General features: G+C 38.3%; 54 protein-coding genes, 1 pseudogene and 1 other annotated feature. Of the genes and pseudogenes, 11 read left to right on the top strand and 44 right to left on the bottom strand.

What is annotated here, in order from left to right; genetic code table 11:
* The 8 genes from J5J05_RS06625 to J5J05_RS06590 form a co-directional block, all read right to left on the bottom strand.
* Positions 1 to 833, bottom strand: an 833-nt coding sequence (locus J5J05_RS06625) for an ISL3 family transposase (RefSeq protein WP_208559039.1), incomplete at its 3' end; no start/stop codon positions are given.
* A 154-nt stretch (positions 834 to 987) separates the two neighbouring features.
* Positions 988 to 1,896, bottom strand: a complete 909-nt coding sequence (gene rsmA, locus J5J05_RS06620; RefSeq protein WP_208559898.1) for a 16S rRNA (adenine(1518)-N(6)/adenine(1519)-N(6))-dimethyltransferase RsmA — start codon at positions 1,894 to 1,896, stop codon at positions 988 to 990.
* The gene (gene rnmV, locus J5J05_RS06615) at positions 1,883 to 2,434 is read right to left on the bottom strand and encodes a ribonuclease M5 (RefSeq protein WP_208559905.1); all 552 of its coding nucleotides are present in this window, start codon (positions 2,432 to 2,434) and stop codon (positions 1,883 to 1,885) included. Before rnmV ends, rsmA begins: the two co-directional genes overlap by 14 nt.
* A 33-nt stretch (positions 2,435 to 2,467) precedes the next feature.
* Positions 2,468 to 3,235, bottom strand: a complete 768-nt coding sequence (locus J5J05_RS06610) for a TatD family hydrolase (protein ID WP_208559897.1) — start codon at positions 3,233 to 3,235, stop codon at positions 2,468 to 2,470.
* Between the two features lie 107 nt (positions 3,236 to 3,342).
* A complete protein-coding gene (gene metG, locus J5J05_RS06605; protein ID WP_208559896.1) occupies positions 3,343 to 5,379 on the bottom strand; it encodes a methionine--tRNA ligase in 2,037 nt (678 codons plus the stop codon).
* Between the two features lie 217 nt (positions 5,380 to 5,596).
* Positions 5,597 to 5,959 carry a YbaN family protein gene (locus tag J5J05_RS06600; RefSeq protein ID WP_208559895.1) on the bottom strand — a complete coding sequence of 121 codons (363 nt, stop codon included), beginning with the start codon at positions 5,957 to 5,959 and terminating at the stop codon, positions 5,597 to 5,599.
* 149 nt (positions 5,960 to 6,108) lie between these two features.
* Entirely contained in the window at positions 6,109 to 6,936 is an 828-nt protein-coding gene (locus J5J05_RS06595) for a Cof-type HAD-IIB family hydrolase (protein WP_208559894.1), read from the bottom strand.
* A gap of 194 nt (positions 6,937 to 7,130) precedes the next feature.
* Positions 7,131 to 9,542 carry a glycoside hydrolase family 31 protein gene (locus J5J05_RS06590; RefSeq protein ID WP_208559893.1) on the bottom strand — a complete coding sequence of 804 codons (2,412 nt, stop codon included), beginning with the start codon at positions 9,540 to 9,542 and terminating at the stop codon, positions 7,131 to 7,133.
* A 187-nt stretch (positions 9,543 to 9,729) separates the two neighbouring features.
* Positions 9,730 to 9,931 (top strand) — a binding site (T-box leader).
* Between the two features lie 71 nt (positions 9,932 to 10,002).
* Between J5J05_RS06590 and J5J05_RS06585 the strand changes: the two genes are divergently transcribed.
* Both J5J05_RS06585 and tyrS read left to right on the top strand, forming a co-directional pair.
* On the top strand, positions 10,003 to 10,509 hold the full coding sequence (locus tag J5J05_RS06585) for an NUDIX hydrolase (RefSeq protein WP_244244649.1): 507 nt from the start codon (positions 10,003 to 10,005) through the stop codon (positions 10,507 to 10,509).
* A gap of 26 nt (positions 10,510 to 10,535) precedes the next feature.
* Positions 10,536 to 11,804: a tyrosine--tRNA ligase gene (tyrS, locus tag J5J05_RS06580; protein WP_208559891.1), complete on the top strand. Its 1,269-nt coding sequence runs from the start codon at positions 10,536 to 10,538 to the stop codon at positions 11,802 to 11,804.
* 44 nt (positions 11,805 to 11,848) lie between these two features.
* On the opposite strand, the gene J5J05_RS06575 is transcribed toward tyrS, so the two are convergent.
* The 7 genes from J5J05_RS06575 to J5J05_RS06545 all read right to left on the bottom strand — a co-directional run bounded on the left by J5J05_RS06575 (position 11,849) and on the right by J5J05_RS06545 (position 18,796).
* Positions 11,849 to 12,823, bottom strand: coding sequence for a DUF1002 domain-containing protein (locus J5J05_RS06575; protein ID WP_208559890.1), 975 nt, complete (start codon positions 12,821 to 12,823; stop codon positions 11,849 to 11,851).
* 215 nt (positions 12,824 to 13,038) lie between these two features.
* Positions 13,039 to 13,695 carry an SDR family oxidoreductase gene (locus J5J05_RS06570; protein ID WP_208559889.1) on the bottom strand — a complete coding sequence of 219 codons (657 nt, stop codon included), beginning with the start codon at positions 13,693 to 13,695 and terminating at the stop codon, positions 13,039 to 13,041.
* A 146-nt stretch (positions 13,696 to 13,841) separates the two neighbouring features.
* Positions 13,842 to 14,627 (bottom strand): ABC transporter ATP-binding protein, encoded by a 786-nt coding sequence (locus J5J05_RS06565; protein WP_208559888.1) that lies wholly within the window; start codon positions 14,625 to 14,627, stop codon positions 13,842 to 13,844.
* A gap of 37 nt (positions 14,628 to 14,664) precedes the next feature.
* On the bottom strand, positions 14,665 to 15,624 hold the full coding sequence (locus J5J05_RS06560; RefSeq protein ID WP_208559887.1) for an ABC transporter substrate-binding protein: 960 nt from the start codon (positions 15,622 to 15,624) through the stop codon (positions 14,665 to 14,667).
* A 16-nt stretch (positions 15,625 to 15,640) separates the two neighbouring features.
* The gene (locus tag J5J05_RS06555) at positions 15,641 to 16,663 is read right to left on the bottom strand and encodes a FecCD family ABC transporter permease (protein ID WP_208559886.1); all 1,023 of its coding nucleotides are present in this window, start codon (positions 16,661 to 16,663) and stop codon (positions 15,641 to 15,643) included.
* Complete coding sequence (locus tag J5J05_RS06550) at positions 16,660 to 17,721, bottom strand: FecCD family ABC transporter permease (RefSeq protein ID WP_208559885.1); 1,062 nt, start codon at positions 17,719 to 17,721, stop codon at positions 16,660 to 16,662. Before J5J05_RS06550 ends, J5J05_RS06555 begins: the two co-directional genes overlap by 4 nt.
* Before the next feature lie 34 nt (positions 17,722 to 17,755).
* Positions 17,756 to 18,796 carry an NAD(P)/FAD-dependent oxidoreductase gene (locus tag J5J05_RS06545; protein ID WP_208559884.1) on the bottom strand — a complete coding sequence of 347 codons (1,041 nt, stop codon included), beginning with the start codon at positions 18,794 to 18,796 and terminating at the stop codon, positions 17,756 to 17,758.
* A gap of 236 nt (positions 18,797 to 19,032) precedes the next feature.
* Here J5J05_RS06545 and J5J05_RS06540 point away from each other — a divergent pair, with 236 nt between their 5' ends.
* The gene (locus J5J05_RS06540; RefSeq protein WP_208559883.1) at positions 19,033 to 19,746 is read left to right on the top strand and encodes a GntR family transcriptional regulator; all 714 of its coding nucleotides are present in this window, start codon (positions 19,033 to 19,035) and stop codon (positions 19,744 to 19,746) included.
* Position 19,747: 1 nt separating this feature from the next.
* On the opposite strand, the gene J5J05_RS06535 is transcribed toward J5J05_RS06540, so the two are convergent.
* Entirely contained in the window at positions 19,748 to 20,947 is a 1,200-nt protein-coding gene (locus J5J05_RS06535; protein WP_208559882.1) for an enolase C-terminal domain-like protein, read from the bottom strand.
* A gap of 257 nt (positions 20,948 to 21,204) precedes the next feature.
* Between J5J05_RS06535 and J5J05_RS06530 the strand changes: the two are divergent.
* Positions 21,205 to 22,569, top strand: a pseudogene (locus J5J05_RS06530) (PTS transporter subunit EIIC); the annotation flags it as partial.
* Positions 22,570 to 22,703: 134 nt separating this feature from the next.
* On the top strand, positions 22,704 to 23,237 hold the full coding sequence (locus tag J5J05_RS06525) for a GNAT family N-acetyltransferase (protein WP_208559880.1): 534 nt from the start codon (positions 22,704 to 22,706) through the stop codon (positions 23,235 to 23,237).
* Positions 23,238 to 23,341: 104 nt separating this feature from the next.
* Here J5J05_RS06525 and J5J05_RS06520 read toward each other — a convergent pair whose 3' ends face one another.
* The 17 genes from J5J05_RS06520 to J5J05_RS06440 all read right to left on the bottom strand — a co-directional run bounded on the left by J5J05_RS06520 (position 23,342) and on the right by J5J05_RS06440 (position 42,363).
* Positions 23,342 to 24,289 carry a sugar kinase gene (locus tag J5J05_RS06520; protein WP_208559879.1) on the bottom strand — a complete coding sequence of 316 codons (948 nt, stop codon included), beginning with the start codon at positions 24,287 to 24,289 and terminating at the stop codon, positions 23,342 to 23,344.
* Between the two features lie 13 nt (positions 24,290 to 24,302).
* The gene (locus tag J5J05_RS06515; RefSeq protein ID WP_208559878.1) at positions 24,303 to 24,944 is read right to left on the bottom strand and encodes a bifunctional 2-keto-4-hydroxyglutarate aldolase/2-keto-3-deoxy-6-phosphogluconate aldolase; all 642 of its coding nucleotides are present in this window, start codon (positions 24,942 to 24,944) and stop codon (positions 24,303 to 24,305) included.
* A 116-nt stretch (positions 24,945 to 25,060) separates the two neighbouring features.
* Positions 25,061 to 26,992 carry a fructose-1,6-bisphosphatase gene (locus tag J5J05_RS06510; protein ID WP_208559877.1) on the bottom strand — a complete coding sequence of 644 codons (1,932 nt, stop codon included), beginning with the start codon at positions 26,990 to 26,992 and terminating at the stop codon, positions 25,061 to 25,063.
* Positions 26,993 to 27,160: 168 nt separating this feature from the next.
* Positions 27,161 to 28,003, bottom strand: coding sequence for an SDR family oxidoreductase (locus tag J5J05_RS06505; RefSeq protein WP_208559876.1), 843 nt, complete (start codon positions 28,001 to 28,003; stop codon positions 27,161 to 27,163).
* Positions 28,000 to 29,052, bottom strand: coding sequence for a mannonate dehydratase (gene uxuA, locus J5J05_RS06500; protein ID WP_208559875.1), 1,053 nt, complete (start codon positions 29,050 to 29,052; stop codon positions 28,000 to 28,002). Before uxuA ends, J5J05_RS06505 begins: the two co-directional genes overlap by 4 nt.
* On the bottom strand, positions 29,052 to 30,473 hold the full coding sequence (gene uxaC / locus J5J05_RS06495; protein ID WP_208559874.1) for a glucuronate isomerase: 1,422 nt from the start codon (positions 30,471 to 30,473) through the stop codon (positions 29,052 to 29,054). The genes uxuA and uxaC overlap by 1 nt, the downstream gene beginning before the upstream one ends.
* 18 nt (positions 30,474 to 30,491) lie before the next feature.
* Positions 30,492 to 31,976 (bottom strand): tagaturonate epimerase family protein, encoded by a 1,485-nt coding sequence (locus tag J5J05_RS06490; RefSeq protein WP_208559873.1) that lies wholly within the window; start codon positions 31,974 to 31,976, stop codon positions 30,492 to 30,494.
* Between the two features lie 42 nt (positions 31,977 to 32,018).
* The gene (locus J5J05_RS06485; RefSeq protein WP_208559872.1) at positions 32,019 to 32,798 is read right to left on the bottom strand and encodes an NAD-dependent epimerase/dehydratase family protein; all 780 of its coding nucleotides are present in this window, start codon (positions 32,796 to 32,798) and stop codon (positions 32,019 to 32,021) included.
* Positions 32,799 to 32,815: 17 nt separating this feature from the next.
* Positions 32,816 to 34,390 carry a glycoside hydrolase family 43 protein gene (locus tag J5J05_RS06480; RefSeq protein ID WP_208559871.1) on the bottom strand — a complete coding sequence of 525 codons (1,575 nt, stop codon included), beginning with the start codon at positions 34,388 to 34,390 and terminating at the stop codon, positions 32,816 to 32,818.
* An 11-nt stretch (positions 34,391 to 34,401) separates the two neighbouring features.
* The gene (locus J5J05_RS06475; protein ID WP_208559870.1) at positions 34,402 to 34,836 is read right to left on the bottom strand and encodes a DUF4064 domain-containing protein; all 435 of its coding nucleotides are present in this window, start codon (positions 34,834 to 34,836) and stop codon (positions 34,402 to 34,404) included.
* Positions 34,833 to 35,801 (bottom strand): pectinesterase family protein, encoded by a 969-nt coding sequence (locus J5J05_RS06470; protein ID WP_208559869.1) that lies wholly within the window; start codon positions 35,799 to 35,801, stop codon positions 34,833 to 34,835. Before J5J05_RS06470 ends, J5J05_RS06475 begins: the two co-directional genes overlap by 4 nt.
* A 12-nt stretch (positions 35,802 to 35,813) precedes the next feature.
* The gene (locus tag J5J05_RS06465) at positions 35,814 to 36,695 is read right to left on the bottom strand and encodes an alpha/beta hydrolase family protein (protein WP_425270349.1); all 882 of its coding nucleotides are present in this window, start codon (positions 36,693 to 36,695) and stop codon (positions 35,814 to 35,816) included.
* Entirely contained in the window at positions 36,682 to 38,028 is a 1,347-nt protein-coding gene (locus J5J05_RS06460; RefSeq protein WP_208559868.1) for a glycoside hydrolase family 28 protein, read from the bottom strand. Before J5J05_RS06460 ends, J5J05_RS06465 begins: the two co-directional genes overlap by 14 nt.
* Positions 38,028 to 39,164 carry a glycoside hydrolase family 88/105 protein gene (locus J5J05_RS06455; protein ID WP_208559867.1) on the bottom strand — a complete coding sequence of 379 codons (1,137 nt, stop codon included), beginning with the start codon at positions 39,162 to 39,164 and terminating at the stop codon, positions 38,028 to 38,030. The genes J5J05_RS06460 and J5J05_RS06455 overlap by 1 nt, the downstream gene beginning before the upstream one ends.
* A gap of 96 nt (positions 39,165 to 39,260) precedes the next feature.
* Positions 39,261 to 40,766, bottom strand: coding sequence for an extracellular solute-binding protein (locus tag J5J05_RS06450; RefSeq protein ID WP_244244647.1), 1,506 nt, complete (start codon positions 40,764 to 40,766; stop codon positions 39,261 to 39,263).
* 20 nt (positions 40,767 to 40,786) lie between these two features.
* Positions 40,787 to 41,407 (bottom strand): YesL family protein, encoded by a 621-nt coding sequence (locus tag J5J05_RS06445; protein WP_208559866.1) that lies wholly within the window; start codon positions 41,405 to 41,407, stop codon positions 40,787 to 40,789.
* A gap of 29 nt (positions 41,408 to 41,436) precedes the next feature.
* Positions 41,437 to 42,363, bottom strand: a complete 927-nt coding sequence (locus J5J05_RS06440; RefSeq protein ID WP_341868510.1) for an ABC transporter permease — start codon at positions 42,361 to 42,363, stop codon at positions 41,437 to 41,439.
* A 425-nt stretch (positions 42,364 to 42,788) separates the two neighbouring features.
* Here J5J05_RS06440 and J5J05_RS06435 point away from each other — a divergent pair, with 425 nt between their 5' ends.
* A complete protein-coding gene (locus J5J05_RS06435) occupies positions 42,789 to 45,029 on the top strand; it encodes a helix-turn-helix domain-containing protein (protein WP_208559865.1) in 2,241 nt (746 codons plus the stop codon).
* Between the two features lie 161 nt (positions 45,030 to 45,190).
* Here J5J05_RS06435 and J5J05_RS06430 read toward each other — a convergent pair whose 3' ends face one another.
* Entirely contained in the window at positions 45,191 to 46,033 is an 843-nt protein-coding gene (locus tag J5J05_RS06430; protein ID WP_244244646.1) for a sugar phosphate isomerase/epimerase family protein, read from the bottom strand.
* The gene (locus tag J5J05_RS06425) at positions 46,030 to 46,737 is read right to left on the bottom strand and encodes a rhamnogalacturonan acetylesterase (protein ID WP_208559864.1); all 708 of its coding nucleotides are present in this window, start codon (positions 46,735 to 46,737) and stop codon (positions 46,030 to 46,032) included. Before J5J05_RS06425 ends, J5J05_RS06430 begins: the two co-directional genes overlap by 4 nt.
* A gap of 398 nt (positions 46,738 to 47,135) precedes the next feature.
* On the opposite strand from J5J05_RS06425, the gene J5J05_RS06420 reads away from it, so the two are divergent.
* Together J5J05_RS06420 and J5J05_RS06415 are read left to right on the top strand one after the other, a co-directional pair.
* Positions 47,136 to 47,945 (top strand): carbohydrate ABC transporter permease, encoded by an 810-nt coding sequence (locus J5J05_RS06420; RefSeq protein ID WP_244244650.1) that lies wholly within the window; start codon positions 47,136 to 47,138, stop codon positions 47,943 to 47,945.
* A gap of 26 nt (positions 47,946 to 47,971) precedes the next feature.
* Positions 47,972 to 48,193 carry a hypothetical protein gene (locus J5J05_RS06415; protein ID WP_208559862.1) on the top strand — a complete coding sequence of 74 codons (222 nt, stop codon included), beginning with the start codon at positions 47,972 to 47,974 and terminating at the stop codon, positions 48,191 to 48,193.
* A 60-nt stretch (positions 48,194 to 48,253) separates the two neighbouring features.
* On the opposite strand, the gene J5J05_RS06410 is transcribed toward J5J05_RS06415, so the two are convergent.
* The 6 genes from J5J05_RS06410 to J5J05_RS06385 form a co-directional block, all read right to left on the bottom strand.
* Positions 48,254 to 48,748 (bottom strand): hypothetical protein, encoded by a 495-nt coding sequence (locus tag J5J05_RS06410; protein ID WP_208559861.1) that lies wholly within the window; start codon positions 48,746 to 48,748, stop codon positions 48,254 to 48,256.
* 25 nt (positions 48,749 to 48,773) lie between these two features.
* Complete coding sequence (locus J5J05_RS06405) at positions 48,774 to 49,163, bottom strand: hypothetical protein (protein ID WP_208559860.1); 390 nt, start codon at positions 49,161 to 49,163, stop codon at positions 48,774 to 48,776.
* Positions 49,156 to 49,458: a DUF2089 family protein gene (locus J5J05_RS06400; protein WP_208559859.1), complete on the bottom strand. Its 303-nt coding sequence runs from the start codon at positions 49,456 to 49,458 to the stop codon at positions 49,156 to 49,158. The genes J5J05_RS06405 and J5J05_RS06400 overlap by 8 nt, the downstream gene beginning before the upstream one ends.
* A 153-nt stretch (positions 49,459 to 49,611) precedes the next feature.
* Positions 49,612 to 51,375 (bottom strand): DUF2207 domain-containing protein, encoded by a 1,764-nt coding sequence (locus J5J05_RS06395; RefSeq protein WP_208559858.1) that lies wholly within the window; start codon positions 51,373 to 51,375, stop codon positions 49,612 to 49,614.
* 136 nt (positions 51,376 to 51,511) lie between these two features.
* Positions 51,512 to 51,694 (bottom strand): hypothetical protein, encoded by a 183-nt coding sequence (locus J5J05_RS06390; protein ID WP_208559857.1) that lies wholly within the window; start codon positions 51,692 to 51,694, stop codon positions 51,512 to 51,514.
* 23 nt (positions 51,695 to 51,717) lie between these two features.
* Complete coding sequence (locus J5J05_RS06385) at positions 51,718 to 52,416, bottom strand: NAD(P)H-dependent oxidoreductase (protein WP_208559856.1); 699 nt, start codon at positions 52,414 to 52,416, stop codon at positions 51,718 to 51,720.
* 153 nt (positions 52,417 to 52,569) lie between these two features.
* On the opposite strand from J5J05_RS06385, the gene dhaK reads away from it, so the two are divergent.
* The 3 genes from dhaK to dhaM are packed head-to-tail and all read left to right on the top strand — an operon-like array spanning position 52,570 to position 54,549.
* Complete coding sequence (gene dhaK / locus J5J05_RS06380) at positions 52,570 to 53,562, top strand: dihydroxyacetone kinase subunit DhaK (RefSeq protein ID WP_208559900.1); 993 nt, start codon at positions 52,570 to 52,572, stop codon at positions 53,560 to 53,562.
* Positions 53,563 to 53,591: 29 nt separating this feature from the next.
* Positions 53,592 to 54,179 (top strand): dihydroxyacetone kinase subunit DhaL, encoded by a 588-nt coding sequence (gene dhaL, locus J5J05_RS06375; protein ID WP_208559855.1) that lies wholly within the window; start codon positions 53,592 to 53,594, stop codon positions 54,177 to 54,179.
* Positions 54,172 to 54,549 (top strand): dihydroxyacetone kinase phosphoryl donor subunit DhaM, encoded by a 378-nt coding sequence (gene dhaM, locus J5J05_RS06370; RefSeq protein ID WP_208559854.1) that lies wholly within the window; start codon positions 54,172 to 54,174, stop codon positions 54,547 to 54,549. The genes dhaL and dhaM overlap by 8 nt, the downstream gene beginning before the upstream one ends.
* A gap of 19 nt (positions 54,550 to 54,568) precedes the next feature.
* Here dhaM and J5J05_RS06365 read toward each other — a convergent pair whose 3' ends face one another.
* The 3 genes from J5J05_RS06365 to J5J05_RS06355 all read right to left on the bottom strand — a co-directional run bounded on the left by J5J05_RS06365 (position 54,569) and on the right by J5J05_RS06355 (position 57,336).
* Entirely contained in the window at positions 54,569 to 55,180 is a 612-nt protein-coding gene (locus tag J5J05_RS06365) for a P-loop nucleotide/nucleoside kinase family protein (RefSeq protein WP_208559853.1), read from the bottom strand.
* Positions 55,181 to 55,196: 16 nt separating this feature from the next.
* On the bottom strand, positions 55,197 to 55,616 hold the full coding sequence (locus tag J5J05_RS06360) for an acyl-CoA thioesterase (protein ID WP_244244645.1): 420 nt from the start codon (positions 55,614 to 55,616) through the stop codon (positions 55,197 to 55,199).
* 181 nt (positions 55,617 to 55,797) lie between these two features.
* Complete coding sequence (locus J5J05_RS06355) at positions 55,798 to 57,336, bottom strand: IS1182 family transposase (RefSeq protein WP_208559852.1); 1,539 nt, start codon at positions 57,334 to 57,336, stop codon at positions 55,798 to 55,800.
* Between the last annotated feature and the right edge of the window lie 150 nt (positions 57,337 to 57,486).

Here is a 57,486-nt window from a genome sequence, read left to right as displayed (position 1 = left end):
ATTCCTTTAGACGGATAGCTAGAATGGTTGTATTGTTTCATGATTTTTACTCTGATTCTATTTAAAGATCGATTAATCAACTGGGTGATGTGAAAGCGATCAATAATGATTTTTGCATTTGGAAAAAGCTCTCTTATAAAGTACTCATAAGCTGCGTTCATATCAATCACGATGAGTTTTACCTGCTCTCTCACTTTTAGCGGATACTTTTGAAAGTGAAGTTTGAGATAAGCTTTTCTTCTATCAGGAAGGATATCGATCACCTCATGTGTATCGCCATCGGCGTAAATGAAGCTCATCGAACCTTTCACATTTTTGACTGATTTGAATTCATCGAAAAGCAAACAAGGCGGTAAAGATTGGAAGTCAGGGTAATAGACTTGGGCGAATGTGCTAATCACTCGCTTAACGGTGGAAGGTGATACCGTATGTTCTTCTGCTATATACTTCATAGAAAGATCTTCTCTTGATTGAAAGCCGATGTGTTGCTTTACTTTCTTAGAAATAAAACAATGTTCTTCGACTTCTGAGGAATGAGCAGAGAAGGTCTGTGTACAAGACTTACAATAGAAACGTTGTTTCTTTAGATAAAGGCGCGTTGGATACCCAGCCACCTTATTCCAGACCATTTTAGTTAGCTTGGTTCCGTACTTAATAATGTTATAATCGGCGTTTTTAACACCGCACTTAGGACAATAGCCTGGTGTATAAGTGATTGTCCCACTGACAATATTGGTTAAAGTTCCTTTTAGGGTTTGACGATCGATCTGAGTCAATGTGATCGATTCATCTTGGATATGAAGCAATTTTTTGATATCATTAGATTCAAGCAAGCGAGATTCCTCCTATAGATTTGGTGTGGTAACTATAGTCTATCAGAGAATCTCGCTTGTTTCATTTTACATAAAAATAGTGTTGGCGAATTCTCACCAACACCAAATATTATAGAACCACATTTTCTTGTCTCTAGTATTGTAATCGACTTTTTTAACGACTTTGTATATCTATCATTTGAAGCTCTTGTTCTACCAAGGCGTCTGACAGCTTCCCGAACTCTTTTAAAGATAATGTTTCGCCTCGTCTTTTAGGATCAATCTCTGACTGATCTAACGCTGCTTGTAGTTTTTCTCTTATTTCTGGCTCTTTTCCGTAAGCGACTTGCAGATTATTCCACAATGTTTTACGTCGTTGTACAAATGCAGAACGTGCTACTTTAAAGAATACGGCTTCGTCTTTTACGATCACTTCCGCTTCTTTTTTTCGTGTCAACTTAATGACGGCTGATTCTACATTCGGTTGTGGCGTAAAGACAGTTTTGGGAACAATAAAGGCTACTTCTGCATCCATATAATACTGAACAGCAATGGATAAAGAACCATAGGCTTTCGTTCCTGGAACTGCTGAAAGACGATTAGCTACTTCTTTTTGCATCATCAAAACTAAAGAATCAATTGGTAATGTTGATTCTAAAAAGTTTAAGATGATTGGTGTCGTTACGTAGTAAGGTAAGTTGGCAATCACAACGACTTTTTCTGCATCCATAAGATAAGTTTCTTCAAATGCTTTTAAATCTGCCTTTAAAATATCTTGATGAATAATTTTTATATTCTCGTAGGGAGACAATGTATCTTTCAGTACAGGTAATAAGCGATCATCGATTTCAAAAGCAATCACTTCTTTCGCCTTCTTAGCAATCTGCTCCGTTAGTGCACCAATTCCGGGACCAACCTCAATTACTGTCGTACGGTCGTCAATGTCTCCAGCATCTACTATTTTTTCAAGTATATTGGTATCCACGATAAAATTTTGTCCTAAGCTCTTTTTAGCAGCTAAACGGTATTTATCTAATATCGCTTTTGTTCTAGCCGGTGTAGCGATATCTTTATGTTCTTCCATTTGTCTCCTCCTCTCGTATTTCCTTTAATGCTTGTTCAACGCTCTCTTGCGAGACACCAAACATGTTCAATCTTTTTTCTAACTGTTTGCCATTAGTATACCCAATTCTTAAAGCATTTCCCAATTTAATTCTAAGGTCTTTAGCATTAGGGTGTCCGATTAACCCTTCTTTTAGCAGAAACGATCGGTCAACGGTAGGTGTAGCATCTATCTTTTCACTATAGAGGCCTTCAAGCGCTTTTCTGATGGTCTCTACAGAAGCGTGTTCAATCCCTAAACTACCTTTTTTTCCTGGTTGTGCTTCATCTCGATTTAAAAAGGCGTGTTTAACACCTGGGATTCTTCTCGAAATGATTTTCCTGATTTTTTCTCCTGGTACATCTGGATCAGTAAAAACGATCACCCCACGCTTTTGTTGGGCATGCTCGATTCGATCGAGCACTTCCTCGTTGATTGCTGATCCGTTTGTTTCGATAGTATCCGCATTAACAGCTAATTGGATTCTTTTTGTGTCGTCTCTTCCTTCGACTACAATCATTTCTTTTATTTTTTCCAATGATTGACTCCTGTCTTAAGTCAGTTTAAACAATTGATCTGCATTCAATGTCGTTTGTTTTGCGACTTCTTCAATCGAGCATTCACGCAGACGGGCAATCTCTTCAGCTACGAAACGAACATAACTTGGTTCATTTCTTTTACCTCTATATGGCATAGGCGACAGATAAGGTGCATCTGTTTCAATCAGCAATTTATCGAACGGGACTGCTTTTGCAACTTCTTTTACTTCAGGTGCATTTTTGAATGTTACTACACCACTTAGTGAAATATGCATACCAAGATCTAAGAATTTCTCCATCCAATACGTATCGACGTTAAAGCTATGCATGATCCCACCAATATCTTGAATGTTTGCTTCTTTAAGAATCTTGTACGTATCTTCTGTTGCCTCTCGATTATGAATACTAATCGGTAAATTCATTGATTTAGCCACACTGATTTGTCGTTTAAACGCTTCATGTTGTGCCTTCTTTGAAGCCGTATCCCAATAATAATCGAGCCCCATTTCACCCATCGCTACGACTTTCGGCAATTTTAATTGCTGAATCAACTTTTCTTCAACTTCATCTGAATATGTCTCTGAATCAGTAGGATGCCAACCAATGATTGCATAAACACCTTCATGATCGCGACTAAGTTGTAATGCCTTATCGATGGTCGGTGTATCAAATCCAACGATAGCCATTTTATTGACTTGTTGCTTTCTGGCTTCTTCTATCAACGCCGTTTCTTCACCTTTAAATTGATCAACATTTAAATGTGTGTGTGTATCAAAAAACATAAGCACCTTACTTCCTTTCCTATTTCTTCTTTATTGATTTAATCAAAGTGAAAGAGCCAGGGTTTAGCCCAGCTCTTTTCATTATGATTCGCTTATTTTGTATAGGTTTATGCAACGATTGATCCGTTTGGCATATGTGCCGGCGCTTCAACGATCGTTAAGTTACCCTCTGCATTTTCAGCCGATAAAATCATTCCTTGACTGATCTCCCCACGCATTTTACGCGGTTTGAGATTCGCAACAATGACTACTTTTTTGCCAATCAATTGTTCGAATTCTGGATAGTAAGCTGCAATGCCCGAAAGAATCTGACGATGTCCGCCTTCATCATTTGCATCTAAGCGGAATTTCAATAATTTATCAGCATTCTCTACACGTTCACAAGAAATAATTTCAGCGACTTTCAATTCTACTTTATCAAAGGTCTCATATTTGATTTCTTTGTCTTTAACGGAAGATAGAGTTGTTTCTTCAGGATCCCATTCAGCTTCAACGATTTCTTCAGCTGCTGGAGCTGTTGAGGCCATTGCCGCTTGTATCGCTGCCACTTCTTCCTCTTTATCTAGTCTTGGGAAAATCGGCTCGCCTTTTTTGACAACTGTTTTATTTTCTGGGAATTCTCCAAACGTGACCGTATCCCATGATGTGTCTTGGTCAGAAATACCTAATTGCTCAAAAATTCGTGCTGGCGTTTCAACTAGTACTGGTTGAAGTAAAATGCCTACAATTCGTAGACTTTCTGCCAGATGGGTCATCACGCTCGCTAATTGTTCTTTACTCATTTCATCTTTTGCTAATACCCATGGTTGTGTTTCATCAATGTATTTGTTTGTACGAGAAATCAATGTCCATACCGAAGACAATGCAGAACTGAACTGCATCGTATCCATGTGTTCATTGTAAGATTTGATAGCATCGGTTGCGGTCTCGCGTAAGGTAGCATCAAATGCGGTCACATCGCCTTTATAAGTAGGCACTTGTCCATCAAAGTATTTGTTGATCATCGCAACTGTACGATTTAATAAGTTTCCAAGATCATTCGCTAAATCAAAATTCATGCGGTTAACGAATTCTTCCGGTGTAAAAATACCATCACTACCGAATGTTACTTCACGCATCAAGTAATATCTTAAAGCATCTAAACCATAACGTTCAACTAAGAACTCAGGGTAAACAACATTCCCTTTTGATTTAGACATTTTTCCGTCTTTCATCAATAACCAGCCATGTCCAAATATTTGCTTCGGTAAAGGCAAGTCCAAAGCCATCAACATGATCGGCCAGTAGATTGTATGGAAGCGAACGATTTCTTTTCCTACCATGTGCACGTCTGCAGGCCAGTATTTTTTAAATTGTTCAGGCTGATTATCAAATCCACCCAGATCAGGATCATAACCAAGTGCAGTAATATAGTTAGATAAGGCATCGATCCATACATAAATAACGTGTTCCGGATTCGATTTGATTGGTACACCCCAGTCAAACGTCGTACGGGAAACCGCTAAATCTTCTAGTCCCGGTTTAATGAAGTTGTTGATCATTTCATTTTTTCTTGATTCCGGCAAAATAAAATCAGGATGCGCGTCGTAGTAGGCTAATAATCGGTCAGCGTATTTGCTCATTTTAAAGAAATAAGATTCTTCTTTAACCCACTCTACTTCGTGTCCACTTGGAGCGATACCGCCTGTAACATTGCCTTCTTCATCACGGTAAACTTCTTCTAACTGCGTTTCGGTAAAGAACTCTTCATCAGAAACAGAGTACCATCCAGCATAATCACCTAGATAGATGTCTCCTTGTTTCAATAATTTTTCAAAAATTTTCGCAACGACTTCTTTATGTTGTCCATCAGTAGTACGAATGAACTGATCGTTTGAAATCGCTAATGTTTTCCAAAGGTCTTGAATACCTTCTGCCATACCATCCACATATTCTTGTGGTGTTTGACCAAGCTCTTGCGCTTTTGTCTCGATTTTTTGTCCGTGTTCATCGGTTCCTGTTAAATAAAACGTGTCAAATCCTTGCAGTCTTTTGTAGCGGGCTACAACATCGCAAGCAATCGTTGTATACGCATTTCCGATGTGTAATTTTCCACTCGGATAATAAATTGGGGTAGTGATATAAAATGAATTTTCTCCAGACAAATTCGTGTCCTCCTAGATGTTTGATACTTGTTTATAAAGATGCGTGCATCTTATTCGATCGTCAGGCTCTTAAAACGGCTTCCCGTATATGACCCTCTCATTGAATACTTGAATAGTATAGCATACAACCACTATAGTTTGAAGGCGAGAACCGCACGCTAGACGAGTGCTATGTAGGAAATTTTTCGCTTTTTACAAAACTTATCTCATCAAGCCCTTACTTTCGGTCTGGTATGACAAATAAAATCATGATGGTCAGTAATAGGGTCAAACAAACTAATCCAACTTTGACCGGAAAGAGTGGCGCAAGTAAGATAGAAATCGTCATTAATACATAGACATTTAATAAAACTCTCCATTTTTTCTTTCTCGGAATCGTTCTTGTTTCAACATAGTCCGAGACAAACATCTGATAAACTTTTGTTTGTTTAAGCCAGTCATTAATGCTATCTGAACTACGTGAAAAACAATACCCTGCTAAGAGCAAAAAAGGAGTCGTCGGAAGCAAAGGGACAACGACACCGGCGGCTCCCAATAAGAAAGAGCCCATACCTATACTGATCAATAGATACTTTTTCATCTTACCCATCTCCTTTCTCGACTATATTGTATCAGAAAAAACGTACAAGAAAGCTTGATTGATGAAGCTTGACTTCAATTTTATCTTTTTAAAAACCCTTTCCTCTAAAAAAATAACTGCCTCAAAAAATCAAGGCAGTTACAGTGTGTTTAAGGAATCAAATTTAATTTTTTTAATGCTTTTTCAATACCATCATGAGCGACATTTTCCGTAACCATGTCTGCGACTTCTTTCAACTCTTTCCAGCCATTTCCCATCGAGACACCTGTTCCAACGTATTGAATCATTTCTAGATCATTCAAACTGTCTCCAAAGGCATAGGTATCTTTGACATCAACGTCTAGTTGCTGAATCATCTGCTCTATGCCCGTCGCTTTGGAAATGCCCGCACTGAGCACATCGACCGTATAGTCATTAGATCGAGCAAAATGAAGTTCTCCAAAACGCTCTCTGTAAGCCAGTTCTTCCGTTTCATCAACTTCAAGGATCACTTGACAAATATCTTTTCCTTCATAATCATCAGGCTTAGGTGGCTTTCGAATCAACCGACTGAATAGAGACATTTGTATCTTACTAGGGATTAGTTTCCCTACTTTCTTCAATATACTCAAGACTGAACTTCTTTTCACTAAAGAAATAAATGAATTACTGTAAATATCGTCCGTTCCACAAAGAACAATACCTTTTCGATCTTTAGCCGCTTGCTCCATCAATTGTTTTAAAAGCGCTTGTGGCAACGGGTTAACAAAGATTGTTTTACCTTCAAGTACAACAAGTTGACCATTCATCGCAATGTAACTATCGATCTCTAGTTCTTTTCTCACTTCTTCTAATAGCACTGTGGCACGTCCTGTTGCGATAACAGGCAATATACCTTGCTGTTTGAGCGCTTTGACTGCTCTTTTAGTTGATGGCGGGATGTGGTTCTGACTTGATACCAATGTACCGTCGATATCAAAAAACACAACTTTCTTCATAAATAAACTCACTTTCCTCAAAAGGATTTTGACGATCTTAAAAAATTGCAGTCACACTTATTTGACTTATTTTATATGTCTACACACTCAATAAGCGTATTGCTATTATACCATTCCTCAAAACTGAATCCTATTAAATGGAAAAGGAACTAGGATCGCTCCTAGTTCCTTTTTGTCTATTTTTTATTATTTTATTAATCAATGTCTCCAGGATTTGCCCAAATCAACTCACTGAGTGCTTCTAACAAATCTGGATCTATATCCAATGCAAGCAATCCACTAATGACTCTTGCACTATTTCGGTTCTTACGCACGGTTGTATAGATTTTTTCTTTTAAATTTGTTGATAGCTGTGCACGGTCCAAGAAGCTAAAAACCTCTCCAAACATATCATTTTTCTTAGCTGAAACACCTTTGAAACGAACATAATAAGAAGCTTCAATCGCTTGTTCAGGAATTTCAATCGTTGTAAAACGACCTTTTTTAGAAACTTTTGCATCGATTTTCTGATCTCTTACATAAACTTCCGGTTCGGTATCGTATGCAAAGCCAACGAACGTTAAGGTAAATTGACGTTTCTCTGGTAAGCAGTGCAAGTTTCCTTCTGGTTCATGTATCTGGAAAATCGACCAATCTGTATTTTCTTGATGCCATTTCAATGTCATTTTGGTTGTACTAGAGTCGGCATTTTTACCTAGACCATCATCTTCATAGATAGAAAAGCTTCCATCTGCTCCTGCAAAGACTCTAATATCCATCTTATCAGGATTATCTGTTGCATTTTCGATTGATTGATCCATCGGTACGATTCCACCAGCTTTTGCAAAAACAGGCATTGTGGTAACGGGTCTGTAAACGTCTAACACTCTTCCACCCTCGTAAACACGACCATTGAAAAAGTCGATCCACATTCCTTCAGGCAACCATGTTTTAACACGAGCTAGTCTTAAATCACCTTTTAATGGTGATGTAATCGGTGCTACAAGCAGTTGAGTTCCAAAGTAATACTGGTTTGGTACATCATATGCTTCATCTTCCCAAGGATGGTGATAGTACATTGGTCGAATCAACGGTAGGTTATCTTTATGCGTCAGTACATTCATTGTATACAGATAGGGAATCAGTTTATGTCTGAGCTGCATGAAGTCGGTAACGACGCGTTCAGCTTTGAGACCGTATCTCCAGGGTTCTTTCCCACTGAATTCACCATCTTGGCTGTGCAGACGGTTGATTGGTGAGAACACACCATACTGTACCCAGCGGATAAAGAGTTCACTATCTTTGACCCCACCTAAATGACCACCAATATCATGACTCCACCAATTGTATCCTACGTTCGCAGCCGTTGCCGTAAAGTAGGGCTGGAAGTTCAAAGCATCCCAAGTGGATGCGGTATCTCCGGAGAAACCGATTGGATAACGATGAGAGCCAAGTCCAGCATATCTTGAAAAGATCAACGGTCTTGTATCTCCACGCCCATGATCCATGAAGTGATAATGGTTCAACATCCATAGTGGATCTAATCCTTCTACTTTAGTCACACTGCCTTGTTGCCAGTCGATCCACCAGAAATCAACACCGATTTCTTCATGAGGATGATGCAAGTATTCAAAGTAAGCATTTAAAAATTCTGTATCCGCAATATCGAAACTGATTGGTTCATTACTTGAATAATCTACATTCAGTTCTTTTGCCATCGGTTCATACATTTCTTCAAAGGGCTGCACACCATTAGCTGGATGCAAGTTTAAAGTGGTTCTCATTCCTTGTTTGTGAAGCCAGTTTAAAAATTCTTCTGGTTCAGGGAATAGTTCTTTATTCCAAGTGTAACCAGTCCAGCCAGAACCATATTCTGGGGGAATATCCGTCATATGCCAATCCATATCCAAAACAGCTACAGAGAATGGAATCTGCTTTTCTCCGAATTCTCGAATCAATTTCTTATAACCCGATTGCGAATAAGCATAATAACGACTCCACCAGTTTCCAAGAGCGTATCTAGGGAGCATAGGTGTATGTCCGGTTAAGTGATGATAATCTCTTAATGTTCCAAGATAATCACGACCATATCCTAGAAAATAGATATCGACAATATCATTCGGTCTTTTTTCGACCCAGCCATCGTCTGTTATTCTCATAGAACGACTATCGTCAATAATAGAGTAGCCATTTTTACTCATCAAGCCTTCTTCTAATTCGATTGGACCATCTGAGAAATCTAATGTTCTAGCCGTTCCTTTTAATGTTTTTGGTTGATCGCCGAAGTACCAACTACTATGATACAAACTATAGTTTCCAAGCGCTTCTATATGAAGGTTGTTCTTCGTAAATCCCCCTTCTTCTTTATGGAAATGTAGATGTACATGTGTCGTGATGATTTCTATATATTCGTCTGTTTCTTTTAATTTAAACTCAGGTGTTGGAAAGTCCCGATTCAAAACTGTCTGTGTCGCAGAGTCTTCGAATGCGCCATTTGGATCGAATTCTACTCGAATCATTGCTGATGTCAGTACAGAGAATCGATAGTTTTCCCAAATTACTTGAGAGTCTTCCAAAACTTGTGGTTCTGATTTCATTTTAAACGTTTCTTTTCTCTTCGTTACCAATACTCGTCTTCCTCTCTGCTAAATACTATCGTAATTAATCTTATCATATCTAAAAGTCGGATTGAACTGCTTTGCCTTTTACCATTTTAGCTTACAACTCTTTTAGTCTCTGGAGCAACTTGTTCTATGCCAGATCTCTGTTGACTATTCGATTTGTATAAATTATACTGAAACTCATATAGAATGCAAATCAGCTATGAACAGGCGAAGTAGTTTGACTGTCACTGTCTCAGAAAGCGAATGGATGCTGAAAATTCGCACATACAGATCAAGTGAATTACACCTCGGAGCTAACCGATTTTGGCGCGGCCCAGCGTTATGGGTATGAGTGGAAGTGGATTAGGTTCTATTTCAATCAGGGTGGTACCACGGCTATGTTCGTCCCGGTAAAAAGTATATACTTTTTATGGGGTCTTTTTTGTGTTCAATGATTGATGATTTTTTGAAGGAGGTGGTTTTATTGGATGAATATGACTATCATAAACATTTTGGTGTCTACGGTGTCTGTATCAAGGATCAACGATTACTTTGTATCTTGAAGAATTCTGGCCCTTATCAAAATCGCTATGATCTACCCGGTGGGAGCCAAGAACAAGGTGAAGGATTGACAGAGACGCTTGTCAGAGAAGTATTAGAAGAAACAGGTCAAGCCGTATTATCGTACACACATCCTAGAACCTATGATGTATTCGTACGTCCAGACCACCTCAGTCCAAACACTCACCATGTCTTTGCGCTCTATACTGTTGAAGTTAGCGAAGAAAAAATGACACTACCAGAAATCGTGTCTGACGGTTTAAACGATTCAAACGGTACGAACTGGGTAAAATTAAGCAACTTAACAAAAGACAATGCTTCGCCATTGATCTTAAAAGTGTTGGATGAACAGAACCAGCTAGCAACTACGCTCGATAAAACAACTTATCCTAATTGGAAGGTTCGATCCGATTTTGAGATAAACAACTAATAATGCAAGACTATAGGAGATGACCAATGAATATATTAGATGAATTAGCATGGCGCGGTGCCATCAATCAGCAAACAGACGAAGAAGGATTGAAAGCATTAACGGATAAAGAAAGCATTGCTTTATACTGCGGAATCGACCCTTCTGGCGATAGTATGCACGTAGGACACTTGATTCCTTTCATGATCTTGAAACGATTCCAACTTGCCGGTCACAAACCCGTTATTCTTATCGGTGGTGGTACCGGCTCAATCGGTGATCCAAGTGGTCGTAATTCTGAACGTGTCTTACAAACAATGGATCAAATCGTTGCAAACGCAGAAAAACTTAGCGGACAAATGCGTCAACTGTTTGAAGCGGGTTCTGAACAATCAGGAATCAAATTAGTTAATAACTATGATTGGTTAAGTGGACTAAGCTTTTTAGATTTTCTAAGAGATTTCGGTAAAGAATTCAATATCAATACGATGCTTGCAAAAGATGTGGTTGCAAACCGTATGGATACGGGTATTTCCTTTACAGAATTCAGCTACCAGATCATCCAATCTGTGGATTTCTTGCATTTATTCCAAAACGAAGATGTACAACTTCAAATCGGTGGTTCAGATCAATGGGGTAATATTACTGCCGGATTAGATCTTATTCGTAAAAAAGAAGGCTCAGAAGCTAAGGCTTTTGGCTTAACGATTCCATTGCTACTAAAAGCGGACGGTACAAAATTTGGTAAATCAGCAGAAGGCGCTATCTGGCTTGACCCTGAAAAAACGACGCCTTATGAATTTTACCAGTTCTGGTTCAATCAAGATGACCGCGATATCGTGAAATACCTTAAATACTTTACGTTCTTATCCAAAGAAGAAATCGATGCCCTTGCTGAACAAGTTGAGTTAGCTCCTCATAAACGCGCTGCACAAAAAGCTCTCGCCGAAGAAATGACCGTATTTGTTCATGGGCAAAAAGCTTTAGACGAAGCACTTAAGATTTCAGCAGCACTATTCTCTGGTGATATCCAAGAATTAACTGCTGACCAAATCGCCACAACGTTCAAAGATGTTCCTTCTTCTCAAGCGAAAAAAGGATCCCACAATCTTGTCGAATTTTTAGTTGATATAACAGGTATTGAACCTTCTCGACGTCAAGCTCGCGAAGATATCAAAAACGGTGCAATCACAATCAAAGGTGAGAAAATCCAAGATGTAGATTACACACTTTCTGAAAAAGATAGCTTCGATAACCAATTCGTTATTGTTCGTCGCGGCAAGAAAAAATATTTCCTTGTTAATTTAGAAGATTAAAAAAACGCCTGACTCATTGAATCGATGAGTCAGGCGTTTTTAACTTAGTTAAAAAATCCAGTTATAGCATCCCAAATCGAGCGGAAAAAGTTGCCGATTTGATCAAAGACGCCACTATCTTCTGCTTGTTTGAAGGCATCACCAAAGCGGTCTTTAATATTACTAGATAACTGTTCAAGTTGCTCTCTTACTTGAGCAGAATCAATCGCACCTGTCTGCTGATATTTTTCAAAGAAAGCCAATAAGCGATCCATTTGTTCTTGAGAAATCACGTTTTGCAAGTTATTGTTTTCCAACGCATCATTAATGATTTGTTCAATATCTTCTCTCGTAGCCAGTTCCCCTTGGCTTTCTTTCAATTCAGCAAGTTGTTGTTTGATTTCCACGATTGCCTGATCGAATCGAGACGTATCAAAATCTGATTCTGTATTATTCTCTTGCGCAATCTGATTTGTCGTTTCCAACTCTTGTTGGGCAACTTCCATACGATCTTGATCTAGTTCTTCACCATTGACATCAAAGGCTTTGTAAATACCTGTCAAAGCACTTTCACCAGTTACCGGACGAATACTGGCCACCATGATCGTTACATCTTCTACACCGGCAGTAATAGCCGCATTTGCATATTGTTCTTGCGTGATCTGTGTGATATCATCGGGTGTTTCGATCAACACTTCGACGCCAGATCCTTCATTTTCTCTTTGGACAAGTACAGAAGAAATCATACTCGCCGTATTTCCTGAACCCGTTCCTAAATATTGCTGAAGGTCTTCACCTGTAACATCTACACTGGCAACGTTCTCCATATTATCAATCCCTAAGATATCTGCTGTATCCTGCACTTGCTGCTCGGTTAACCCACCACCATATACAAATGTCGGCAGTCCCCATGCTTCGTTCACTACACTAGTATCGATACCAGCCGCTTCGACTGGTTGAGTCGTACTAAAAGCCGCAATAGAAGTTACCATGGTGATCGCTGCAGTTGCCTGAATAAATTGCTTTTTCAATCGTTTCATTATTTTATGCTTCCCTTCATCTTTTACGTTTAACTTAAATAAATGCTCTCTAACTTACTTCATTATATCGACTCTCCTAAGAATTTGCACTTAATTACCAGAAACTACATAGTTTCTTAAACATTTTTTCTAACCTTTTTAAAAAACGCACATAAAAAAGAGCACCTCTTTGTAAAAGAAGTGCCCTTTTCTATCTTACTCGTATTTAACTATGCTTATAGTTGGTTTAATGCTTCTTCAATGCTTTGTTCACCGGTTGTTACATCAAATGACTGACGATAAGTCCGTTCATGATCAAGTGATTTAGCGATCAAGTCCGCAACATCTTTTCGTGGGATAGTCACTGGGTCAGTAAACTCATTCATCGCTCTGGTTAAAGCGACTTTACCAATTGCCGGTTCATTTTCTAGCATACCCGGACGAACGATGGTGTAGTCTAAGTCGCTGTTCAATAAAAATCTATCTGCATAGTGTTTAGCTGCATAATAAGGTTTCATATCTTCATTCCAGTTTTCTCTCACATCTGCTTGGAATGCACTGATCATAACGAAACGCTTGATATTCATATCTTCAGCTGCTTCCATTACTTTAACAGCGCCATCTAAGTCAATCATAACCGTTTTATCAACACCTGTACTACCACCAGATCCTGCTGCAAATACGATTGCATCGATATTTTTCATTTTTTCTTTAATATCTTGTACAGAACTTTCCAAGTTCCCTAAACGTGCTTCGATACCTTTTTCTTTAAATTTCTCAACTTGTTCTTCTTTTCTAACAAATGCAATCGGTGTATGTTTTCCTTCTTCTTTTAACTGTTCAACAAGGTGCGTTCCGATTTGTCCGTTAGCTCCGACAACTAATACTTGCATAAATTGATCGCTCCTTCAAATTTTGTATATACTTACTTTATCAAAGTCCGCAACAAAAACCAATTGTTATGCCTCACCTTTTAAAGATGTCGATTAAAAAGCTAACGGATAGCCTTAACGAGTAATTTTCAGTTATGTTGACTAGATTATTGCACGAGCTGATAACTTAACAGTGTTGGCTTACCTGTTTGGGGATCTTGTACAATACTTGCTTCAATATCGAAAACAGCTCTTAGAACTTCCGGTTGCATGACTTCCTCCGGCGTCCCTACTTTTACGACTTTTCCATCTCTAACGGCAATTAAGTGATCGGCAAATCTTGCTGCATGATTCAAATCATGTAACACCATCACGATTGTTCGATTCAATTTACGATTGAGCGTTTCGAGTACTTGTAATACTTCCAATTGATGTGCCATATCTAAAAAGGTTGTTGGCTCATCTAGCAACAGACAATTAGTATCTTGTGCCAATGCCATTGCAATCCATACTCTCTGTTTTTGGCCACCTGACAGCGAGCTGACAGTGCGATCCGCATCATTCAATAGCTGGGTTTGCTCTAGCGCCCAGTGAATTTTTTCCCAATCATGCGCTTGCAATTGTCCAAAACCTTTCTGGTGCGGCGCACGCCCATAGGAAACCAATTCTTTCACCGTGATATCTTCTGGGGTCTGCGGTGCTTGAGTCAAAATCGCCATTTGTTTTGCAATGACTCTGGTCGATTCTTTATGAATGATCTTTCCATTTATCGTCGCAGTTCCGCCGGAGGGTTTCAATAAGCGTGCCACCGTTTTTAACAAGGTAGATTTCCCACAACCATTCGGTCCTATAATGCAAGTAATCCGAGATTTTGGAATCGTTAAAGAAAGATCCGAAATAATCTCTTGCTTACCATAACCGACACTTAGTTGATTGGTTTTGATCTCCGCCACCTTATCGCCTCCTTTGGATTTTAAACTTTTTACTGTTTTACTCTGTGATACTTTCTGTTATATCATCCATCACTTGTTCACTAGCGATTGGTCCATAGTATAACCAAGATGTTTCAGGTCCAAATGTATATACTTGATCTTGTTGAACGGCTGGAATATTTTGCCACAAACGGTCTTCAAAGATTGCCGCATCAGGTCCATCACTGTTGATAAAGAATAAATGATCTACATCCATTTCTGCTAACGCTTCTAGTGATATCGCTGCCCAGTCAGCATCGCTTGATAATTCTGATACGACCGTTGGTACTGCTAATCCTAAGTCATTGTACATTACTGCGCCACTTGATCGTTCGGGATGGACGACAAACAAACTATTGTTTACCATCCAAATGGCAGCCGCAGACTCTCCTTCAGCGACAGCTTGAATGTTTTCCGCTTCTTCAGCCGCTTTTTCATCGTAAGATTCAATAACCATTTCTGCTTGCTCTTCTTTGTTCAGCACTTCTCCCATTTCTGTCAAAGTCGCCCGCCATTCAGTCGGACTAGCATTCAGGACATACGTAGGAGCAATCTGTGCATATTGTTCGTACATCTCTTGCTCGATTGCATCGCGTACGATCAAGAGATCTGGTTCATATTCAAGTACCGATTCGTAAGGAAGGTCATGAGGGATCAGCGGAACATCCATTAAATCTTCTTGCAAGTAATCTTGTATGCTTTCTCCGTTAGAGACAGACCACTGTGCAACGGGTGTCACGTTTAAAGCAACCAAATAATCTTCTAAATAGGAAGCCAATACTTTTTCTGGCTCTGAAGGAATCTCTACTTCATTGCCTAGCCCATCTGTCATTGTTTTCGGCTCGGTTGTTTCTTGATTTCCCGTTTCTTCACTTGCAGGCGCTTTTGTGTCGACCGGCGCTTTGACTGTTTGATTACTACACGCTGCTAACAACACCCCGGCACTAAGTAAAAAGCTTTTTGACAATAATTTGTTCATCATTTTTTCCTCCTTGTTATGCTTCTGTTGTGATTAATAGATAAATAAAATAGGGTGCCCCTAAAACTGCTACGATCAAGCCAACAGGGACTTCTGTAGGTGAAAAAATATTTCTTGCCATCATATCAGCCAATAATAAAATTAAAGATCCCATGCAAGCTGCTGTTGGAATTAATCGCTGATGCTTATTCCCCACTATTTTGCGTGCAATATGCGGTGCACCAAGACCGAGAAAGGCAATACCACCCGCCACAGAAACACTTGCCCCTGCAAGAGCAACGCCTATGGCAACGAGCTTAATTCTTTCTTTTTCTACATGGAAACCGAGTCCAGTAGCCATTTCGTCTCCTAGCTGCAGAAAATTCAGGGTTTTTGCTTTGTATAAACTGAATGGTAATAAGATCAATGTCCAAAAAAGCAAACTTCCTACTGCCGTCCAACTTGCATTCCAAATCGACCCCGAAAGCCAGATCGTTACTTGATTAAATGCACGCTGATCCATTCTCAGTTGCAATATGGTCAATAACGCACCAAAACCTGCATTAACACCAATCCCAACTAAAATCATTCGAATCGGCGTTATCCCTTTTTTCCAAGCAACGGCATAAATACAAACCGCTGCAGCGAGTCCCCCTAGAAAAGCAGCAATGGGTAATGTCATCATTTGCCAAAGGCCATCACTCCTTGTGCCTTGTGCCCGAAAAGTCAGGTAAAGGACAATGAAAAATCCTGCGCCGGCATTGATCCCCATCATCCCTGGGTCGGCAAGTTCGTTTTGCGTTACGCCTTGAAACAAGGTACCGGCAACAGCGAGTGCTGCACCTGCTAATATTGCGATTGCAAGTCTGGGCAACCTAAATTCAAATAGCAACAATTCATTACGCTTACTTCCTTCTCCCAGAACTGTTTTTATGATATCGGATGGTGTTAATGCTAGATGACCGGTCGCTAGACTGATCAAGCTCATTAATAAAATGAGCGTCAATAGTGAGAAGAGTAAATAGGAGACATTTTTTACAATGATTTTGTTCGTATTCATTTCAATATACTCCCTTCTTTCCGCGCTAAGAAGAGAAATACAGGGACCCCGATCAACGCTGTTAAGGCGCCTACTGGTATTTCGTATGGCGGATTGATCATTCTAGCGAAAATGTCCGCGGTTACAAGTAGCCATGCCCCAAGTACAGCAGAAAACGGCATAACCCAGCGATAATCCATTCCAATTAGTTTTTTTGTAATATGAGGAATTACTAAGCCAACAAATCCGATCGTTCCAGATATGGATACGGCTGTCCCGGTCAATAAGAGCACGATTAACAAACCACATAGTCTGACAACGCTTGTTCGTTGTCCTAACCCTCTTGCTACTTCATCTCCTAAACTCATCAGTGTTAGCGATCGCGACAACAAACCTGCCCCGACGAAACCTACAGCTGCAACCCCTACGGTTAAACGTACACTTTGTGCTGATATTCCCGCAACATGACCTGCATACCAGAAACTGATATCCCGAGTAACGTTAAAATACATTGCTATCATGGTTGACACAGACTGTAGCAAGGCCGTAACTGCTGCTCCAGCTAACGCGAGTTTGATTGGCGTCAATCCTCTTTTAGAGAAGAGTCCGACAGAAAAAACCATTCCTGCACCTAAGGTCGCACCAAAAAATGCCCAAATTACCAAACCAAATGATGTGGTTTGCGGAAAGCATGCTAAAGATAAAGCGACAGCAAAACCCGCCCCAGCACTTACACCCATGATCGAAGGAGAAGCGAGTGGATTTCTAGTCAACCCTTGCATGATCACACCAGAAATAGCAAGAAAAGCGCCAACTAATGCTGCTGCTAAAACGCGTGGAAACCTTAGATCATACAAAATTAAATGACTTGTCTTTTCTTCATCAAAGTTTAAAATCGATTCAACAATTACCGACCATTCTATCGTTGCAGCACCATAAGATAGAGATAGTACCATTGTCAGCAAAAGAATCATTAAAGCGAGTATAAAATAGGTTGCAGCCGATTTAGATCGAAACCGCTTAAGAATCCTTTTTTTAGTCACTTCTTTGTTTAATTGTCTCTTTCGAATTTGCTCCATAGTCATTCCTTTTCTATTTCAGTAGCCCAATAGGTTAAAAATCGAAACGATTCTTGATTTCGTTATTTTTCTCAAGGAACCGTTCATTATGTGAAGAAACTTGCGCTTTTTCGTCCGCACTCGGTTCTACATTCATTTTGATCTGGTTAACTGCATTCGCAGCATCGCTATAAGCGCCCGCAATCAAGCGTACCTTACCGTCGAAGTCTAGTATATCTCCAATCGCATATACCCCTTCAACAGCCGTTTGTGCCTTAACAGATCCCTCTATATAATAATCATCTTTTAATCTGAATTTCAGTGCAGGATCATGGTGAAAATTCAATTCATGATCAAATCCAATATTGACGATCAATTCATCCAATTCAATCGTCGTATCTTCTGCCGATTGACTATTCCTGATACGAATAGCTGTAAGCTTTTGGTTTTGCTCATCTGGAATCAGTTCTTTTACGATTGTGTGCGTATGTATGCTAGCATCTGATTCCAGAAGCATTCTCGTATGATACTCATGTGCCTTAAAAGACGCGCTTCTATGAATCAAGTGAACTTCTCCAGCAATTCCTAGTAAATCATTTGCCCAATCAACCGCAGAATTACCACCGCCGACAATGACCACTTTCTTATCTTTGAAATCATTCACTCGGTAAACATTATGGTGGAGATTCGTTTCTTCAAACTGCTTATCATATTGTAATGGTAACCTCTTCGGGCTAAATAGACCGCCACCAGTCGCTACGATTACCTGTTTACTTAAGTATACCTCACCAGCATGACTGCGCACTTCAAACAGTTGATCTTCTCTTTTTTCAAATGAGATGATTTTCGTGTTCAAGACAACTTCGGGATCAAATGTCAGTCCTTGCTTGACCATTTGTTCAATCAACTTTGCGCCAGTCAGCGCTGGTAACGCACCAATGTCCCAAATATATTTTTCTGGATAGAAATGTACTTTACCTCCAAGAAGGTTTTGTGTATCAATGATTCGAACACTCAAATCGCGCATCCCCGCATAAAAAGCAGCATATAGCCCTGCAGGACCTCCGCCAATAATTGTGATATCTCTTATCGTCATCGATGCACCTCCTCTAATAAAACAATTTTTCAGTGAGAATGATTATCACTAGCAACTTAGTTATAGCATTCACCCATGGTAGTGTCAAGACATACTAAGTGTTTATCGCTTTTTCTATTTAACGAGCTTTCTTTTTATGAACGTAGCTTATATAATCGGGTAGAATCGTGCATGTGTATAGATAGACTCATTGCCGCTGACCTATACTGGTTTTCTATAAAAAGGAGTTCGGATTTATGAAGAAAAGAGAATTTGTGATACAAGATTTATTGAGTAAAATTTATCAAGAACAGTTCAAAGATGGTAAGCTACCGAACCAGCGAACGATGGCACTAACCTACCAAGTGTCTAGGTATACTATTCAAGAAGCCATCAAAACACTAGAAGAAATCGGAATTGTTGAAACGATCCAAGGATCAGGGATGTATGTGAAAAAGCAATTTCAGATGAATCCACTTATTTTCAACACATTAACAAGAACACCTTATGAACGAATCAACTCACGAGTAATTTCATTACAAAAAAAAAAATCCACTCCTGAAGAGGAGCAGATCTTTCAACTAAGTGATTCAGAAGAAATTTGGACCTTTGAACGTGTAAGAATTGTTGATTACAAGATCGAACAAATTGAACGTTCTAAAATGCCGGTCTCTATGTTTCCAGATTTAACAGAAGAGATCATCGAGCAGTCTATTCAAGAATACGTACTCAGTAAGAACTTTGCGATCTCCCATTATATTACGAGCTATAGCCCAGTTACACTTTCTAAGAAACAATCAGAACTGTTAATGTGTAAACGGAATACGCCCGCGATGAAAATCGAGAACCGTTGCTTGCTCAATGATGGTAAAGTCTACGAATATAGCGAATTGACTGCTATAGATTATACTTGTACCTACATTACGCCTTTTGATAAAAAAGGACATCAAGCTAGACGAACAAATATCTGATTTAAGGCGTAAAGAGTGTCCCATCTGGCAAGCGACTTTGCGTCCATTCATGCGGCCGATAAACAACTGGGAAAGTCTCTGCCAGTTCTTCATCAAATCCGACGCCAATACCTGGGCGGTCAATCGGGTAAAAATAACCTTTGACCGGTTCTGGTGCGTTTTCGAAGAGCGCTTTGGTGTTCTCATTTAATTCGATATTTTCCTGTATGGCTGCATTATGCAAGTGAATATTCAAATGCGTATTGACAGCTAGTCCGATTGGAGAAATATCCGAAGGTGTATGCCACGCTACTCTAACACCATAAGCATCACACAAGTGTGCCAGCTTAAGCGCTGGCGTAATACCACCGATTTGTGAAATATGCACTCTTAGAAAATCGATTTGATGATTCTGGATGATTGATTTCCATTCCATAGGATTATTGAATAATTCACCTATCGCAATCGGTGTCGCAGTCTGACTTCTCACTTGATTCAACCAATCCGTTTGGTCTGGGGGCAAAATATCCTCCAGAAAATAGAGATTATACGGTTCTGATTTTTTTGCAAACTGGACTGCTTGATTAGGATGGAGTCTTTCATGTACGTCATGCAACATCTGAAAAGAATGACCGTATTTTTTGTACACGTCTTCAAACATTTTCAACGTTGTGTCCATATAGCCTTGCTGATCGAAATAACTTCCTTCGATTGCATGGTTAGCTGCTTGGATACTCTCTGCTGGGCCACCATAGAAACCTAATTGACAACGGATATAACGGTAACCTTCTGATCTATATTGATCGATTTGGTCTGTCAGTTCTTCCATCGTATCTGCCACAGCATGTGTATAGGCAGGAATAGCAGTTCTTGAACGTCCGCCTAGCAATTGATACAATGGCATATCCGCTAATTTTCCTTTAATATCCCACAAGGCCATATCTACGCCAGAGATCGCATTGTTCAATACTGGACCATTTCGCCAATAGGCATTCACATACATCATCTGCCAGATATCTTCAATTTCATTTGCATTTTTTCCTACTAATAATGGTTTCAAGTAATCATCTACAATTGATTGAACGGCTTTCGGTCTGAATTGGAAAGTTGCGCATCCATATCCGCTCACCCCTTGGTCGGTTTCAACTTTAACAATAACTAAATTATGTCTATCCGGTCTAATACCGTAACTTTTGACATCAGTAATAATAGTGGGCTTCAAATCACTACTTCCTCTCCTGCTAATCTTTGATCTATTAGTATTAGAACACGAAGAATAGAACGCTGTCAATTTGGACTGATAAACGATCTTTTAAATCGATAATACCAGTCCAATAATCTAACCAAACACTAAAAAACCTAATAATAACAACGTTTTTATATCATTTTCGCCGGATTAGGACTGGTTTACGAATCATTTTTTATTTGTTATGATTCTAACTGTAAACGGAAACAACCAATAGGGAAAGGAAGAGGTATATGAAACATCATGATGTTGCGAAACGCATCATTGAAAATGTAGGGGGAAAAGATAATATTCAAAACGTCTGGCATTGTATGACCAGATTAAGATTCAAGCTGAAAAATTATGAGATCGTGGATCACGACGCTTTGCTGAAAGAGCAAGCCGTAGTAGGGACAAATCATAAGAATGAACAATTACAAGTTGTCATCGGAACGAATGTAACCGAGTATTACGAAACGGTGGCCTCCATGCTTGGAATGGATAACGACGATTCGGCAACCAGTCAAAATGCAGATGAGCCTGCCGAACGTAAAGGTTTCATTTCCACATTTATGGATATCGTATCTGGTGTATTTGGTCCGATTGTTCCAGCTATTGCTGGTGCAGGTATGATTATGGGATTGATGTCAGGGTTAAGTGCACTAAATATTATTAGTAATGAATCTCATACCTATATCGTTATCGACATGATCTCTAAAGGAGTATTTACATTCCTGCCCTTCTTTGTGGCAGCTTCTGCGGCAAGGATATTTAAAACCAACCAGTATTTGGCCATTGCTATTGCGGCGAGTTTGCAAGTTCCCGCAATGACTAACGCAGTAGCTGAAGGTGTTATCGATCAGTTCAATCTGTTCGGATTTCTTCCAGTACCAGTCTTTAGTTATGCCGGAACGGTTATTCCAATTATCATTGCCATTTGGGCATTGAGTCATATTCACCGTTTCATTGATAAAGTGTTACCTGAAGTGCTTAGAACAGTCTTCACACCAACACTCTCTTTATTTATTGCCGGTATTTTGACACTTGTTGTCATTGGACCTGCAGGTATTTATCTTGGTAACTGGCTAGCTGCTGGTGTCGAATGGTTGTTTGGTGTATCTCCAATCCTAGCAGGTATCATCGTTGGTGGTATTCGTCCAATTGCCGTCTTTACTGGTCTGCATCACGCAATGACACCTATTGCTTTACAAAACTTTGCAAACCAAGGATACGATATGCTAATGCCAATGATGTTCATGGCGAATATGTCTATCACTGGTGCAACAGCTGCTATGTACTTGAAATTGAATACAAAAGAAGAAAAAAGTATCGCGATTTCTGCAGTCGTTTCTGGTTTCCTTGGCATCACAGAACCTGCCCTTTTCGGTATTTTGACTAAAAATGCAAAAGCCTTTATTGCTGCAACGATTGGTAGTTCAGTAGCTTCTGCATTCATCAGTTTCTTCGGTGTCCGTATTTACGGCTATATCTTATCAAGTGTATTCAGTCTTCCAGCATATGTAGGAGAGTATTTCATCTTCATCATTATTGGTATGATCATCGCGTTGTCCGTTTCGTTTGTGATCACTTATCTACTTGTACCAAATGCTGCTGAAGAAGCAAAATAAATTCACAAATAAGCCCGTCCTTTTTAGTTGAGAGATAAAAAGGACGAGCTTTTTATTTTCTAACGCTATCATTGAACGAATAAGCCGTTTCTTATACAATTTCCTAAACGATTCTGGAGGGGCCAATGATCGAAATAAAAATAATTGAAGCTAAACATCAAGAGGATATCAAGATAAAAAATGAAAGTTTCTTATTATGGGGTAGAATGATTCCTTCGTACGAGAATGAATCATGGCATTATTCGATTCGACACGATCATCCAAAGGAAATAAGTCAAATGTGCTTTCCTGATGAAGCGTACGATTACGAAGAAATGAGCAAGCATAGTACATTTATCGGTGCTTACGAACACAATCAGTGCATTGGACTTGCCATCATTCAAGAAGCGTTTTTTAACTATATGTATCTTTATGATCTGAAAGTTTCTACTACCTACCGCAAAAAAGGCATTGCTGAACAATTGATAGAGAAAGCAAAAGAAGTTTGTCACGCCAAAGGCTATCAAGGAATCCATACGATTGCTCAGGATAACAATCTATCTGCTTGTCTGTTTTATGTTCATACCGGTTTTTCTATTGGTGGATTGGACACACATGTATACAAAGGAACGAATCAAGAAGGTAAAGCAGATATCCATTTTTACTTAAATCTTCCTTAACCAAAATTTAGTTTAAGACTACTTTTCGTGCTTCTATACCTATCGTGATAAAAATAAGCGTAGCTACTCATTTGCTGAGGTAGCTACGCCTATTTTATTATTGATCAACGATTCTGTTTTGCTATATACTCTTTTAATATTGTTTTTGTTGGTAAGCCTTCATTGTCTCCAGCATGTTGTACTTGTAAAGACCCGATTGCATTAGCATGTTTGGCAGCTGCTTTCCAGTCCAAACCTTCCAAGTATGCATGTAGAATCCCTACAGCAAAACCATCGCCAGCTCCAACAGTGTCAACGACTTCTAAAACTTTAAAACCTGGAACATTGACGGTAGCTTTTCCTTTTTCAGATACATAAGCGCCCTCGCTACCACTTTTCGTTATCACGACTTTTGCACCTTTATCGTGATAAAAACGCGCGATGTCTTCACTATCAGAAGATCCCATCAAGGTTTCCCCCTCTGAAATACCCGGAAGCACAACATCAGCATAGTGTGCTAATGTGTTCAGGACAGATAACATTTCGTCCGTTGAGGACCAAAGCGCTGGTCTTAAGTTAGGATCGAATGTGATAAAGGTACCTGCGGCTTTTGCTTGTTTCATTAAAAATTCCGTTACTTCTCTTACTGATTCACTTAATGCCGGTGGTATACCCGTTACATGCAGAACTTTCACTTTACTAAAATCGATCTTTTCAACTTCTTTAATAGATAAAGTCGAAAAGGCACTCCCTTTCCTATAGTAAGCTGTATCAGGGTCTGCATCTTTCACTTTGTTCTTTAGCATTATTCCAGTTCTATTGATCTCGTCAAAGGTTACATAGTCTGTTCCAATTTTTTCTTTTTCAAGGGCTTCAAAAATAAATTCTCCAATTGGATCTTTACCTAACTTTGAGATGTATTCCACTTGATGTCCCAATCTTGAAAGACCGATACCGACATTAATTTCAGCTCCAGCAACGGATTTGTTAAAAGAAGTGGCTTCTTTTAATGACCCGTATTCTGTCGCAGAAAATAATCCCATCGGTTCTCCCAATAATAATACGTCTGTCATTCAATCCACCACCTTATTTAAGTTCGTTATATTTATCGACAAATTGTTTAGAAACAGCTGTGACACTTTCATAGCCACCGGTTTTCAAGTTCTGTGTCAATGCGCTCCCAATCCCAACTGCCCACGCACCATTTGCTGCCCACTCGTGCATATTATCTAAGCTCACACCACCGGATGGCATCATTTCTACTTGCGGAATCGGTCCATGAACGTTTTTGATGAAGACAGGTCCTAAAATACCGCCAGGGAATACTTTAACGACTTCTACACCAGTTGCCATAGCGCTTGTAATCTCTGTTACAGAAGCACATCCTGGCAAGTAAGGGACTGCATAAGTATTACAAACTTTAGAAATTTCAGGAACAAAGTTAGGACTCACAATAAATTCTGCACCCGCAATAATCGCAATACGTGCAGTAATATCATCCATTACCGTCCCTGCACCAACGACCATATCTGTTCCTGCAAATTTCTTGGAAAGATCTCGAATTGATTCGTCTGCTTGTGGTGTCGTGAACGTAACTTCAATATTTTTGATGCCGCCTTTATATACCGCTTCCGAAATGTCTGTAGCTTCGGCTGCTGAATTACCTCTAATGACGGCAAATAAGTAGTTTTCTTTCAGATTTGACAAAATTGCTTGTTTTTTAGTCATGATTGCCTCCTAGTAGTTAGCGTTTTCTTAACTCCCAGTATACCCTACTGCCTAGACCGACTCAATAGAGATTGGTCTTTCAAATGAATGAAAAACCAATCCAATTTAGCCACTCATCATTTTTTACGCTTCAGGTAATACAATAATTGTTGCAAGTCATCAATCTGTTCTTGAAGACTTTCTCCTATCGTCGTATCCTTAATCAGTCTTCTTTCCAACTTACCATCAATGATCTGTTTTAGGCTCGTCTCGTCTTTTCGTTTATCAAACAAAGCCTGAACAGATTCAAATGGTTGATGTGTCACAATCTGAAAGCCATAAGAATTGTTGATCAGTGAATAACCCGCAATTCCTGTCGATGCTTGGTAAGCTGCGCTCATGCCCCCATCGATCACGACTAATCGTCCATTGGCTTTAACAGGTAACTCCCCTTTTTTTGCCTTCACAGGTGTATGACCATTAATAACTTTCGCATCTGGAGAATCCAAATCAAAAGCTTTCAAAATATTGAGCATAACTTCTTCATTTCCTCGAAGCTGAAAATAAGGATTTCGATTTTCTTTCGCAACCGATTTGTCATCAATATAGTAACGTTCAAAGGTTGTCATGCGGTCACGCCCAAATAATGGAGACTTTTTACCGGTCCAAGAATACCAGAGTAAATCGGTGGCATAGTCTTCTGTTTCTTGTCTAGAAGACGCTGCTGTTCGGATATATTCTTCGAACTTATCTAGCATGGCTTTCCCTTTTAAGGCTTCCCCTTCAAATGTAAAGGTATCTAATTCTCCCGATTCTGTGAGCGGAATACACCCATGGTACAGTAATTGCCCATTGTAGACCAAATACATACTTCCTTCTTTCAATAAAAAGCCCATATATCTGATCAGTTTTTCAGACTGTTGGAAACTTTCCATCAATGTTTGAACAATATGCGCTTCTTCAGCGTTCAATTGATATGGATCGGCTGCATTGATTTGGTTAATCGGAAAATCGTTCAATGGATAGCTTTTTCCGTCTATTTCAATTTGTTTCTTATCCAAGTCTATTTTGTCTAACAATAGTCGATCATCCATATCGAAGTCTGGTCTCCGTTTGATGGTTTGTCCTTCTAACTTAAATTGAATAATCGCCAATGCTTGGTGCACCTTTGTTAAGAGTTCTTCGCTTTCTTCTTGAAAGGTATTGGTTGGCTCAACGACTTTTGGTTTAAAGTTCTCGTGTATGCCATATTGTTCTTCGGCGAACAAGAAAAGCGGTCTGAGATTTAATCCATATGTTTTTTCTAATTCGAATAAGTAGCCATATCTTGCGGCGATTCGCAGCATTGTGACCAAGTTAGCTTTAGATCCGTACATCGCACCCATCCAAAGAATATCATGATTGCCCCATTGGATATCCACAGAGTGATGCGTCATCAGTCTTTCCATCACTATTTTTTCTCCGCTCGCCCGATCAAAGATATCTCCCACAAGATGCAAGTGGTCGATGACCAATCGTTGAATCACTTGGCATAGTTTGATCATAAAGGTTTCTGCTTGCCCCAAACTGATGAGTCTATAAAGAATATTATTATAGTAAAGATCTTTTTCGTTTTGGGACATATCTGTATAAAGTAATTCTTCGATCACATAACTATATTCTTCTGGTAACGCCTTTCTTAATTTAGAGCGCGTATATTTGACTGCACAAAATTGCATAAAGTCGATCAAATCTCTAATCATTTGCATGTACCAGTCTTGATCTTTTTTTTGCGCATACTCGCTATTTTTTAATGCTTCTTCGGGATAACTGATAAACAGATTGAACTCGTCCATTTTTTCAGTGGTCCACTCATCACTGAAATAACTACCAATCTTCTCTCTTAGGTTTCCGGCACCTGTTTTCAGGATATGATTAAATGCTTTATCTGCGCCATGAACATCAGATAGATACAGTTCTGTTCCTTTTGGAAGATTCTGGATGGCTTCCAGATTGATAAGTTCAGTGTAAATCGCTTCTGGATGTTCAAACTTTTCATTTAATAACTCTAAGTACTTATTTTCTTTCATCTCATACCAGCCTTTTTATACGTTCATTTAGTCTGGTTCATTATAACACTTAGAAAAAAGAAGTTCCCAATCGACTTTTGGCGCATCGATATGAAACTTCTTTTTTGCTCATTATTTAGCTAGTTGATAGGCTTAAAAATTCCATCAGAATCTCAACTCATGTTTTCACTAAACGCCTGAATAAGCATTGAATCCGCCATCTATAGGTAAAACAACTCCATTAACGAAACTTGCCGCTTGCTCGTCGGTTAAGTAAAGCACACCGCCAATGAGTTCTTCTGCTTCTCCGAACCGTCCCATCGGTGTATTGTTTAAAATCTTATTTGCCCGTGCAGTCGGTTCTCCGTCATCGGTAAATAATAAAGCACGGTTTTGATTACTTACGAGAAATCCTGGTGCGATTGCGTTGACTCGAATACCTACATGTGCAAAGTGAACCGCTAACCACTCCGTAAAGTTAGAAATGGCGGCTTTAGCACCTGAATAAGCTGGAATTTTCGTTAATGGTGTAAAACCATTCATACTTGAGATATTTAATATGCTTGCATGCTCTTTTTCTAACATATCTTTTGCAAATACTTGTGTCGGTAATAATGTCCCTAAGAAATTAAGATTAAAGACAAAGGAAATTCCCTCTTCATCTAAATCAAAAAAGGTTTTTATCCCATCCAAACCTTCTACTTCATGAAATTCATTTTCTGTTGTGGCACGTGGATTATTTCCACCTGCTCCATTGATCAAAATATCAGCTTTACCAAGATCTTGTGCGATTGCTTTACGTGCAGCTTCAATCGATTCTTTTTTTAACACATTACATTCGTATGCAAATGCCTGACCACCCATGGCGGTGATCTCGTCTGCGTTTGACTGAGCAGCTGCTTTATTTAAATCAAGCAACGCAACACGAGCACCAGCAGCGGCATAGGCTTTAGCAAAATGAGAAACCAACACGCCACCTGCGCCAGTTAAAACAACGACTTTCCCTGTAAAATCGTAGGTTGGTTTTATCATGCTTTTGCTCCTCCTTTAGCTTTAACACAAGCTTCATACAATCCATTTAAATACGTAGCGCCTAAAGCACGGTCGAATAGTCCGTAACCAGGCTTACCTTCTTCTCCCCAAATCATTCGCCCATGATCTGGACGAAGTGGTCCAGTATAATCATGTGCAACTAAGGTATTCATAACGGCATACATATCAATCGAACCTTTACTTGAAAGATGGGCAGATTCTTGGAAGGATTTGCCACCAACCAATTTTACATTTCTCGTATGCATGAAGTTCACACGATCTTTTTCAAGCATCAATTTCAATATATTTACAGCATCGTTTTTAGGATCTGAGGCAAAGGAACCAACGCATAATGTAACACCGTTGTATGGGCTATCATACAATTCAACAAAACGCTTTAAAGCTTCTTCATCTGTAATAATGCGTGGTAAACCAAAAATACTATAGGGTGGATCATCTGGATGAATAGCCATTTTGACCTTTGCTTCTTCTGCAATTGGTATGATTTCCTTGATGAAGTAGGTCAGATTTTCCCATAACTTTTCTTCATCGATTTTTTTATATTCATCCATCAACTGGTTGATTTCTTCTTTTGTATAACTTTCGTCCCATCCCGGTAATGACAATTCTCTTGGATCCATTTTATTGACCGCTTCTTCATCGAAAATCAAAGCTTTAGAGCCGTCTTCCAATTCAAAGGCTAAGTCTGATCGTGTCCAATCAAAAACCGGCATGAAGTTATAGCAGACAACAGGAATCTGCGCTTTTCCAAGATTACGGATGGTCTCTTTATAGTTTTCAATATACTGATCTCTCCCAGGTTTACCCATTTTAATATCTTCATGAACAGGTACACTTTCGATAACGGACAATTCTAATCCTGCATTTTCAATCGTTTCTTTTAAGTCATTAATTTTTTCAACTGTCCAGACCTCTCCTACAGGAATATCATAAATAGCTGATACAATACCTTTCATGTTCGGAATTTGTTTAATATACGATAGTGAGATAGGATCTTCTTTGCCGTACCAACGAAATGTCATTTCCATTATTTTTGTCCTCCTGATTTATCGAAATAATTGACAGCATTGTTATAACAAATATTCTCAATCATTCGTTTTAACAAGGTCTCGTCGTTTGGGTATTTGCCGTCTTCTACTTGCTGACCAATGAAATTACAGAGAATCCTTCTAAAATAGTCATGTCTCGGATAAGATAAGAAGCTTCTTGAGTCCGTCAACATCCCTACAAAATTCATAAGCAAGCCATGATCTGATAAAGTTTTCATTTGTTTGAGCATACCTGTTTCAGTATCACTGAACCACCAACCAGCACCAAATTGTATCTTGCTCTTGATACCTTCATCATTCACTTGGAAATTACTTACAGCACTCGCTACTACAGCATTTTGAGTTGGATTTAAGTTGTACAGTATCATTTTCGGCAAGGTCTCAAGGTAGGCCATTTCATCTAACAAATGATTGAGTGCTTTCGCTTCTCCTGAAGCATCTAAGATAGAGTCAAAGCCTGTATCCGGTCCGAGACGTTCGAACCAATAACGGTTAGCATTACGTAATGCTCCAAAGTGGATTTGCATCGCCCAACCTTTTTTATGGTAGAGCGCACCCAAGTCGATCAGGATTCTTGTCAAATACTGTTCTTTTTCTTTATTCGTGATGGTTTCTTGCTTGACGGCTTTTTGAAAGATCGCTTCAATTTCTTCAGAACTAGCAGGTTCAAATACAATTTTATCTAGAGCATGATCTGAAGCTAGTGTCCCTTTTTGATCAAAGAAGTCGATTCGTTGACTCAGCTGATCCAACATTTCAACGTATGATTCAGGTGCGTTTCCAAATAGCTCCTGTAATCTTTCTAGAAAGCCACTAAATCGTTTATCTTCTATATGAAAGGCCTCATCTGGTCTAAAAGAAGGGGCTACGGTAACTGAAAAGCCTGTGTCAGCAGCAATTCGATCGTGATCCGTTAAGGAATCGGTTGGACTATCTGTGGTTCCTACAAAGCTGACATTAGATGTGCTGATTAGTTTTTGTGTAGTCAGTTTTTCTTCTTTGATTACCCGATTCATACGATCATAAATTTCTTTCCAGTTTTTACTATTGAGCGTTTCTTCGATCCCAAAATAGGTTTTCAGTTCCATATGTGTCCAGTGGTACAAAGGATTGCCTACAGCAGCTTCTGTCGTTTCTGCCCAAGCTTTGAACTTTTCTTCTGGAGAAGCTGAACCTGTAATTTTTTCTTCAGGTACACCATTTGCGCGCATCGCTCTCCACTTATAATGATCTCCCGCCAACCAAATTTCCGTAATCGTTTCAAACTCATGGTTGTCAGCAATCAATTGTGGACTCAAATGACAATGATAGTCAAATATAGGCATATCTTTAGCATAGTCATGATAAAGCTTTTTTCCAGTATCATTCAGTAACATAAAATCGTTATCGATAAATGGCATGCAATCAGTCCTTCTTTATTATTGGTTTGGAATGCTTAGCGTTTCTAAATGTTTTCCAATATGGTCAATTAATGTTTCTGTGTAGGCTGTTTCATGTTTTTTCATTTTCTCAAAGAAAGTCTGTTTGAAAAGGGATTTTCCTTCATCCGTTTCTGCAGTCAATAGTACACCGTAAGTTACATGTAAAACCTGTCTAGCATTGCGATCATTCAAGTATTCTGGTAGTTCTGTATCTGTCACTTCTTCCAATTCAGAGATACCAGAGAGATCAGGAGTAATATGATAATATTTTTGTGCTTCTGGGAAATGTTCGAATGCATAAGCGTGCATATGGCGATAAAGTTCAGGCTCTGTTTTCGCTATTACGCGCATCGCTTCCAACCAGTTCGTACCTGCTGTTTTCAAGTGGAATAGGCCTTTCGTATGCTCACCAATAATTGGGAATACTGAAAATTTGTCACTACCGGAGTGAATACTGATTTTGTAGCCTAACTTCTCCGCGATCGCTGCGTGCTTTTTGAAGTCTACTTCAAATTCTTCTAATTCCCCCATATAATCCACACCTTTTTGGAATTCACCAATGAATCTCGGTGCTAGACTATTCACTTTTACGCCTTTTTCAATCAACTCATGTGCAACAAAGAAATGAGAAACCGGGCTTGTCACAGTTTCTGTTTCGTCGATCGACAACTCAAAATCAATAGCCTGATCGGCTTGTTCAACATACTCATTGAACACGTAAACGGTAAAGTCTAAGGCTTTTTTATAAAGCAAGACATTGAACATCAGTGCTTCTTTTGTAAAAGAAATATCCAGATGGTCAATGGTAAATACTTTTCCCAAATAACGCTCTTCATACCCTGCTCGTTCTTCGGCCGATAATTCGTTGTAGTGTGCTTGAATATCCTCTTGTGAATAACGTGTGATTCGATTATCGATATGGTCTGAGCAGTCCAATGTCAGCATGGTCATCCCTGCATCCAGAGCCCGTTTAATATCTTCCTCTTCTTTCAAGTGGTCCCCATCTGCACCGAAACCCTCTTGGTAGTTTTCTTGGAAGACAGCATAACTCGCTGCGTCTACGATATCATCGATCGTTCTGTCCATTAAGGTCAGTTCTCGTATACTTTGCTGAGCCAAGATTGGTTTAGCCTGTTTTTTTCGGATAGCAGATATGTGTCCTGGAGAAGCTAATCCTAATCGATCTCCTAGTCCTATTGTTGTGACTTTTGTTCCAAAAGCCTTCGGAACTGTCCAGTCAAAATATTGGTTCAATACTAGTCGATTGCTATGGTTCATCGGACAAAGTTTTGCATCAGCTTCGATCAGCTCACCTTCTAACTGATTTAGTAGTGTCTCACTTCCAGTGACAAGTAATTTTTTGTCTAATCCCGTTTTGACGATTGCCCATTCACTATCTTCTAAACGCATCATTGAACGCTCATAGACAATGTAATTTGGATGATCCTTTAATAACGTGTGCATCTTTTCTGTTGTTTGCATCTTATCCCTCCATTGATTTTATGATCTAATTGGTTGCTTCATTTATTCTGTATCGTCGGTCATCTCTTTAAATGAACCGTAAGTTTCGAAGGCATTATCTTCTGGATGATACTGAATCTCTTCTCTTGCTTGATGAATATCAAGTCGGTTATAGGTGTTATTCGATACGCCATTGACTAGTAAGAATGGACGCTTCATCTCAGCCTTTAAGCAACGATCTACTAAATGACACATATCCTTGGGAGATAAATACTTAATCAAGTTCTCTAAGGTTTCTTGTTCTCCATCTATTCCATCAAATCCTCCGATACGTATACCGATAAAAGGTTGATCGTGTTTAAAGGCTAGGTGGCTTGCTAGCACTTCTGCATAAACTTTGGAAACTCCATATAAATCAGCAGGTCTTGGATACATATCCACAGATACTTGGGTGTCCAGTGGATAACCACCTACCGCATGAATCGAACTAGCAAAAACAACACGTTTTACCTGTGTCGATTCCACAGCTTCTTTAAACAAATTGAAGGTCACTTTGAAATTAGCATCCAAGAGCGAATCATAGAAATCAGCATCTGGTCTAGGATCACCTGCTAAGTGAACGACATAATCAATATCTTTTAACAGTCCTTTAGTTTGTTCTGGATCAGATAAGTCGCGTTCGATTTGCCTCACTTGTTTTTTAAGAGAAGCATCCAGTTCAGTTTTTTCTTTATCTACTAGCACCAAATCATATTGTTTTGCAAGATAAGGTGTCATTACCTCTCCAATCTGACCTGCGGCACCCGTTAACATGACCGTTTCCCGTTGATGTTCTTTTGCCATGATACTTTCTCCTTTTCTTATTTTCCTTCATATTTAAAATACTGGAATGCTGCTGTACACCCTTTGAACTGATTCATGTCCTGGCAAGATAAGGTCACAAAACTTCCTGTGAACCCACCCGATAGAAATGTAATAGACTGTTCCGTTCCGATTTTTTGAGCGTCAGCTTCTTTAGTAGTATGGTAGAAAAATTGCGCTTTGGCATGATCTACCTTGACACTCAGTTTCACAGGTTCGTTTTCAGGTAATGCCACCTTATCGGCTAATAGTTCAAAATTGCCGTTAACAGAACGCATCATTCTTAAGCACTTCTGCAAAGATTCATCGTAGGTTACATATAGATACAAATAATTTTCTGTATTTAGGTAGAGTGATAAACCTGCCATCTGCAAAAAGTGTTCTGGTTCGAATACTAATGCTGTTTCCGCAGTAAAGACAAATTCTTCCTGTCTTTTTCCAATAAGATGTTGTTGGAATAAGCTTTGGAGTGATTCACCTGATTTTATGGTTAGGTAACCTGGTCTTTCTTTTAAAGATAGCCAGTCCTCTTCCGCTGGAATACGTAAGGTATTCCACTCCTTATCGAGTTGTTCGCTTTCAAAATCATCCTTAAAGTAACGTGGCTTTGTTTCAACTATGCCGCCATGTTGCTGATAGGCTCTTGGTACTGGAACATTTATAGCCGGCAATTTCCCTTCATGGGCTAATTTCAGCCAGCCAGCCTCATCCCAATACACCTTCTGGATTGCTGTTTCTCTACCTAAGATAGCGTACTTTCCTTCTACGAGTCTGGTAGTCAGATGAACCATATACCATTCATCGTCTTTTGTTTTCAATAAGCTGCCATGTCCCGCTTGTTGAAGCAACCAATCAGGATGTTCACTTGATGTCATCATTGGAAACTCAGGATCGACTTCATAAGGTCCTTCAATCGATGTTGCTCTTGCAACAGTCACTGAATGATTGACCCCTGTCCCGCCTTCAGCCGTGATCAAATAATAATAGCCATTTAATTGGTAGAGATGAGGCGCTTCTGTTTTCTTCAAATAAGTGCAGTCGAATATTTTTTTCATTTGACCGGTAAGTACTTTATGCTCAGTATCATATTCTTGTAGTACGATGCCACTCGACTTGTTCGAAGTCGTTAAGCGGTAATCCCAAAGCGCGTTCAATAGCCATTTTTTTCCGTCTCTATCATGAAAAAGAGACGGATCAAAACCAGAGCCATTTAAATAAATAGGTTCACTCCATGGTCCTGTTATACTGGGTGCTGTAATCAAATAATTTCGACAGTCTTTGAAAGGACGATGCGTACTTTTGACATCCGTATAGACAAGGTAAAACGTTCCGTTTGAGTAACTTAACTGTGGTGCCCAAATACTGCAATTGGTTGGATTTCCTTTTAAGTCAACCTGATTGGTTAGGATATCTGTTTCGTGATTCCAATCAACCAAATTTTCTGAGCGATAGATTCTCACCCCAGGTAGCCATTCAAAAGAAGAAACGGCAATATAATATTGACCTTCTGCTTCGACGACGCTTGGATCTGGATTGAATCCTTTCAAAATAGGATTCTGTATTGTTTGATTCATGCTAACCTCCACTACGATTGTGTCATTTCTACGAAGTTAATTGATGGTTTTTGTCTAAAGAAAGATAAAATAGCAGCTACGAATAAAAGAAAAGCAAAAAGAAAGCCCAGTCCTTGTGTTCCAACGAGAAGAAAGATACCAGAGACGAGATAACATATACCAGCTAGCTTTGGTTTTTTATTTTTCGCAATGAGTACAGTCGCAATCGCAAGCGTTATCGTCATCAAGAATAAAAAAATACCCATCCATGTTGAGAATTGAGCCATCCGTTCGTATGCCTCCTCAACATTTTGAAATTGTCCAGTTTCCGGTAAGATTGGATAGAGTGTGGTTTCGAAGGTCGCTCTATCTGTTGATAATATCGTTGCTGAAAACCCACCAAACAATAGTAAGGCCAGCACGCCACCAACTAACCCTATAATCGCTTCTACTTTTCTTCTCATCATTCAGTTCCTTTCTCTTTTACTCTTTCATAAAAAGGGTTCTCGAATACATCAGCTAGCTTTAAGTTTTCTTCTAAAGCACTTTTATAGGTATACCAACTTTCTTTGTTGAGTATAGGTTCTGCTTGAATCGTTCCATATTCCAAAAACTGTGCAGTTTCTCTATTTTTTTGTTTCCCCCAGTCATCCCACCTATCTGGATGAATATGATCCGAAAGATAACAAGCTTGAAAACACACTTTTGCATAGGGTCTCCAAGGTCTTCCGAGGTAAACTTGATTGCATCCGGGTTCTGCAATCAAATAGCAAGATTGAAAAACAAATCCAATCTGTTGGTCTTCTGGTGTACAAGCTGCTGTGATATAACTGTCTTTATTTGTTTTTCGCTTTCTACTTTTAATAATGCATTGCTCAAAATAAGCGCTAGCTCCTCCAAAAATAAAATCAACGGTCCCTTCAATCGTACACTTTGAGTATACTTGTCTGTAACTTGCGTGCTGGGGTCTCATTTGTTGGAACGTTGAACCATCTTTTTGAGTCTCTGGTAGCCCTGCGCAAAATAAAGTATCCTGATACCCTTTGAAATGGCAGTTTTTGAATGTACTTTTATCGCAATTCGCATAAATAGCAAGTGCTTGGCCTACGTCTTCTCCTTGACCAGCACTGTTTTCAATCGTGAGGTTTTCCAAGTGCAGATCGCTACCATCTAAATAAAAGGTAGCTGTTCTAAAAGTACCGAGTGGTTGACCATTCGAATCTACTTGTGTAGCACTAGCATCATGCGTGATCACTACTGAACCGATACCAATTATTTTTAGTTTCGACCGGGAGACCGTTACCTGCTCTTCATAGATTCCTTCCAGAATCGTCATCGTTATCCACTCAGCTTCATTCGATTGCTTTTCACTAAAATCTATGGCTGATTGAATGGTCTGGAAGTCACAAAAGGGCGCTTTTCCTACTAACATGTGGTTCACATCCTATAAATGGTCTTTGAGGTAGGCGATCCACATTGCGCGCATATACGCTGTTTCCTGATGACCGCCGCTCGTTACCACTTGTTTAAAGTCGTTTTGTCCGGTTTGTTGGAGCGCTTTGCTGATTTTTTCTACACCTTGCAATGGACATAGTGGATCATTCTTTCCGACAAGTGACAGCCGCTTTCTTGGTAAAATCAGTTGTTGAATGTCGCTTGTTGAAAAGTGTTTGAGAAGATTAGGTACATAACTATAAAAACCATGCTTGTCTAGTAGTCCCTGCTCAATCAGTGTTTCTAGATCGACTTGAGCAGCGATGTCGATCGTGACTTTGATTCGCTCATCCAGTGCCCCGAGCCACCACGCCATCAAGCCACCCATAGACATCCCGATCGTCGCTAATCGTTTTACATCTACGTCCGTCCGTGTGTTTAAATAATCAAGCGCATGGATTGAATCATAAATCATCATTCCCCACATCACTTGTCCCTTGACGAGCATTTCTTTGAAGAGTTCACTTTCTTTTTTACCGCTTCTTTCATTGAATCCCCATGCATCAATGGCTAACACACCGTAACCTAAATCTGTTAGTGTTTTGGCGAACGATTGTGGTTGCAAATAGTGCGTTCCGTTCAATACTTCTTCTTTTCCTAATGTATAGTTACCACCGTGAGAATGATTGTATAAAACGACTGGTATTTTCTCTTTACTTTTTTTTGGTTTAATAAAATAAGCCGGTACACGTTCTATTTCATTAAGATTTAGCAGTACGGTTTCAACGATAAACGTCTCTTTATCCATTTCACAAACTTTAACGACGTCTTCTGGTTTAGAAGCTGGACGATCACCTAGTAGTGAAAAAAGCTTCTCCCTAATCATCTTCATTACCTTCCGACTTTATCGATACCACTAATTCTTCTGCTTTCTTTGTATTCTTGCTCAATATGCGACCGATAGCGATATCGTAACAATTTTCCATGTAGATGGCAGGTCCTTTGTGATTTTCGATAGAGATGTTTCTAAAAGAGACATCTCGGACATTGCCAAGAAAGAAGCCTTGATGGGTGATTGGTTCGATACCGGTCATCATAGCCGGTACCCCAGGTTCTGCATCATCAGTCAAACTAATATCGATATTCTCAAAGGTGATTTCAGATAGGTATTGCTCTGCCAGCCCGTATAAGAAACCTGCAGAAGCACGGACATTTCGTGCTGTAATATTAGCGAAATGGATTCTTCTAAATCTAGGTGTTTCTTCTGTGATTGGATAAGGCTGTTTATCCCAGACATACTTCTCTTTTCCTCTTGGTCCACAGAAGTAATATAAATTTAAAATAAATGGGGATAGCACACTCTCCATTACAATGTTACTAACACGTATGTCTTCAATCGTTCCGCCTCTACCACGACGAGATTTCAAGCGAATACCTCGGTCTGTTTCTTTGAACACACAATTGTTGATAACAACATTTCTAATATCACCACTCATTTCACTCCCCAAAACAACGCCGCCATGACCATGGCTCATTGTACAATTCGTGATCGTAATGTTCTCACAAGCGATTTTCTCGTCAGCATCTTCTGTGCCGGATTTGATTGCAATACAGTCATCACCAACATCGATATTGCAGTTACTGATTCTGACATTGGTACAAGATTCAGGATCGATTCCATCTGTATTAGGTGAATCTGCTGGATTCAATATCGATACATTATCCACCGTAATATTTGAACTTCTGATTGGATTGATCGTCCAACTCGGTGAATTTTTGACCATGATATCTTTGATGGTTAGTCGAGAAGTATTTTCAAAACTGATCAACTTAGGTCTTGGAAATTGTAATTCTTCACTTCGATTTCTAAATAGATCCCACCAGTCTGCACCATTTCCATCCAATATCCCTGTTCCTGAGATCGTTACGTTCTCAACGTTTTCTCCGTATACACAAGACATATAGACTTTTCTAGAAACACCTTCCCATCTTGATTGAACCGTCGCGTAATCTTCTTGTTTTGTACTGAATTTCAATACTGCACCTGGGGACAGGTGTAAGGTCATATTGCTATAAAGCCTAATTGGTCCAGTAAAATATGTACCACTTGGGATCAATATCGTCCCTCCACCTGCTTGACGTGCTGCATCAATAGCACGATCGATTGCTGCGCTTGCATTGCTTCCATCAGCTTTAGCGCCATATGCTTCAATAGAATAAGCCATTATAGATCACCTTCTCGTTGGTTTTTAACTTTTTCATATTCACTCATTGCTTGAATAAATGCGCCTACTGCTTTAAAGTCATTTGTAATGATCGGTTCACTCATGTAGTAAGCAAATGAGCCATCACGGTGCTCTTTCCCACCAAGACCTGCTACTTCACAACATTTATTTAAATTTAGCCAACCTTCTTTGGTTGTCAGCACAAATTCATCAATAATCCCTTCATAGGCTCGATCCATCGATTCAGTCCATCTTGATTCTTCCAGTAACCCTAAACGTCTACCCTTTGCTAGCGCATATAGAAACATGCTTGAACCTGAAGATTCGAGATAATTTGGTTTTCTTCCACCTTGATTGATGATTTGATACCATGTTCCAGACGTATCCTGATAACGAATGACACCTTCTAGCGTATCTCTGAAAATCGCAATGAGTTTATCACGATCATTGTTATTTTCTTTGAGTAATTCAATCACATCTGCCAAAGCCATCAAATACCAGCCCAGAGATCTTGACCAATAATGTCTAGATAGACCTGTTTTCGGATCACACCAAGGTTGTACGGCTTTTTCATCCCACGCATGATGTCTCAATTGATTTTCACTTGATCGAGTATGTTGATCACAGATCTCAAATTGTCTAATCACATCCGTATAATTTCCCCCTTCAAAGAGTTGGATATATTCCAAGTAAAAAGGAGCGCCCATGTAAAGACCATCTAACCAAATCTGATATGGATAAATTTTTTTATGCCAAAACGTCCCTTCAGATGTCCGCGGTTGATCTGCTAATTGATCACGTAAACGCGCTGCTGCTTTTTTGTATTTTTCCTGTTTGGTTTCTTTGTACAAAAACAGTAAAATCTTACCATTATTGATAAAGTCGATATTGAATTTTTCTTTATCATAATGCTTGATTGAACCCTCTTCTGTAATAAAAAAATCCATTGATTTTTTGATATAATCTAAATATTTTTGTTTATGTGTTTCCTTATAGACACTTTCAACCCCTTTTAAAACAACACCATAATCATATGACCATTTTCCTTGATAAGGTTTGAGGTTATACATTTCAGGATATCTACTGATTATTGTATCTGCCATCTCTACTGACCATCTAATTGTTTCTTTCAACATATACCTACGTCCAATCCTATGAATTTTATCTATATCTTAAGTAAAAAGTATTTCCTCTCTTTTAAGAAAAGAGAGGACTTACTTTGTATGTCATTATTACTGGTTTTCTGCAAATGCTGCTTCATATTCTTCAACAATTTTTTGTCCGCCTGAGTTATACCAACTTTCAACGACTGTTTCAAAGTCATCCAAGTCAATATCTCCTAAAATGTATTGATAAGTTGCATCATCTATACTGACAGCTAATTCAGAACCTTGTGATGTAAATGTATCCGATTCTAATGAATATGCTGGATTTAGAATGGCAATCTCTTCATTTTCTAAAATCAATTGATCTGAATAGTGTTTTAGTTCATTTCCTGTAACTAAGTCATATCCAATTTCTTTTGGTCTAGAAGATGCAAATGGCTGAACTTCTTGCTGCCATAAATCTTCATCTATACGAGTGGAGACATTCCCATCCATTTCATGATGAACCCCCTCGATACCTGCTGTCATCAATTGATACATTTCATCGTCATGCAAATCGTTGACGAATTGTAGAACTGCTTTCAACTCTTCCTCATCTTGTACTTCACTCTTAGGAAATGCGAGTAATCCGCCGATACCATTGTTATCTGACCAGATAGCGTACCCATCACTACCATCTTTATTGATTTTATTTAGTTGTGCGAGATCCATATCATCTTGAATACCTTCGGCTAAAGTATAGAGATTAAGTGCATCCATTAAACCACCCACATAAATGCCAGCACGACCTTGTGCAAATCCTTCTTGCTGATCTGTTTTAGCTGTTACCGCAAAATCCTGATTAATCAAATCATTTGCATACAGATCTCTCATATAATCCATTGCTTCAATATATTCAGGTGTGTCAAATTGAGGAGTAAATTCTCCATTCTCTTCTTTCCACTCATTTGGCACACCGTGATAAGTTGCTAATGTTTTGAAGGCACCGTATTTAAGATCGGCGCGGTCCATAAATCCGGTCGTATCATCCTGTCCAGTTCCATTAGGATCATCTTCAGAAAACGCTCGTGCTACTTCATATAGTTCTTCTAGTGTTTTTGGCTCCTCCATCCCAAGATTTTCTAGCCAATCTCTTCTTATAATTACCCCATTACGCGCGAGCGGTTTCTGGAAGGGCACACCATAGAGCACACCTTCAATGGAGGCAGAACGACGGGTCTCTTCAGAGATTTCTGATAAGTTCTCATAATCGTCTAAGTAAGGTTCTATGTCCCAGAATTGACCTGCTTTCAAAGCGTTACGAACCGATGAATTTTCCATGATCGTTAATGTTACGATATCTGCTAAGTTACCGGAAGCCAATGCTGTATTTAACCGCTCTTCTTTAGAAGCATCTGGTATCCACTGAAATTCTAATTCTGTATTCGTGTATTCCTCAATTTCATTTGTGATTGTATCGGTTGGTGGAGAAGCTGTATGAAGCATATTCATCCAGGTGATTTTAGTCCGTCCAGATTCTGCAGCATCTGAATCCCCTTGTGTTCCTGAACTAGATCCACCATTACCACAACCAACTAATAAAGCGCTACCAAAAATCGTCAAAGCTGCAAACTGTTTCCATTTTTTTTTCATATCCATACTCCTCTGTTTTTTTAGTTTTTAATAGTTTGTATTTTATTGACACTTTCTTCTATTCTACTAAATATTAGATATGCCATCTTCATAATAATAAAAATCAAGAAGCTTGTTCCAAAGAAAGTTATCAAAGCTGGATAGAGACGAGCAATCACCACATAAATCCCTATAATACCTACGAAAAGAACAAGCGTGTACTGCAAGTAAGAAAATCCGATAAGGAAAGAATATCGAATCATTTCTCTAAAAGATTTCAAATTGTAGTGAACAAGTACCGGATAAATAAAAGTTGCAGATATCACATAGAGAAAAATCAGTAGTCCAAATACCACACGCCATTCCCATCGACTCACATAAATATAATCGAAAATCAAGATAAAACCTGTTGCTGAATAGAGTAAGCTGATGAGGTTACCTTGTATAAAATATTGTTTATAAAATTTAATAAACAATCTCGTTAGCGGTAAATCATCATTCCCCTTTAGCCATTCTCTGATGATACTAAATACAGCTGCTGTTGATGGTCCGAAACCTAGCACACCCAGACCAATGATTGTGCCAACGATCCACAATACATTTAGATAGGCTAGCTTCAATATCCGTGTTAATATTTGATTTAATTTTTCTACGTTTTTCATCGTATAACTCCCTTATGCAATGCTACTTCTTAATACACTCCGTCTTCTCCAATTTTCTTGGCTAATTTATTAGTCGCCCAAACCAAAATAAATCCAACCACTCCTTTGAACATACCAACCGCTGTACTAAAGCTCAATTGCCCATTTTGTAGACCTGCCGTATAGATATAAGTATCAAAAATCTCGGCAACAGAGCGATTCATTGAATTCAGTAACAAGTGAAGATGTTCAAATCCTAAATTCAAAACATTTCCGATTTTCAGTATGAGCAAAGTAATAATTGTTCCTCTAATTGCAGGCATCGTAACATGCCACATCTTTCTTAAACGGCCTGCTCCATCCATATCTGCCGCTTCATAGAGTTGAGTATCAACACTCGTAATTGCCGCAAGATAAATAATCGTTGACCACCCCAATTCTTTCCACATCACTTGGATAATATAAATTCTAGGTAACCAAGTAGGTGAAGTTAGAAAACTAATTTTTTCTCCACCCAAGTAGGCAATCAATTCATTCACTAATCCACCATCAAGCGATAATAGGACAAATGAAATTGACACAATGATCACCCAAGACATGAAATGTGGAATGTAGATAATCGTTTGAATTATTGATTTGAACCGTTTGTTGACGACCTCATTCATCATCAATGATAAAGCGATCGGCATAGGGAAAAATATGAAAATATTTAAAGCAAAGAGATTAAGTGTATTTCTTAATAACATGAAGAAAACATCATCTGTGAATAATCTTGTGAAATGCTTCAAACCTACCCAAGGGCTCCCGAAGATTCCCAAGAAGGGCTGATAATCTTGAAAAGCGATCACTAGACCACCCATCGGTAAATATTTAAATATAATAAAATAAAGTAAACCCGGTAAAATCATCAGATAAAGATATTTGTGCTGCCACCAATCAGAAGTTTTCCGCTTTGACTTGACTGTATTGGCTTCCAATAGTTGTCCTTCCAATAGAATGCTCCTTTCTTCCTGTACCTTTTTAACTACTGTACAACCACTCAAGGAATAACTTCATTAGTAATAAGTTATTTACACAATGAATGGTTTGATTTGTTTTCTAGCAAATACACCTAGAAAATTGTTGCTACTTGTAAGGCATCTACCAAAACAACTTACGAGATAACCTTAATCAATAATAACTGTTCCGTATATAATCATTTTATTGATAACGGTTACAAAAAGGCGGTTTCAGTAAAATAAGAAGTAATGATTATGTCATCTTAGATGATGATTACTAGTAAAATATAAATCATTACATTTTTATGATCAAAAAAATAAATTTATACAAATAAATAATTATTCGCTTGAACAAGCTAAATGTAAGCGTTATAATTTTCACAAATGCTGAAAGGAGTTTATAAATGAAATATAAAGGCAGTTTATTTCATACGATTTTTTTACTTTTGTCTTTCCTTACTTCCATTCTGATAATTATCTTCGTGTCATCCCTTTACTTATCTACTAGTAATAATCTTATGGACGACTTTCTCCTCAATCGTAGACATAATCTTGAGCAAATGTCCCACTCATTAGAAGTAGAATTGCAGAATGTGGAATACGCTTTTAACGCATACAGTACGACAAGTTCTTATCAAACCATCATCGAAAACCCTCTCTCTTCGAGTGACTTCAGTCATTATAAAGAAGTTAATACGCAGTTGAACTATTTTTCAACTCCTAGTCTTTCTAATACTACATATACCTTAATCAGTTTAAACGAAAGCTGGTCTATATCTGAAGGCCGATTACGGCAGCTTTCTGATGAAGAACTCGACGACATTATCCACTATTACAGTTCAGATAGTGCCTCTAATTTATATTGGGATAAAGATAACAAAGGCATGTCAGTCGTAACAATTTTACCGACGCATTCAAGTTATAAGAATGGCATTGGTATTGCTCATGTTGCTGATACCGATATTGATAGAGTTGTAAATAATAAAGAAATTCATTTTCCATTCTTGATAACGACACGAGATGGAGAATTATTGTATGATTCTCAGTATAAAGATGGGAATTTAGCAACCGTTCTTCCTGACATCTCTCTAGAAAATCATTGGGAACAGAATGAAAATAGCATAGAGATTGCCATTGATACAGGTCATACTGAACCACTTACACTATTAGCTAGCCGTTCTCCTTATAATAATCTCGTATATTTGACTGCTCTATACGATAACGAAATTCATGAGATACTTCTTCCTACAAAAATTGCTTATTGGACACTCGGCACTCTACTCGTCTTATGTTCAGTTAGTTTATCTTGGGTACTGGCATCTTTTCTATCTCGTCCATTAAGACAGTTAAAAGCTGCTTTGAATCTAGATGCTACCAGCAAATCAATCAATGAGTTTGATGATATTCAATCTTCCTTCGAGCTGATGCGAACAAAAACGGATACACTAGAAACCGTATTAGATTTAGAAAAACCTGCATTGAAGCGACAGTTCGTTTTAAACGCATTACTTGGAAAAAATACGATAGAAAACTTGGATGCCAAGCAACCAATTTATGGTTTTCCAACTTTTAATTCTCCACTTTACTATGTTTTAATCACTCAACTTGATAGTCGCAAACCCAAAGACGACAATGTCCGTCTATTTACTCTATTGCATACGATGGAAGAGCATATTTCTTCTCATTATCAATTTTCGCCCGTTGTTCTTTCCGATGAAAATGTTGCGACTATTCTCACCTTTGATGCGAATACAAAAGATCATAAGAAAAAGGTTATCGACTTTAGCGAAGCCATCGTAGCTAATGCTAAAGATGAAGCCGATTTAATGGTTAGTGTGGGTATTAGTAATCCTTATGCGAATTTCAATCATACTCGTCAAGCTTACAAGCAAACTAAAACTGCTTTATCTTATAAAATCTTACTCGGTCATCAGTCCATTATCTCCTACGAGGATGTACAGGAAATCAGCTCAGGGGTTTATTCTGGCGAATATGCCACTGACTTTGAAGACGCAGTATTTCAGTCGATTCAATTGGGTAATGTGTTAGAAGCCAAAGAACATCTCTATCCGTTTTTAGCAGCTACTTTTAAGAACAATCCAGATCCAATAGCAATAGAATTTTCTCTATTACGGTTTTTTATGAATCTTTCAAAGCTAGATCAATCTTTAGAAACAAACGTTATTGATAGATTTCTAATTGAAGACTATTACCAAACTGTGCTTTCCCACCATAATCTGGTTGCGATAGAAGAGAAATTACTCAAAAAGATGGTCGTCCCAATGGCAGAAAAAATACTGGAACGTACCACAGAACAATTCAAACAATTATCATACCAAATCAAGAAAAAAATTCATGCTTCATACGATGAAGATATCTCTTTAGACACGATTAGTGAAGAGTTGAATTATAACCCTAACTATTTGAGTAGTATTTTTAAAAAGGAAACGGGTGTAACCTTCAGTGATTACCTGATTGATTATCGCTTAACAAAAGCAAAAGATTGGTTAATCGATACTGAGTTAACAGTAAAAGAAATTGCTGAAAAGCTAAAATACGGTAACTCGCAAAATTTTATACGATCTTTTAAAAAGAGAGAGCAGTTGACGCCTGGTCAATATCGAAAACAATTAAAGTTAAAATAACTACTTACTTTTCTAAAAAATGCATATGGCTGGGACAAAAATTAGTCAAATAGAAGAAAGCCACCAATTCCAGATTATTTAAACCTTGATTTGACGGCTTTTTTCTTATCTGATTTTACAAAACAATATTAATCAGAGACTTATGTTCCAGTCTCAAGATATTAACTTTTCACATAAAGATTATTTAACATGTTAAGACTATCCTCAAGTTCAGGCTCTCTTGTTGATTCTAGCAAAACAAATAAATGAGGTTTCTGATATTTTATGAATTTCATAATCTTACTATAACTCATTTCCCCAGTACCTACTGGAACAATCTCTATTTTTCCTGTTTCAATTCTATAGTCTTTAAGATGAATAGCCACTATATCATCTCCAAGCAGTGCGAGTGCTTCGTCGATTACCTCAGCCTGGTACTTATGATTTCTTAGATTTATTAAATTCACACAGTCTAAAATCAGTTTAAGATTTGGAGAGTTAATTTCCTTTAATAAACGCTTAGCTAATTGCGCAGTATATAAAGGATGGTTCATACCCGCTTCTATCGCAACCGTTGTTCCTAATTTTTCTGCTGCAATCGTCAATTGTCTAACAGATTGAACAACTTCTTGGAAGGCTGCTTCTGTAAAGTTTTTTTTCGTATATCCTTTTTCAATACTTCCTGTTTCTGTAGCAACCATACTAGCCTTGAAATCACCAGCTAAACCTAAGTATCTCTCAAAGTACTTTAGTGCTTTTTTTCGCTTATCTTTATCTACATCTATAATATTGACATAACAGCCTAGGACAGATATTTTGATGCCTGCTTTTTCAAATTGATTACTATAATAATGGGCTAAACCAGGTGTCAATTGACTATCGGTTTCAATTAGCTCTGGAAAAGATTTTTTGACTGCAAACTGTATATGATTCAATTGGTAGTATTTCAATTTTCTAATCAGTGTAGTTATTTCAACTGGTCCTAAATCATGTGCTCTAATGCCTAAATTAAGGGAAGAAATCATCGCTCATCAACTCCTGTAACTCTTTTCCTTAAAGCAAAGGATGGCAATATATTAGACACAGAATTTGCCAATAAGCGAGCCATGATTTGAGCACCGTGTTCACTAAAGTGTGTATTGTCTGTTAAACCCTCTGGATAATTATCGTGTTCTCCGGGATTTAAATGTAAAAAAATAGCTTTAGAATCTTTTTCTCCTAGTTCACTCAAATAATTTGACGTTATTTCATGCATATCTACTAATAGTACGTCTAGCTTTTTCGCGAGTATCCGCATAGCTTCGGGGTACTCGCCAAGAGATTGTCGATTCAATTCACCTTTTACAAATTGCCTTCTACTGATTGAAGTTAATAAAACAACAGTCATCTGCCTTTTTTCTGCTTCCGCAATCATAAACTTTAAGTTAGTCATATAGTCTTCATATGGCTTAGTAAATCTTTCTGGGTCATCTATTTTCTGATCATTGTGACCAAACTGTATCCATAGGTAGTCTCCAGGTTTTGCTTTAGCTAAAATTGGTGCCAATCGATTTTGCTTCAAAAATGATTGAGTACTCCTTCCATTAATAGCATGATTCTCAAACTTAACAGTATCATCGAACTGACTTCCAATGAACTCTCCCCAACCACTCATAGGTTTCTCTTGCACCGACTTATCAGCAGCTGTCGAATCTCCTACGATAAATACGGTTACTAAATTTTTCCCCATCAATATTCACTCCTTTTCATTACTCATCATAATGAAGTTGCCATTTCAGGTAAATAATCATTTCAATAGTATTGGTACTCCTTGATAAGAAAGCGCTTTAATAATTCTAGCTGTTTTTCTCTTATCAAATGATTATCTTTTTATTCAATAATTTCCCCATGGTACTTCCTCTTTTTTTAAATTACTAGAATTATCCTACAAAAAGATTATATACGTTATTCTATATCCTTGATAAAGTTATTGCATACCAAACAACTTAGACTACTACCAAAACAACCAGCATTTTATTCTTACTTTTAGGAGGATTTTTTATGCCCAAAGTTACACCTTCATTGTCCAAACGACAAGAACCATTAAGCTCAAAAATTTTCGGCATTTTCAATACAATTATATTAGTAATGATTGCTTTAATCTGTATCGTTCCATTTATAAATATTATTGCTAGTTCATTTGCGACGACCGAAGAAATTGTATCGAAACCTTTCGTGATTTTTCCAGAGACCTTCTCACTTAATGCATATCGTTATATCTTATCTACTCCTACGATTTTCCGTTCTCTCGGAGTGACAATCTTCGTAACAGTAGCGGGCACAATTACTAGCATGATTTTAACGTCTATGATGGCTTATGGCTTATCACGCAGGTATTTACCAGGACGACGTGTTATGAACTTCTTAGTCGTTTTCACTATGCTATTCAGCGGGGGAATGATACCAACATTCTTGGTTGTCAATAGCCTCGGATTGATTGATTCACTATGGTCAATGATTTTACCAATCGCCATCAACGCTTTTAATATGATTATCATGCGAAACTTTTTCCAAGGATTACCAATGAGTTTAGAGGAATCTGCAAAAATGGATGGTGCGAGTGATTTCTTGATTTTCAGGAAGATTATGCTTCCTCTGGCCATGCCGTCCGTAGCTACAATTTCTCTATTTTATGCCGTTGCTTATTGGAATACTTATATGAATGCAATTCTTTATATAAACGATTCTGCTAAATGGCCAATCCAAATTTTGTTACGCCAAATTGTTATTGTATCGAGTGGTATGCAAGGCGAAGGCGTTGCTGTAGATGTTATTCCACCAGCTCAAAGTATAAAAATGGCGGTGATTGTGGTTGCAACCGTTCCTATGTTACTTGTTTATCCATTTGTACAGAAATACTTTGTAAAAGGTGCGCTTGTAGGTTCAGTTAAAGGCTAGCTATAAAAAAATAAAGGACTGATATTATGCCATTAGACGACGATTTGATTCCAAATGAGTCAACTACGAATATGACTGACGGTGGCTCAAACACACCAATTGAAGTTGCTAGTGAGAAAGCATTACACGATCGACACGTGGAAGAAGTAGTTTTATTTCCAGACAATAAAGGAACAGAAAGCACGGAAAAAGACTTTGTTAAATTTGATTTAGACGCTGTTGACGAAATGGAAAAACCTAAGGAATAAGAGAATATAAAAAATGCCCATGGAGACAACGATTTTGTCTGAATGGGCATTCTTTCTTATTTATAAGTCTTGTATTCTTGTTCGGTTTATACGTTTTTCTTTGTCCAACCGCTTACGCGTAACGATGTAGATAACCATAAGGATTACTGTGGGTATGTTAGAAATAAGCAAAATACCTATAGTAGATGTAACCGCAGATAATGTCGATGGTTGTTCTCCCTCTTCTATTTCTCTACTCTCATTACCGAATACAGTTTCTTCAGTTTGCTCTTCATCAAAAATGTCTTCATCCGAAAAGTCAGCGCTATCTTCTGAATCCTCATACTCACTGTCTTCTACTTGTAAAGTCGTCGTCCCTCCATCTGTTGAAGGTGCCATCCACATAAAGCTTACAATACCGATTGTTATCATTAAAGATAACACCAAACTGATTATCGGTAAGATAAGTCCTGGAAATTTACTGTCCGTTTTTGATAAATAAACTTGTAGTACTATCACAATACTTGCTAGTCCGAGCATAATAATTAGTGGCAAAATCGTTGCTAAAATCCCCATATTCATTTTCCCCTTTTTATGTAAATTATAAATCTTGTATTTTCGATCGATCAACTTGATCTGACTGTTTACCTTTTTCTCTGACAGTATAATAAATGGCTATACAAATCGCTGTTGGTATATTAAAGATAAATAAACTCGCTACTCCCATCATCAACAATTCCCCCATTGGGGTGTTATCATAAACCGGTTCATTTTCGTAGGATTCCGTCACTTCATTACCCTCATCATCTATATACGTTGTTGTCATCTCACTGACAACATATCCTTCCATAGAAAGGAGCGGAGCCAATGAATAAATAAAAAATAATGCTGGTATGACTAATCCAGGCCATCTTTTCTTCGATTTAGATAAAAATAGCTGTAATGCGATCAATCCTACTAAAATAAAAATCAAGACTATTAAACTATACACGCTCATTCTCCTCTTTTGTCTTACGGTACTCAGAAATCAAGAGTTTTGCTGTGGGGTAATCCAGCTTATCTTCCAGAGCAAGTTGTTTGATCGTAGTAATATAATCATCCATTTGTTGTTCTTCATTCAACTTGATTTTTTGAATCAGACGATCTAATCTTAGCCGAACGGTTGGGTAAGTCACGCCATACTCAGCTGCTACCTGTTTCAGTGAACCTGATGCTAGTAAAAATCTTTTGATAAATTGAATATCTTCATCATCTAATTTGCTGATCCACTTTGGGATAATCTCCATTACGTTCCACCTCTTTAACAAAGTTAAACTTATTTTTATTTTACCTTTAATAAAGTTATTATATTCTTTAACAAAATTAAAGTAAAGCTAAAAAAAGCTCGACATCAACTATCGATGTCGAACCGTTTTTAGAAATGTATTCGAGGCTTGCGATTATCTCGCACCCCCGCCGCCGCCGCCCATGGCACCGCCACCGCCACCAATAGCCGTTCCGCCGCCTAAGCCAGCGCTCGAATTATATCCTCCACTTTCCATACCTGATGTCATACTTTGAGAGAAACCATAGATCCCATAGTACCCACCATAAAAAACAGGATAATGCATCGACCATTCTTGATATTGTTCTGGATAGAATTTTTCAAGTTTTTCTACGACATCTGACCCTTTTCCATATATTGTCGCCCAAATAATAAAATCAATCCAAGGAAGATTTTGTCTATAGGCTAATGAGTCATCCTTCTCCAACTCATCTAAATGATTTCCAAATTGAGTAATACGATCAAACAATTGATCGCCTTCTCTAGTCGTTTTTATGAAAGAAGATGTTCCCCACATAAATTGAATAGAGTCTCTTTGTAAATAACCTTTTTCAATTAAAATTTCTTCAGACAGTTCTTTGATTTCGCTTGGAAGTTTAGTTAATTGTCGAACGTGTTGTCTAGACCAGGTTTTTATCTCTTCTTCTGAGATGATTCCGCTAAAATCCGAAGCCTGTTCCAGTATACTCCAAACCTTTGCCTCCAAAGGAGACATGTTCCGGATCAAGTGCTCATTTTTATTCACATTGTTCCCTGTCGCACCAAACACATCACTAGTAGTCGTTGTACTTTTTTTATAGCCAACCAATTCAATGATGGTCATTTCTTTCTTTTTCCACCCTAATTTTTCTTTGTGATGAATAGCAATTTTTTCTTCTTTTGACCATTTTAAGAGATAAGCAAAAAAGTAATCTTCAAATTTCCCATACTGTACTTCATTCAAGAAATAGGCAATATCAAGCATATCTCCATCTTTGTAGGGAATATCCGTATAAATTTGATGTTTGTTTCGACTTTTACGTGCGTAACCTGTTACAATTTTTCCGGCTTTTTTCTTACGAGATTCTATACCAATCAATAGGCTGCCAACCGTAATTGGAATAGCCAGTATAATTCCTATAATAGCAATAATAGCAGGTACATTTACCTCGCCTGAATCATTATTATAAGTTGCGCCTTCTTGTGAACGGTCTAATTGTTCTTCAAGTGTCTGATCCACTGTCCTACTTGCGGTAAAGGGTGACTCTGGAAATTGCATCAAGATAACAAAAGACTCATTCGCATTCAAACCTGTACTAGCAGTTGAAACAAGTTGACCATCATCTAACTCGACAAGTCCGTCATAACCAAATCCCCAAATACGTGCATTCTCTTGGGTGAACTCAAAAGGTCCATCAATCGTGACAGAAATAGCTTCTGGGGCAATATCACCATATGTATTGAAATCCCAGTTCAACGCCTGTCCATCTTCTAATTGACGAACTAAGTCAGTTATCGTATAGGTTAATTCATACTCATTCGTTCCATATTCTCCTATTCCCCAGACCAATTCAAGCGCTTCATCTTCTCCAATGATGCCGTACTTACCTGCTTTCGCTTCACGACTGTCATCCGTATCCCAGTTCGGATCAAATGTGTATCCATCTACATAAAAATCTTTCACTTCGGATCCATCAAGATTATTCATTTCAATATAGAGTTCTGTTCCATCTTCCATATCCATCGTTCGATGTTCTGTAATCACACCTGATCCATCTTCTTGGAGCTGAACTTCCACTTCCATCAATGGCATACGATTTTCTGCTGCTTGTACCGTCTGTCCTCCAACAACGATACCAAAACCCATTAAGTACAAAAGATAACCGACTAATTTTTTCATCTGCTTTTCCTTTCTGTTGTGTATGGTTCTATCTTATCAAAAGCTAGCGCCTTAGCCGACAGACTTAAGACTGATTTCCAAGCTTATTTAAACCTTGAAATAAGCTTGATCGTCTTTTTACTAACTATTAATAGACTTATTGATTCCAGTTTCCTGGACTCCATAATGTCCCATCTAATTGTCCTTGCATTTGTTCTTTTCGCTTCTCTTGTTCTTTGATCATGTCGATCACAGCGTTCAATAATGCTTTTTGCTTATAGTCTTTGCTATTTTCTATTAGTTCTTTTAGCTTACTGACTAGCCATTCTTGCTCATCCATCTTATCTTTTCCTTTCTATCGGTTTACTCGTGTAGATGATCAATATGCATGTTCAATTCATCTAATTCTATTCGATTATCTTCTAATAACTCGATTGCTTTATCGATTATAAATGAACTTTCTGAAGAATCGAGTAAGGTATGGTCGAGTGTTTCCAGTTGATCGATCATCCATTCTTCTCGGTATTTCAATGAATCTGGTCGATCAATGGTCAACCATTGTTGGTAGCTGATCAATAATTTCATTTTTTCTTCTTCAGTCATGTAAGGAAATTGATAGATCTCTAGTGGTTTCAAATAGTGCATACCCGTTTTGCGAGCAACTGCTTGGTAAGGTTTTGTTAATTCGCTGATACTGAAACCTTCCAAACCACCTGTTTGATATTCTTTTTCAGCAACACCAATCACTAATATCAAGCCAAATGCTTTGCCGTTAAGCTGATTTCCTCTATGGCCAAACGCGAAATGTTCTTCTAGCACCTCATCTTGCCATTTTTTTAATAGTGGCGGTGAAGAATACCAATAAAAGGGAAACTGGAAAAGAATACGGTCATGGTTTTTGAGTAAGGCTTGTTCTTTTTGTACATCGATTTCTTCGTCGGGATAGTTTTTTTCTAAATGATGTAACGTTACATTTTCGGATTCTGGAAATGACTGGACGAGGAACTGTTGACTACTCGATTCGTCTAATGTGGGATGAGAGATAATGACTAATGTTTTCACTGTAAAACTCCTTCTTCAATTAATTACGAATGAACGATTCGTTCTCATTAGTAGTATATCAAATTCCTTTTTATCATACCTTATCATTAGAACTATAGATATAAATGAATTACAATGAAACTGATCATGAATAAGGAGGAAGTAATAATGACAATGAAAAAAATCATCAACAACCCAGACCAAATAGTAGATGAAATGCTAAATGGTCTTGTTTATGCGTATGATTCAATTGTAGAACGGATTCCAGAAACAATGGTCGTTCACCGTAAACATGAAAAAAATGGTAAAGTCGGTTTAGTTAGTGGTGGTGGTAGTGGGCACGAACCTGCACATGCTGGTTTTGTTGGACAAGGTATGCTATCTTCTGCCGTTGCTGGACAAGTCTTTACTTCACCAACGCCCGATCAGGTGTTAGAAGGTATCAAGGCTGCAGATGAAGGCGAAGGTGTCTTATTAGTCATTAAAAATTATACAGGAGATGTATTGAATTTTGACATGGCAAAAGATTTAGCTGAACTCGAAGATATCGAAGTAGAATCGATTGTTGTAGATGACGATATTGCTGTTGAAGATAGTACCTTTACAGCTGGTAAACGTGGTGTTGCCGGAACCGTTTTAGTGCATAAAATTCTCGGTGCCGCTGCTGAAGAAGGGCTATCTCTTAAAGAAATCAAAGCTTTAGCAGATAAAGTTGTCCCAAATATTGCTTCGATCGGTCTCGCTTTGAATCCTGCAACAAACCCAGAAGTTGGTAAACCGGGATTTAAGCTTGAAGAAGATGAAATCGAATTCGGTATTGGTATTCACGGAGAACCCGGTTACCGTCGCGAAAAATTACAACCGTCAAAAGATTTGGCAAAAGAGCTCGTTACACAATTGAAAAAAACATGTGATTGGTCATCAGGCGATCAATACGCTGTACTAGTAAACGGTATGGGTGCGACGCCATTGATGGAACAATTTGTCTTTATGAATGATGTTAAACACCTACTAGCAGACGATGAAGGCTTAGATCTTGCTTTCAGAAAAGTCGGTGACTACATGACAGCGATCGATATGGCTGGTATTTCCTTAACCTTGCTTAAAATTGAAGATGCAAAATGGTTAGAATACCTTAACGCGCCCGCAAAAGTTATTGGCTGGTAAAACGAATAAATAGTGAAAGGAAGAGTTGAATGGTTGAAATAGATGCACTAAAAAAATGGATTGAATTATTTGGTGAAGCTGTAACAGAAAACAAAGAAACGCTGAATCAATTAGATTCAGATATTGGAGATGGTGATCATGGGAGTAATATGACACGTGGTGCTGCTGCAGTAAAAGAAAAAGTATCTGAAGCGGACTATGATAATCTCTCTGACTTCTTTAAAGATGTTGGTATGACTCTCGTGAGCAAAGTCGGTGGTGCTTCTGGACCTCTATACGGTTCAGCCTTTATCTCGATGGCGAAACAAGCGAAAGAATCAGACGATATCGCTTCGTTGATTGAAGCGGGATTAGAAGGCGTCCAAAAACGTGGTAAAGCAGAAACCGGTGAGAAAACAATGATTGATGTTTGGTCTCCAGTCGCTTCTGCATTAAAAGAGGATAAATTAACTTCAGACCTGATTCAAGATAGCGTTGAGAACACAAAAGAAATGAAAGCGACAAAAGGACGTGCTTCTTATCTAGGCGATCGTTCTGTCGGTCATATTGATCCAGGTGCACAATCAAGTGCTTATCTGTTCGAAAGTCTATTGAAAGCAGGTGTTTTAAATGGCTAAAGAAATTGGTATGCTCGTTGTTTCCCACGTTAATGCTATTGCAAATGGTGTCAGTACATTGCTTGATCAAGTTGCACAAGATGTGACGATCAAAGCGATTGGCGGAACAGAAGACGGTGAAGTCGGAACTGACTACGCCCGTATTCAAGAAGCAATGGATGCTTTTGAAGAAGATAAAGTTTGGGCTTTCTATGATCTAGGGAGTGCCAAAATGAATCTTGAAATCGCTATGGAAGCCACTGACAAGGCAGTTCGTTTATTCGATACTGCCTTCGTCGAGAGTGCTTATACCGCTGCTTCACTGATTCAAGCAGAAGTCGGCGAAGATGCGATCGTTTCACAATTAGATGAATTAAAAATTAAAGAGTAAGTAAAATAAGCCTGCCGGTTTAATCTGGTAGGCTTATTTTGTTGCTTTTCTCACGCTCGATCCATTGGCTTATCTGAGTAGCCGTATCTTCTGGTGACGAATGCGTATTGTTGATTCTTAAATAATGAATGCCTGCCAGTTTTTGTTCCACTTCATGTTCATTTGAGTTCAAGCGATGCTTTTCCATCATTGCTAGTAGCTCATTTTCTGAAAAAACAAGATCTCGCTTGGAAGGCTTTGCTTGAAGCCTAAATTCTGATTTGTTTCTTTTTAATCTTTCGTCTAGATCCGCTTCTAATTCTACAAAGTAAACTTGTCCATTTTTCTGAGTGAATAATTCGGTGATTTCTTGCAAAAACTGATATTCTCCAGCCATATCAAATCCTACAACAACCGTGAAAATAATGCCTTGTGTTTGATTCGTTTCGGGATGCTCAACGAAAGCTTTAAACAATGATTTTCTCATCCAGTCGGACAATCCAAAGGTCTCCTTAGTATAACCCAAGAATCTTGCGAAGATATCGATCGTTTCATGGTTATATAAAAGCTTTGCTTCTATTTGTTCTTCTAATGCTCTACCAACTGTCATTTTACCAACTGCTTGCGGACCAACAAGTAAGACCAGATCCATATGTCCCTCCTATTAATTATGATTGCTCGAACATTTTCATGAATACTGCGTATAGTTCTTTATGCTGTCTTTTCAATGAAATTGGTCGATAGGTTTCTTTATCTAAAAAAGCATGTTTCGTCTGTCCGGTAGTTTTCAACTCGTCTGTAACTGTATCGCGTATTTCATAATCAATCGTTAATTTGACGCCCGTAAATTGTGTGACGCGTGTAGTGATTTCGACTGTTTCTCCAAACTTGACCATATTGATATATTTAGCAGAAGCTTCTAAAACGGGAATCAATATGCCGCTGTCTTCCATATCTTTATAGCGAAAATTCATTTCATCTAGCATCCACGTTCTTGCTTCTTCAAACCATCTGATTGAGTTTGAATGATGAACGATGCCCATTTGATCTGTTTCATAATATTGTACTCGATGCTGCCAGTTTTCCAATTTCTCAGTCTCCTTACTTTTAAGCGCTATTTCATTATTCTAGCATAAAGTGCGTTCTTATTTTGAAATCATCTAAAAAAAGAGGCCGAGACAAAAGTCTCTTACAGTCTTCAAATATCAAAGAACCCTGAAAGAATTGTATTTTAACAATTCTTTCAGGGTTTCTTCTTGTTTATAATCTTTATTTTTTCTTTCTTTTGTTATATTTTCGTAGATTATTGGCCATGAAGATCAGATTTGTTTCATTCTCTACATTGGCTTTTCCACGAACTGAAAATCGAGTGAACCTCAAATTGGCCTTCACCTGTCCGAAAGTTGGTTCTACATCAATTTTACGTTTACTATAAAATTGAGTACCTTCTTCTGACGAAAGCTTTTCTCTAATATTGAGTTTTTGCTCCTCGTACTCATAGTTAATGGAAAATGATTTTCTTCCATTTTTGTAATTTGAATCCGTCGATTTATAAATATGAGATAATCTTACGAATCCAGAATCAGTTTTTTGTCTACTAACATGACTGTACGCATAAATGGTCCCATCAGGATGTGTATAAGTGTTTTGATCTTCATCGTACATCCAATTATCTCTATTTTTATCCGAAAGTACATATTTCTTTTTCAGTTCCTTTTCGTACATGCCGTATTTAACCAAGCCAGTCCACCGGGACTGCTCTAAATATTCTAAGTTTTCTTGGCTACCATATCCTGCATCTGCGACAATGTAAGTCGTTGGTTGAATGGACTCTGGAAGAGACTGTACAAATGGGATGAGTGTTCTGGTATCCGTTGGGTTAGAGTAGACTTGGGTATGCAAAACAAACTGATTTTCAGTTGCGATTTGGATATTATAGCCTGGCTTCAATTGACCATTCATCATATGATCGTCTTTCATACGCATGAAAGTGGCATCTTTATCTGTTTTAGAAAAGCTGTTTCGACCATTAAATGTATCGTAGTGCTCTTCATATTTCTGTTCTCTAGGTATAAAATCTTTTTTTAATCTATTTCTATGTTTTTTCAAAGAGCGACGCTTTTTCTTCAATTGACTGAGTACTTCTTGTTCTTTTGAGTCAATGATTTCTGTCTCGACTTTTTCGAGTTCTTCTTGAAGCAGTTCATGTAATGACTGAATCTCTTCTTTAGAAAATTCCTGCTCTTGATCTTTTATGACCGCTTGGTCGATTAATGGTGTGATTTCTTCTTTATAATAGTGCACTTCTTTTTCTTTCAATAGACGATAAAACCGTTCAGTAGCTTTTTTCCACACAAAGGTATATTTATTGGCGTCTGCTTCAAACTTTGTACCATCTATAAATAATGCTTTTCCTTCAATCAGTTGTTCTTCTTTTAAACGAAGAGAAAACGTGCAATAGAGATCTTGTAAGATATCTTTAGTCACTTTTGATACTCTGAAACGATTGAGTGTACGGTAAGAGACCATAGTTTGTCCAGTCAACCACTGCATTGCTAGATTTTCTTGCATCATTTTTTCTATTTTTCGACCAGAAAAAATCCCCTCTGAATAGGCAAATAATAACGCTTTGAGTAGAACTTTCGGATGATAAGCCGGACGACCAAAGTCGTTTTCAATTAAACGATACTGCGAGTCATCTAAATCTTCCACAACTTGATGAATAGAGTAGACGATATGATTTTCTGGTAAGTAACAGTTCATTTCTAATGGCAAGGTTGTTTGGTTCATGGTATATTGAGTATACATAAGGAGCACCCTTTCTATGATTTGTTGTGGTGACTTTATTATATCAAAGCCGTGCTCCTTTTGCTTACATAAACAAATAAGAACCGCTGAAAATCTAAATTAGATTTTCAGTGGTTCTTATTATTTTACTGGGACTTTTGTCCCAGCCTG

The organism is Marinilactibacillus kalidii, from assembly GCF_017599325.1.
Taxonomy (GTDB): Bacteria; Bacillota; Bacilli; order Lactobacillales; family Carnobacteriaceae_A; genus Marinilactibacillus; species Marinilactibacillus kalidii.
This window is presented reverse-complemented; position numbering and strand designations above follow the sequence as displayed.

Bases quoted from the DNA above. Each gene is read 5' to 3' on its own strand.
- J5J05_RS06520 (WP_208559879.1), bottom strand. From the start codon at position 24,289: ATGACAGACGTATTATTATTGGGAGAACCGATGGGATTATTTTCTGCG.
- rsmA (WP_208559898.1), bottom strand. From the start codon at position 1,896: ATGGAAGAACATAAAGATATCGCTACACCGGCTAGAACAAAAGCGATA.
- J5J05_RS06435 (WP_208559865.1), top strand. From the start codon at position 42,789: ATGAAATATAAAGGCAGTTTATTTCATACGATTTTTTTACTTTTGTCT.
- uxuA (WP_208559875.1), bottom strand. From the start codon at position 29,052: ATGGAAATGACATTTCGTTGGTACGGCAAAGAAGATCCTATCTCACTA.
- dhaK (WP_208559900.1), top strand. From the start codon at position 52,570: ATGAAAAAAATCATCAACAACCCAGACCAAATAGTAGATGAAATGCTA.
- dhaM (WP_208559854.1), top strand. From the start codon at position 54,172: ATGGCTAAAGAAATTGGTATGCTCGTTGTTTCCCACGTTAATGCTATT.
- J5J05_RS06600 (WP_208559895.1), bottom strand. From the start codon at position 5,959: ATGAAAAAGTATCTATTGATCAGTATAGGTATGGGCTCTTTCTTATTG.
- J5J05_RS06395 (WP_208559858.1), bottom strand. From the start codon at position 51,375: ATGAAAAAATTAGTCGGTTATCTTTTGTACTTAATGGGTTTTGGTATC.
- J5J05_RS06455 (WP_208559867.1), bottom strand. From the start codon at position 39,164: ATGTTGAAAGAAACAATTAGATGGTCAGTAGAGATGGCAGATACAATA.
- uxaC (WP_208559874.1), bottom strand. From the start codon at position 30,473: ATGCCATTTATCGATAACGATTTTATGTTACTGAATGATACTGGAAAA.
- J5J05_RS06545 (WP_208559884.1), bottom strand. From the start codon at position 18,796: ATGACGATAAGAGATATCACAATTATTGGCGGAGGTCCTGCAGGGCTA.
- J5J05_RS06460 (WP_208559868.1), bottom strand. From the start codon at position 38,028: ATGGCTTATTCTATTGAAGCATATGGCGCTAAAGCTGATGGAAGCAAT.
- J5J05_RS06610 (WP_208559897.1), bottom strand. From the start codon at position 3,235: ATGTTTTTTGATACACACACACATTTAAATGTTGATCAATTTAAAGGT.
- J5J05_RS06390 (WP_208559857.1), bottom strand. From the start codon at position 51,694: ATGGATGAGCAAGAATGGCTAGTCAGTAAGCTAAAAGAACTAATAGAA.
- J5J05_RS06445 (WP_208559866.1), bottom strand. From the start codon at position 41,407: ATGAAAAACGTAGAAAAATTAAATCAAATATTAACACGGATATTGAAG.
- tyrS (WP_208559891.1), top strand. From the start codon at position 10,536: ATGAATATATTAGATGAATTAGCATGGCGCGGTGCCATCAATCAGCAA.
- J5J05_RS06485 (WP_208559872.1), bottom strand. From the start codon at position 32,798: ATGGCAAAAGAACATCAACGGGAAACGGTCATGTTAACGGGTGCCGCA.
- J5J05_RS06400 (WP_208559859.1), bottom strand. From the start codon at position 49,458: ATGGAGATTATCCCAAAGTGGATCAGCAAATTAGATGATGAAGATATT.
- J5J05_RS06480 (WP_208559871.1), bottom strand. From the start codon at position 34,390: ATGAATCAAACAATACAGAATCCTATTTTGAAAGGATTCAATCCAGAT.
- J5J05_RS06515 (WP_208559878.1), bottom strand. From the start codon at position 24,944: ATGACTAAAAAACAAGCAATTTTGTCAAATCTGAAAGAAAACTACTTA.
- J5J05_RS06505 (WP_208559876.1), bottom strand. From the start codon at position 28,003: ATGATAAAACCAACCTACGATTTTACAGGGAAAGTCGTTGTTTTAACT.
- J5J05_RS06470 (WP_208559869.1), bottom strand. From the start codon at position 35,801: ATGTTAGTAGGAAAAGCGCCCTTTTGTGACTTCCAGACCATTCAATCA.
- J5J05_RS06365 (WP_208559853.1), bottom strand. From the start codon at position 55,180: ATGGATCTGGTCTTACTTGTTGGTCCGCAAGCAGTTGGTAAAATGACA.
- J5J05_RS06555 (WP_208559886.1), bottom strand. From the start codon at position 16,663: ATGAATACGAACAAAATCATTGTAAAAAATGTCTCCTATTTACTCTTC.
- J5J05_RS06595 (WP_208559894.1), bottom strand. From the start codon at position 6,936: ATGAAGAAAGTTGTGTTTTTTGATATCGACGGTACATTGGTATCAAGT.
- J5J05_RS06450 (WP_244244647.1), bottom strand. From the start codon at position 40,766: ATGAAAAAAAAATGGAAACAGTTTGCAGCTTTGACGATTTTTGGTAGC.
- J5J05_RS06465 (WP_425270349.1), bottom strand. From the start codon at position 36,695: ATGAAGATGATTAGGGAGAAGCTTTTTTCACTACTAGGTGATCGTCCA.
- J5J05_RS06355 (WP_208559852.1), bottom strand. From the start codon at position 57,336: ATGTATACTCAATATACCATGAACCAAACAACCTTGCCATTAGAAATG.
- J5J05_RS06560 (WP_208559887.1), bottom strand. From the start codon at position 15,624: ATGAACAAATTATTGTCAAAAAGCTTTTTACTTAGTGCCGGGGTGTTG.
- J5J05_RS06570 (WP_208559889.1), bottom strand. From the start codon at position 13,695: ATGCAAGTATTAGTTGTCGGAGCTAACGGACAAATCGGAACGCACCTT.
- J5J05_RS06540 (WP_208559883.1), top strand. From the start codon at position 19,033: ATGAAGAAAAGAGAATTTGTGATACAAGATTTATTGAGTAAAATTTAT.
- J5J05_RS06415 (WP_208559862.1), top strand. From the start codon at position 47,972: ATGCCATTAGACGACGATTTGATTCCAAATGAGTCAACTACGAATATG.
- rnmV (WP_208559905.1), bottom strand. From the start codon at position 2,434: ATGATTGTAGTCGAAGGAAGAGACGACACAAAAAGAATCCAATTAGCT.
- J5J05_RS06575 (WP_208559890.1), bottom strand. From the start codon at position 12,823: ATGAAACGATTGAAAAAGCAATTTATTCAGGCAACTGCAGCGATCACC.
- J5J05_RS06410 (WP_208559861.1), bottom strand. From the start codon at position 48,748: ATGGGGATTTTAGCAACGATTTTGCCACTAATTATTATGCTCGGACTA.
- J5J05_RS06475 (WP_208559870.1), bottom strand. From the start codon at position 34,836: ATGATGAGAAGAAAAGTAGAAGCGATTATAGGGTTAGTTGGTGGCGTG.
- J5J05_RS06420 (WP_244244650.1), top strand. From the start codon at position 47,136: ATGATTGCTTTAATCTGTATCGTTCCATTTATAAATATTATTGCTAGT.
- J5J05_RS06525 (WP_208559880.1), top strand. From the start codon at position 22,704: ATGATCGAAATAAAAATAATTGAAGCTAAACATCAAGAGGATATCAAG.
- dhaL (WP_208559855.1), top strand. From the start codon at position 53,592: ATGGTTGAAATAGATGCACTAAAAAAATGGATTGAATTATTTGGTGAA.
- J5J05_RS06490 (WP_208559873.1), bottom strand. From the start codon at position 31,976: ATGCAAACAACAGAAAAGATGCACACGTTATTAAAGGATCATCCAAAT.
- J5J05_RS06510 (WP_208559877.1), bottom strand. From the start codon at position 26,992: ATGAAAGAAAATAAGTACTTAGAGTTATTAAATGAAAAGTTTGAACAT.
- J5J05_RS06550 (WP_208559885.1), bottom strand. From the start codon at position 17,721: ATGGAGCAAATTCGAAAGAGACAATTAAACAAAGAAGTGACTAAAAAA.
- J5J05_RS06430 (WP_244244646.1), bottom strand. From the start codon at position 46,033: ATGATTTCTTCCCTTAATTTAGGCATTAGAGCACATGATTTAGGACCA.
- J5J05_RS06425 (WP_208559864.1), bottom strand. From the start codon at position 46,737: ATGGGGAAAAATTTAGTAACCGTATTTATCGTAGGAGATTCGACAGCT.